The 54,760-nt window shown below is 63.1% G+C and carries 59 protein-coding genes and 1 tRNA gene (2 of these 60 only partly in view); 44 read left to right on the top strand and 16 right to left on the bottom strand.

Annotated elements, in window-relative coordinates; all coding sequences use genetic code 11:
- From thrS to WBH99_RS02375, 10 genes are all read left to right on the top strand, one after another.
- Positions 1–27 carry the 3' end of a threonine--tRNA ligase gene (gene thrS / locus WBH99_RS02420; protein ID WP_424218515.1) on the top strand. 1,893 nt of this gene lie to the left of the window's left edge, so the window shows 27 of its 1,920 coding nt (coding positions 1,894–1,920); its start codon lies off the left edge, out of view; it ends in the stop codon at positions 25–27.
- Positions 28–53: 26 nt separating this feature from the next.
- Positions 54–599 carry a translation initiation factor IF-3 gene (gene infC, locus WBH99_RS02415; RefSeq protein WP_424218521.1) on the top strand — a complete coding sequence of 182 codons (546 nt, stop codon included), beginning with the start codon at positions 54–56 and terminating at the stop codon, positions 597–599.
- A 121-nt stretch (positions 600–720) separates the two neighbouring features.
- Positions 721–918, top strand: coding sequence for a 50S ribosomal protein L35 (gene rpmI / locus WBH99_RS02410; RefSeq protein ID WP_424218514.1), 198 nt, complete (start codon positions 721–723; stop codon positions 916–918).
- An 11-nt stretch (positions 919–929) separates the two neighbouring features.
- Positions 930–1,289 (top strand): 50S ribosomal protein L20, encoded by a 360-nt coding sequence (rplT, locus tag WBH99_RS02405; protein WP_424218513.1) that lies wholly within the window; start codon positions 930–932, stop codon positions 1,287–1,289.
- 89 nt (positions 1,290–1,378) lie between these two features.
- Complete coding sequence (pheS, locus tag WBH99_RS02400; RefSeq protein WP_424218512.1) at positions 1,379–2,425, top strand: phenylalanine--tRNA ligase subunit alpha; 1,047 nt, start codon at positions 1,379–1,381, stop codon at positions 2,423–2,425.
- A gap of 77 nt (positions 2,426–2,502) precedes the next feature.
- A complete protein-coding gene (gene pheT / locus WBH99_RS02395) occupies positions 2,503–4,890 on the top strand; it encodes a phenylalanine--tRNA ligase subunit beta (RefSeq protein WP_424218511.1) in 2,388 nt (795 codons plus the stop codon).
- A 17-nt stretch (positions 4,891–4,907) separates the two neighbouring features.
- Entirely contained in the window at positions 4,908–5,210 is a 303-nt protein-coding gene (locus WBH99_RS02390; protein WP_424218520.1) for an integration host factor subunit alpha, read from the top strand.
- A complete protein-coding gene (locus WBH99_RS02385; protein ID WP_424218510.1) occupies positions 5,194–5,586 on the top strand; it encodes a MerR family transcriptional regulator in 393 nt (130 codons plus the stop codon). The genes WBH99_RS02390 and WBH99_RS02385 overlap by 17 nt, the downstream gene beginning before the upstream one ends.
- A gap of 72 nt (positions 5,587–5,658) precedes the next feature.
- Positions 5,659–5,735, top strand: a tRNA-Arg gene (locus WBH99_RS02380).
- A 592-nt stretch (positions 5,736–6,327) separates the two neighbouring features.
- Entirely contained in the window at positions 6,328–6,636 is a 309-nt protein-coding gene (locus tag WBH99_RS02375; RefSeq protein ID WP_424218519.1) for an HU family DNA-binding protein, read from the top strand.
- A gap of 132 nt (positions 6,637–6,768) precedes the next feature.
- Here the strand turns inward: WBH99_RS02375 and mnmC are convergent, their stop codons facing one another.
- The 7 genes from mnmC to WBH99_RS02340 form a co-directional block, all read right to left on the bottom strand.
- Positions 6,769–8,697 carry a bifunctional tRNA (5-methylaminomethyl-2-thiouridine)(34)-methyltransferase MnmD/FAD-dependent 5-carboxymethylaminomethyl-2-thiouridine(34) oxidoreductase MnmC gene (gene mnmC, locus WBH99_RS02370; protein ID WP_424218509.1) on the bottom strand — a complete coding sequence of 643 codons (1,929 nt, stop codon included), beginning with the start codon at positions 8,695–8,697 and terminating at the stop codon, positions 6,769–6,771.
- Between the two features lie 6 nt (positions 8,698–8,703).
- Entirely contained in the window at positions 8,704–9,393 is a 690-nt protein-coding gene (locus tag WBH99_RS02365; RefSeq protein ID WP_424218508.1) for a lipopolysaccharide kinase InaA family protein, read from the bottom strand.
- An 83-nt stretch (positions 9,394–9,476) separates the two neighbouring features.
- Positions 9,477–10,982 (bottom strand): lysine--tRNA ligase, encoded by a 1,506-nt coding sequence (gene lysS / locus WBH99_RS02360; protein WP_424218507.1) that lies wholly within the window; start codon positions 10,980–10,982, stop codon positions 9,477–9,479.
- Between the two features lie 75 nt (positions 10,983–11,057).
- Positions 11,058–11,408, bottom strand: coding sequence for a cupin domain-containing protein (locus tag WBH99_RS02355; protein WP_424218506.1), 351 nt, complete (start codon positions 11,406–11,408; stop codon positions 11,058–11,060).
- Positions 11,409–12,513 (bottom strand): peptide chain release factor 2 gene (prfB, locus tag WBH99_RS02350; RefSeq protein WP_424218505.1). Its coding sequence is split into 2 segments (ribosomal slippage): positions 11,409–12,431 and positions 12,433–12,513, totalling 1,104 coding nucleotides; the frame shifts between segments, so codons are not numbered across the junction.
- Positions 12,514–12,908: 395 nt separating this feature from the next.
- Positions 12,909–14,615, bottom strand: coding sequence for a single-stranded-DNA-specific exonuclease RecJ (gene recJ / locus WBH99_RS02345; protein ID WP_424218504.1), 1,707 nt, complete (start codon positions 14,613–14,615; stop codon positions 12,909–12,911).
- Entirely contained in the window at positions 14,612–15,649 is a 1,038-nt protein-coding gene (locus WBH99_RS02340) for a hypothetical protein (protein WP_424218503.1), read from the bottom strand. Before WBH99_RS02340 ends, recJ begins: the two co-directional genes overlap by 4 nt.
- A gap of 125 nt (positions 15,650–15,774) precedes the next feature.
- Between WBH99_RS02340 and WBH99_RS02335 the strand changes: the two genes are divergently transcribed.
- Together WBH99_RS02335 and lolD are read left to right on the top strand one after the other, a co-directional pair.
- Positions 15,775–17,022: a lipoprotein-releasing ABC transporter permease subunit gene (locus tag WBH99_RS02335; protein ID WP_424218502.1), complete on the top strand. Its 1,248-nt coding sequence runs from the start codon at positions 15,775–15,777 to the stop codon at positions 17,020–17,022.
- The gene (gene lolD, locus WBH99_RS02330; RefSeq protein ID WP_424218501.1) at positions 17,015–17,701 is read left to right on the top strand and encodes a lipoprotein-releasing ABC transporter ATP-binding protein LolD; all 687 of its coding nucleotides are present in this window, start codon (positions 17,015–17,017) and stop codon (positions 17,699–17,701) included. The genes WBH99_RS02335 and lolD overlap by 8 nt, the downstream gene beginning before the upstream one ends.
- Before the next feature lie 154 nt (positions 17,702–17,855).
- Here the strand turns inward: lolD and WBH99_RS02325 are convergent, their stop codons facing one another.
- Positions 17,856–18,482, bottom strand: a complete 627-nt coding sequence (locus tag WBH99_RS02325) for a DUF2062 domain-containing protein (RefSeq protein WP_424218500.1) — start codon at positions 18,480–18,482, stop codon at positions 17,856–17,858.
- A 91-nt stretch (positions 18,483–18,573) separates the two neighbouring features.
- Here WBH99_RS02325 and WBH99_RS02320 point away from each other — a divergent pair, with 91 nt between their 5' ends.
- Both WBH99_RS02320 and WBH99_RS02315 read left to right on the top strand, forming a co-directional pair.
- Positions 18,574–20,892, top strand: coding sequence for a DNA internalization-related competence protein ComEC/Rec2 (locus WBH99_RS02320; protein WP_424218499.1), 2,319 nt, complete (start codon positions 18,574–18,576; stop codon positions 20,890–20,892).
- A gap of 26 nt (positions 20,893–20,918) precedes the next feature.
- A complete protein-coding gene (locus tag WBH99_RS02315; RefSeq protein ID WP_424218498.1) occupies positions 20,919–21,830 on the top strand; it encodes an alpha/beta fold hydrolase in 912 nt (303 codons plus the stop codon).
- 96 nt (positions 21,831–21,926) lie between these two features.
- On the opposite strand, the gene WBH99_RS02310 is transcribed toward WBH99_RS02315, so the two are convergent.
- Positions 21,927–24,797, bottom strand: a complete 2,871-nt coding sequence (locus WBH99_RS02310) for an Rne/Rng family ribonuclease (protein ID WP_424218497.1) — start codon at positions 24,795–24,797, stop codon at positions 21,927–21,929.
- Positions 24,798–25,270: 473 nt separating this feature from the next.
- Between WBH99_RS02310 and WBH99_RS02305 the strand changes: the two genes are divergently transcribed.
- The 4 genes from WBH99_RS02305 to WBH99_RS02290 are packed head-to-tail and all read left to right on the top strand — an operon-like array spanning position 25,271 to position 28,248.
- Entirely contained in the window at positions 25,271–26,296 is a 1,026-nt protein-coding gene (locus WBH99_RS02305; protein WP_424218496.1) for an RluA family pseudouridine synthase, read from the top strand.
- Positions 26,286–26,942, top strand: coding sequence for an HAD-IA family hydrolase (locus tag WBH99_RS02300; protein ID WP_424218495.1), 657 nt, complete (start codon positions 26,286–26,288; stop codon positions 26,940–26,942). Before WBH99_RS02305 ends, WBH99_RS02300 begins: the two co-directional genes overlap by 11 nt.
- Entirely contained in the window at positions 26,921–27,268 is a 348-nt protein-coding gene (locus WBH99_RS02295) for a Rieske (2Fe-2S) protein (RefSeq protein WP_424218494.1), read from the top strand. The genes WBH99_RS02300 and WBH99_RS02295 overlap by 22 nt, the downstream gene beginning before the upstream one ends.
- An 11-nt stretch (positions 27,269–27,279) precedes the next feature.
- Positions 27,280–28,248, top strand: a complete 969-nt coding sequence (locus WBH99_RS02290; protein ID WP_424218493.1) for a S49 family peptidase — start codon at positions 27,280–27,282, stop codon at positions 28,246–28,248.
- A gap of 25 nt (positions 28,249–28,273) precedes the next feature.
- On the opposite strand, the gene WBH99_RS02285 is transcribed toward WBH99_RS02290, so the two are convergent.
- Positions 28,274–28,981, bottom strand: coding sequence for an SAM-dependent methyltransferase (locus tag WBH99_RS02285; RefSeq protein ID WP_424218492.1), 708 nt, complete (start codon positions 28,979–28,981; stop codon positions 28,274–28,276).
- Entirely contained in the window at positions 28,981–29,613 is a 633-nt protein-coding gene (locus WBH99_RS02280) for a Maf family protein (RefSeq protein ID WP_424218491.1), read from the bottom strand. The genes WBH99_RS02285 and WBH99_RS02280 overlap by 1 nt, the downstream gene beginning before the upstream one ends.
- A 112-nt stretch (positions 29,614–29,725) precedes the next feature.
- Between WBH99_RS02280 and WBH99_RS02275 the strand changes: the two genes are divergently transcribed.
- The 9 genes from WBH99_RS02275 to WBH99_RS02235 all read left to right on the top strand — a co-directional run bounded on the left by WBH99_RS02275 (position 29,726) and on the right by WBH99_RS02235 (position 36,248).
- On the top strand, positions 29,726–30,220 hold the full coding sequence (locus tag WBH99_RS02275) for a YceD family protein (protein ID WP_424218490.1): 495 nt from the start codon (positions 29,726–29,728) through the stop codon (positions 30,218–30,220).
- A gap of 22 nt (positions 30,221–30,242) precedes the next feature.
- On the top strand, positions 30,243–30,422 hold the full coding sequence (gene rpmF / locus WBH99_RS02270; RefSeq protein WP_424218489.1) for a 50S ribosomal protein L32: 180 nt from the start codon (positions 30,243–30,245) through the stop codon (positions 30,420–30,422).
- Between the two features lie 78 nt (positions 30,423–30,500).
- Entirely contained in the window at positions 30,501–31,520 is a 1,020-nt protein-coding gene (gene plsX / locus WBH99_RS02265) for a phosphate acyltransferase PlsX (RefSeq protein WP_424218488.1), read from the top strand.
- A complete protein-coding gene (locus tag WBH99_RS02260; RefSeq protein WP_424218487.1) occupies positions 31,520–32,485 on the top strand; it encodes a beta-ketoacyl-ACP synthase III in 966 nt (321 codons plus the stop codon). The genes plsX and WBH99_RS02260 overlap by 1 nt, the downstream gene beginning before the upstream one ends.
- Positions 32,486–32,496: 11 nt before the next feature.
- Complete coding sequence (gene fabD, locus WBH99_RS02255; protein WP_424218486.1) at positions 32,497–33,423, top strand: ACP S-malonyltransferase; 927 nt, start codon at positions 32,497–32,499, stop codon at positions 33,421–33,423.
- A gap of 4 nt (positions 33,424–33,427) precedes the next feature.
- The gene (gene fabG, locus WBH99_RS02250; protein ID WP_424218485.1) at positions 33,428–34,168 is read left to right on the top strand and encodes a 3-oxoacyl-ACP reductase FabG; all 741 of its coding nucleotides are present in this window, start codon (positions 33,428–33,430) and stop codon (positions 34,166–34,168) included.
- A 94-nt stretch (positions 34,169–34,262) separates the two neighbouring features.
- Positions 34,263–34,499 (top strand): acyl carrier protein, encoded by a 237-nt coding sequence (acpP, locus tag WBH99_RS02245; RefSeq protein ID WP_424218484.1) that lies wholly within the window; start codon positions 34,263–34,265, stop codon positions 34,497–34,499.
- 74 nt (positions 34,500–34,573) lie between these two features.
- Positions 34,574–35,806 (top strand): beta-ketoacyl-ACP synthase II, encoded by a 1,233-nt coding sequence (gene fabF / locus WBH99_RS02240; protein WP_424218483.1) that lies wholly within the window; start codon positions 34,574–34,576, stop codon positions 35,804–35,806.
- 16 nt (positions 35,807–35,822) lie between these two features.
- Positions 35,823–36,248, top strand: coding sequence for a protein YgfX (locus WBH99_RS02235; protein ID WP_424218482.1), 426 nt, complete (start codon positions 35,823–35,825; stop codon positions 36,246–36,248).
- A gap of 49 nt (positions 36,249–36,297) precedes the next feature.
- Here the strand turns inward: WBH99_RS02235 and nadB are convergent, their stop codons facing one another.
- Positions 36,298–37,863 carry an L-aspartate oxidase gene (gene nadB / locus WBH99_RS02230; RefSeq protein WP_424218481.1) on the bottom strand — a complete coding sequence of 522 codons (1,566 nt, stop codon included), beginning with the start codon at positions 37,861–37,863 and terminating at the stop codon, positions 36,298–36,300.
- Between the two features lie 169 nt (positions 37,864–38,032).
- Between nadB and rpoE the strand changes: the two genes are divergently transcribed.
- The 10 genes from rpoE to recO are packed head-to-tail and all read left to right on the top strand — an operon-like array spanning position 38,033 to position 46,032.
- Entirely contained in the window at positions 38,033–38,632 is a 600-nt protein-coding gene (rpoE, locus tag WBH99_RS02225) for an RNA polymerase sigma factor RpoE (RefSeq protein WP_424218480.1), read from the top strand.
- A 12-nt stretch (positions 38,633–38,644) separates the two neighbouring features.
- Entirely contained in the window at positions 38,645–39,094 is a 450-nt protein-coding gene (locus WBH99_RS02220; RefSeq protein WP_424218479.1) for a SoxR reducing system RseC family protein, read from the top strand.
- A 7-nt stretch (positions 39,095–39,101) separates the two neighbouring features.
- Positions 39,102–40,514 carry a DegQ family serine endoprotease gene (locus WBH99_RS02215; protein WP_424218478.1) on the top strand — a complete coding sequence of 471 codons (1,413 nt, stop codon included), beginning with the start codon at positions 39,102–39,104 and terminating at the stop codon, positions 40,512–40,514.
- A 22-nt stretch (positions 40,515–40,536) separates the two neighbouring features.
- Positions 40,537–40,764, top strand: a complete 228-nt coding sequence (locus WBH99_RS02210; protein WP_424218477.1) for a glutaredoxin family protein — start codon at positions 40,537–40,539, stop codon at positions 40,762–40,764.
- 35 nt (positions 40,765–40,799) lie between these two features.
- Complete coding sequence (gene lepA, locus WBH99_RS02205; RefSeq protein WP_424218476.1) at positions 40,800–42,590, top strand: translation elongation factor 4; 1,791 nt, start codon at positions 40,800–40,802, stop codon at positions 42,588–42,590.
- Positions 42,591–42,605: 15 nt separating this feature from the next.
- A complete protein-coding gene (gene lepB / locus WBH99_RS02200) occupies positions 42,606–43,394 on the top strand; it encodes a signal peptidase I (RefSeq protein ID WP_424218475.1) in 789 nt (262 codons plus the stop codon).
- Between the two features lie 8 nt (positions 43,395–43,402).
- Positions 43,403–43,753, top strand: a complete 351-nt coding sequence (locus tag WBH99_RS02195) for a DUF4845 domain-containing protein (protein WP_424218474.1) — start codon at positions 43,403–43,405, stop codon at positions 43,751–43,753.
- Between the two features lie 6 nt (positions 43,754–43,759).
- Positions 43,760–44,428 carry a ribonuclease III gene (gene rnc, locus WBH99_RS02190; protein WP_424218473.1) on the top strand — a complete coding sequence of 223 codons (669 nt, stop codon included), beginning with the start codon at positions 43,760–43,762 and terminating at the stop codon, positions 44,426–44,428.
- On the top strand, positions 44,425–45,309 hold the full coding sequence (gene era, locus WBH99_RS02185) for a GTPase Era (protein WP_424218472.1): 885 nt from the start codon (positions 44,425–44,427) through the stop codon (positions 45,307–45,309). The genes rnc and era overlap by 4 nt, the downstream gene beginning before the upstream one ends.
- Before the next feature lie 3 nt (positions 45,310–45,312).
- Positions 45,313–46,032: a DNA repair protein RecO gene (gene recO, locus WBH99_RS02180; RefSeq protein ID WP_424218471.1), complete on the top strand. Its 720-nt coding sequence runs from the start codon at positions 45,313–45,315 to the stop codon at positions 46,030–46,032.
- Here recO and WBH99_RS02175 read toward each other — a convergent pair whose 3' ends face one another.
- Positions 46,033–47,289: an MgtC/SapB family protein gene (locus WBH99_RS02175; RefSeq protein ID WP_424218470.1), complete on the bottom strand. Its 1,257-nt coding sequence runs from the start codon at positions 47,287–47,289 to the stop codon at positions 46,033–46,035.
- Positions 47,290–47,336: 47 nt separating this feature from the next.
- Between WBH99_RS02175 and ispD the strand changes: the two genes are divergently transcribed.
- Positions 47,337–48,044, top strand: a complete 708-nt coding sequence (ispD, locus tag WBH99_RS02170) for a 2-C-methyl-D-erythritol 4-phosphate cytidylyltransferase (protein ID WP_424218469.1) — start codon at positions 47,337–47,339, stop codon at positions 48,042–48,044.
- Complete coding sequence (ispF, locus tag WBH99_RS02165) at positions 48,041–48,535, top strand: 2-C-methyl-D-erythritol 2,4-cyclodiphosphate synthase (RefSeq protein ID WP_424218468.1); 495 nt, start codon at positions 48,041–48,043, stop codon at positions 48,533–48,535. The genes ispD and ispF overlap by 4 nt, the downstream gene beginning before the upstream one ends.
- 177 nt (positions 48,536–48,712) lie before the next feature.
- Here ispF and WBH99_RS02160 read toward each other — a convergent pair whose 3' ends face one another.
- Together WBH99_RS02160 and ompR are read right to left on the bottom strand one after the other, a co-directional pair.
- Positions 48,713–50,029, bottom strand: a complete 1,317-nt coding sequence (locus WBH99_RS02160) for an ATP-binding protein (RefSeq protein WP_424218467.1) — start codon at positions 50,027–50,029, stop codon at positions 48,713–48,715.
- A gap of 3 nt (positions 50,030–50,032) precedes the next feature.
- Complete coding sequence (gene ompR, locus WBH99_RS02155; protein WP_424218466.1) at positions 50,033–50,764, bottom strand: two-component system response regulator OmpR; 732 nt, start codon at positions 50,762–50,764, stop codon at positions 50,033–50,035.
- A gap of 159 nt (positions 50,765–50,923) precedes the next feature.
- Here ompR and WBH99_RS02150 point away from each other — a divergent pair, with 159 nt between their 5' ends.
- The 4 genes from WBH99_RS02150 to WBH99_RS02135 are packed head-to-tail and all read left to right on the top strand — an operon-like array spanning position 50,924 to position 53,243.
- Entirely contained in the window at positions 50,924–51,304 is a 381-nt protein-coding gene (locus WBH99_RS02150) for a DUF3106 domain-containing protein (RefSeq protein WP_424218465.1), read from the top strand.
- A 30-nt stretch (positions 51,305–51,334) separates the two neighbouring features.
- The gene (tsaB, locus tag WBH99_RS02145) at positions 51,335–52,021 is read left to right on the top strand and encodes a tRNA (adenosine(37)-N6)-threonylcarbamoyltransferase complex dimerization subunit type 1 TsaB (RefSeq protein WP_424218464.1); all 687 of its coding nucleotides are present in this window, start codon (positions 51,335–51,337) and stop codon (positions 52,019–52,021) included.
- Positions 52,018–52,506, top strand: coding sequence for a ribosomal protein S18-alanine N-acetyltransferase (rimI, locus tag WBH99_RS02140; protein WP_424218518.1), 489 nt, complete (start codon positions 52,018–52,020; stop codon positions 52,504–52,506). Before tsaB ends, rimI begins: the two co-directional genes overlap by 4 nt.
- Positions 52,503–53,243 (top strand): uracil-DNA glycosylase, encoded by a 741-nt coding sequence (locus WBH99_RS02135; protein ID WP_424218463.1) that lies wholly within the window; start codon positions 52,503–52,505, stop codon positions 53,241–53,243. Before rimI ends, WBH99_RS02135 begins: the two co-directional genes overlap by 4 nt.
- Before the next feature lie 6 nt (positions 53,244–53,249).
- Here the strand turns inward: WBH99_RS02135 and lplT are convergent, their stop codons facing one another.
- Positions 53,250–54,500: a lysophospholipid transporter LplT gene (gene lplT / locus WBH99_RS02130; protein ID WP_424218462.1), complete on the bottom strand. Its 1,251-nt coding sequence runs from the start codon at positions 54,498–54,500 to the stop codon at positions 53,250–53,252.
- Positions 54,501–54,687: 187 nt separating this feature from the next.
- Between lplT and WBH99_RS02125 the strand changes: the two genes are divergently transcribed.
- A protein-coding gene (locus WBH99_RS02125; RefSeq protein WP_424218461.1) for a LysR family transcriptional regulator crosses the window boundary here: on the top strand, positions 54,688–54,760 show its 5' portion. It continues 839 nt past the right edge of the window; 73 of the gene's 912 nt are visible here — the first part of the coding sequence; it begins with the start codon at positions 54,688–54,690; the stop codon falls past the right edge of the window.

The raw sequence follows: 54,760 nt of genomic DNA, 5'->3' as shown, positions 1-54,760 counted from the left end.
GCTGCAACGCGTGGAAGCACGGCTTAGTTTTTGTCCGTTTTGGGAGTCTAACCATCGCTCTGAACAAGTCGCATCGCCTCAACGAAGAAATCAATGTGCCGGAAATCCGGCTCCTTGGAGAAGAAGGCGAACAATTGGGGGTCGTAAGTTCCAGGCAAGCACTGCATCTTGCAGAAGAAGCGGGTCTGGATCTGGTTGAAATTGCACCGCTGGCCCAGCCGCCGGTGTGCCGGATCATGGATTACGGCAAATTCAAGTACCAGGAGGCCAAAAAGGCCCATGAAGCGAAGCTGAAGCAGAAGCAGGTCCAGGTCAAGGAAATCAAACTCCGGCCCGGTACTGACGAAAATGACTATCAGATCAAGCTGCGCAACATGATCCGTTTCCTGTCGGAAGAAGACAAGGTCAAGGTGACCCTGCGTTTCCGGGGCCGTGAAATGGCCCACCAGGAATTCGGCATGCGCCAGCTGGAGCGGATCAAGACTGACCTGGAACCCTATGGGGTGGTCGAGCAGATGCCCAAGATGGAAGGGCGCCAGATGATCATGATCATCGGCCCTGTCAAGAAGAAGCCCGGTGAAAAGGCGGCAGCCGAGTAATCGAGCCCGGGTTTCAAAAGTTTCGACGGGCCGTTTCGGCGGCCGGTCAAGAAAAGTGACGTCGGGTAGTGCAAGCGTCTCCGCAGGAGGCCACCTGACGCCATGACATGAGGAGCTAACCATGCCCAAAATGAAGACCAAGAGCAGCGCCAAAAAGCGCTTCACGGTCCGTGCTGGCGGTACGATCAAGCGCGGCCAGGCGTTCAAGCGCCACATCCTCACCAAGAAGACCACCAAGTGCAAGCGTCAACTGCGCGGTGTGACCGGTATTCACGCGCGCGACGTGGCTTCTGTCCGCGCCATGATGCCCTACGCGTAAGGAGATAGAACATGCCAAGAGTCAAACGTGGTGTAACGGCGCGCGCGCGTCACAAGAAGGTTCTGGAGCAGGCCAAGGGTTACCGCGGTCGGCGCAAGAACGTCTATCGCATCGCCAAGCAGGCGGTGATGAAAGCCGGTCAATATGCTTACCGTGACCGTCGTCAAAGGAAGCGTCAGTTCCGCTCCTTGTGGATTGCCCGTATCAACGCCGCTTCGCGCGAACTGGGCATGAAGTACAGCACCTTCATGAATGGTCTGAAGAAGGCCAACATCGAAGTGGACCGCAAGGTTCTGGCCGATCTGGCTGTGTTCGACAAGGCCGCCTTTGCTGCCCTGGCCAGTCAGGCCAAGGCCCAGCTGGGCGCCTGAACCCAGATCTGCTGAACGGCTGCCGCTTACTTCAGCCGCTTAAAAGGAAGGAGGCGCAAGCCTCCTTTTTCCATTTCAGGGTGTGACCCATGCAAGATCTCGACCTCATCGTCCGCGCAGCAGAAGCTGCCTTTGCCGCCATCAATGACCCGGATGCTCTGGAGCAGGTGAAAGCCCGCTACCTGGGCAAGAGCGGCCAGATAACCGAATTGCTCAAGGGCCTGGGCAAGCTGTCGCCGGAAGAAAAGAAGGCCGCCGGCGCCGCCATCAATCAGGCCAAGGTCGCCGTGGAAACGGCTTTGAACGCCCGCCGGGAAGACATCAGGCGGGCCGCCCTGGAGGCCCGTCTGGCCGAGGAGGCGCTGGATGTGACCCTGCCCGGGCGGGGCGAGGAGAGGGGAGGGCTGCACCCGGTGACCCGCACCCTGGAACGCATCGAGGCCCTGTTTCGTTCCATCGGCTTTTCCGTCGCCGACGGCCCGGAGATCGAGGAAGATTTCTTCAACTTCACCGCCCTCAACACCCCCGAGGAGCATCCGGCCCGCTCCATGCACGATACCTTCTACCTGCTCGACCAGCAGGGCCAGGTGGCGAAGAACGTGCTGCTGCGCACCCACACCAGCCCCATCCAGGCTCGCTACCTGCAGGCCCATGTGGCCAAATACGCCGGCCAGGCGAGTCTGCCGGAAATCCGCATCATCGCGCCCGGCCGCGTCTACCGGGTCGATTCCGATGCCACCCATTCCCCCATGTTCCATCAGGTGGAAGGCCTGTGGGTGGGCGAGGATGTCTCCTTCGCCGCCCTCAAAGGAGTGATCGCCGACTTCCTCAAGCGCTTTTTCGAGACGGATGACCTGCAGGTGCGCTTTCGCCCTTCCTTCTTTCCCTTCACCGAGCCCTCCGCCGAGATCGACGTGGCCTTCATGAGCGGCGCCCTGAAGGGCCGCTGGCTGGAAATTGCCGGCTGCGGCATGGTGCATCCCAACGTGCTCGCCCATGCCGGCATCGACGCGGAGCGCTACACCGGCTTTGCCTTCGGCTTCGGCCCCGACCGCCTGACCATGCTGCGCTACGGCGTGAACGACCTGCGCCTGTTCTTTGAAGGCGACTTGCGCTTTTTGCGCCAGTTCGTCTGAACCGCGCCGATCCGCCCTCCGGCTCCTGCTGCGCACTCCTGGACCCGCATCCCTAGACCCCATACCACGAGCGACCCATGAAATTCTCCGAATCCTGGCTGAGAACCTTCGTCAATCCTGCCCTGTCCAGCGCCGGGCTATCCCATCTTCTGACCATGGCCGGTCTGGAAGTGGAGGAACTAGAGCCGGTGGCTCCCGCCTTCGACCAGGTGGTGGTGGCCCAGGTCCTGGAAGTGGTCAAGCACCCGGATGCGGACCGCCTCAAGGTCTGCCAGGTCGATATCGGGCCCATGAGCGGCAGCGGCACCCCCCTGCAGATCGTCTGCGGCGCCCCCAACGTGGCCCCCGGCCTCAAGGTGCCCTGCGCCCTGCCCGGGGCCAGGCTGCCCGGGGATTTCAAGATCAAGGTGGCCAAGGTGCGTGGCATCGAATCCAGCGGCATGCTCTGCTCGGCCAAGGAACTGGGCCTCGCCGAGGACGCCTCCGGCCTCCTGGAACTGCCCGCCGACGCCCCCGTGGGCACTTCCCTCCGCAGTTACCTGGACCTGGATGACCAGATCTATACCCTGAAGCTCACCCCCAACCGGGCCGACTGCCTGTCCCTCACCGGCATCGCCCGGGAAGTGGCCGCCCTGACCGGCACCCCCGCCACCTATCCGGACATCCGGCCCGCTCCGGTGAGCACCCACGCCAGCCGTCCGGTCGTCCTGGAAGCCAGCCTGGCCTGTCCCCGCTATTGCGGCCGGGTGATCAGCGGCGTGAATGCCAGGGCGGCGACGCCCGAGTGGATGCGCCGCCGTCTGGAACGTAGCGGTCTGCGCAGCATCTCCGCCCTGGTGGATGTGACCAACTATGTGCTCCTGGAACTGGGCCAGCCCCTGCACGCCTTCGACAACGCCAAACTGAAGGGCAGCGTGCGGGCCCGCATGGCCAGGGCGGGCGAATCGTTGAAGCTCCTCAACGGCCAGACCCTCACCCTGGCCGAAGACGTGCTGGTGATTGCCGACGACAGCCAGCCCCTGGCCCTGGCCGGGATCATGGGCGGCGAGGCCAGCAGCGTCACTCTGGAGACCACGGAAATATTTCTGGAATCCGCCTTCTTCGCGCCCAAGGCCATTGCCGGCCGGGCCCGGCGCTACAACTTCTCCAGCGATTCCTCCCACCGCTTCGAGCGCGGGGTGGATTTCGGCAACACCCTGAACGCCCTGGAACGGGCCACCGCCCTGGTCCTGGAAATCTGCGGCGGCGAGGCCGGCCCGATCACCGAAGCGCGAGGGGAACTGCCCGAGCACCCACCCGTGCGCCTGCGTACCGCCCGGGTGAAGAAGGTGCTGGGCCTGGCCTTCAGTGCCGACGAGATTGCCGCCCTGCTGGGCCGCCTGGCGCTGCCCTTTGTCCGGGAAGGGGATGACTTCATCATCACTCCGCCGAGCTACCGCTTCGACATGGAAATCGAGGCCGACCTGATCGAGGAAGTGGCCCGCCTGCACGGCTATGACAACATCCCCGCCCCGGCGCCCGTGGGCACGCTGGCCATGCTGCCCCAGGAAGAAACGCGGCGTCCCCTGTTCCGGGTGCGACAGCTGCTTGCCGACCGGGGCTTTCAGGAAGTGATCAATTTCGCCTTCGTCCAGGAAGCCTGGGAGCAGGATTTCGCCGCCAACATGAACCCGATCCGGCTCGCCAACCCCATCGCCAGCCAGCTTGCGGTGATGCGCTCCAGCCTGATCGGCGGTCTGGTGGAAAACCTGTCCACCAACTTGAAGCGCAAGCAGTCCCGGGTGCGCCTGTTCGAGCAGGGCCGCTGCTTTTTGCGTGACGCCGGTGCCGCGCCCGTGCCCGGCTATGACCAGCCCTGGCGCCTGGCCGCCCTGGCCTACGGCCCGGCCCGGCCTGAAGGTTGGGGCAATGATGGCCGCAAGGTGGATTACTACGACCTGAAGGGCGACCTGGAAGCCCTGCTGGCTCCGGCCCGGCTCAGCTTCGCCCGTCTTGATCATCCCGCCCTGCATCCCGGCCGGGCCGCCCGTGTCAGCCTGGATGGCCGGGTGATCGGCTGTATCGGCGAACTGCATCCGGAATGGGTACAGAAATATGATTTGCCCACACCGCCCGTGCTGTTCGAGATCGACCTGGATGCTGCCGTCCAGGCCCGCCTGCCGGTGTATGCGGAAGTTTCCAGGTTCCAGCCGGTGATCCGCGATCTGGCCGTGGTGGTGGATCAGCAACTGGCCCTGCAGGACCTGCTGGAGGGCATGAAAGCTGCCGCCAAGGCCCCGATCCAGGACCTCCAGCTCTTTGATGTGTACCTCGGCAAGGGGGTCCCGGAAGGGAAGAAAAGTCTTGCTTTTCGTATAGTTATGCAAGATACTCAACGCACTTTGCTAGAAGCGGAGATCGATTCCGCCCTGGCTGATCTCACGGCATATCTCGAACAAAACTTTGCGGCCCAGTTGCGGGCATGATCCCAAGTCCGACCATGATGACCCTCACCAAAGCCGAGCTTGCCGACCTCCTGTTCGAACAGGTCGGCCTGAACAAACGCGAAGCCAAGGACATGGTGGAAGCGTTCTTCGAAGAAATCCGTAACGCGCTTGAACGGGGCGAAGGCGTCAAGCTGTCCGGTTTCGGCAATTTCCAGTTGCGCGACAAGCCCCAGCGCCCCGGGCGCAACCCCAAGACGGGCGAGGAAATTCCCATCACCGCCCGTCGTGTCGTCACCTTTCATGCCAGCCAGAAGTTGAAGGCCGAGGTGGAGCAATCCTTTGATGGAAGCGAAGCCTAAAACCCAGGGTGGGGAAGAACTCCCGCCCATCCCGGCCAAGCGCTATTTCACCATTGGTGAAGTCAGCGAGCTGTGCGGCGTCAAACCCCATGTGCTGCGCTATTGGGAGCAGGAATTCAGCCAGCTCAAGCCAGTCAAGCGGCGTGGCAACCGGCGTTACTACCAGCATCACGAAGTGTTGCTGGTACGGCGCATCCGGGAACTGCTCTACAGCCAGGGTTTCACCATCAGTGGCGCCCGTAACCGCCTGGATGAGGGGCTGATGCAAGGGGGGGCTTCGAGCGAACCCCATCGGCTTACCATGGACCAGCTCAAGCAGGAATTGAGTGCCATTCTGGAGTTGCTGGGTGGCTCCGGCAGCCGGGACAAGGCCTGATTTGCGGCCCGAAACAAACAAAAGACTTGGCAAGCCAAGTCTTTTTTACTAGAATACGCCCTCTTTTGTAGCGCGCCCGTAGCTCAGCTGGATAGAGTACTTGGCTACGAACCAAGGGGTCGGGCGTTCGAATCGCTCCGGGCGCACCATCATTTGATGAAACAGGTATTGAAACCAGATTGAAACCAGATTGAAGCCAATCTCCGGATTGGCTTTTTGCTTTCTTGATCCTCACCTCTGATTCTCCCCCGTGATCCTTCCTCGTAATCCTCCCCTATAACCCTCCCCTATAACCCTCCCCCGACTCGACATCGACTCCTGGCAAGCCGCGCACGATGGCATTTACCCATGAACATGCCTGGACCCGGCCTGCCGGGGCGCCCTGCCGCCGTGATGAGGTCGGGGTTGTGACAGGCCGGGGTTGTGTGACAGGCGGGGTTGTGGGACAGGTGGGGTTGTGGGACAGGGCCGGGTTTCTTGATGCAGGGAGGGCGCAATGTCACAAGACGGTATCGAGGTTCGCACGAGGTTGCACGAGGTTCGCGATAAGCCCCAGCGCAGGTCCCCGCGCCCCTGGGCAGGGGGAATCCAGGAAGGGCGAGGACAAGGATGGATATTGGCTCCAGGGTTAGCCGGCATCGAGGTTGCCGTCATGCCACTGCTCATGCCACTGCAATTCATGGCTGTATAAATTGACAGTGACTAGGCAATTTTCTCCAGAGGTGGATAATCGCGTCTCCAATTCTTTTATCACAGGAAAAGCACACCATGAACAAAACCGAACTGATCGAAGCGCTGGCCGCCAAATGCGACATCTCCAAGGCTGCTGCCGGTAATGCCATCGATGGCCTGGTGGACGTGATCACCGAAACCCTGGCCAAGGGCGACAGCATCAGCCTGATCGGTTTCGGTACTTTCGCCGTGGGTGAGCGCGCTGCCCGCACTGGCCGCAATCCCCGAACGGGTGCCGAACTGAAGATCGCTGCTTCCAGATCCGCCAAGTTTACGGCAGGGGCCAAGCTGAAGGCCGCTGTCAACGGCAAGAAGTAAAACGCGCGGTGAGGGTGCCAGAAACCCGGTCCCGGTGACCGGGTTTTTCATGGTGCGTCCGGCAGGGCGCACTCACCCACTCACCTGAAGGTGGAAGTCCTCGCGGCAGTTGATCGCAGCGAGCGCAAGCCCTCATGACTCGTGCGGCGGCTGGTGCGGCGGCTGGTGCGGCGTGGATGGTGCGGGAGTCAGGAGAAAACGTTCCGGGCTCAGGGCGGCGACCAGATCGTTTTCCAGGGGGAGCGGCTCGCCTTCCATGCGGCTGGCGAGCAGGTCGGCCATCAGGACGGACCAGACCAGGCCCCGGGCGCCGAAGCCCTGGATGCACCAGAGACCGGGCAAGGCGGGGATGTGGCGGGAGCGTCCCCGGCGGCTCGGGTCGGGCACCGGGCCGACCATGGGCAGGCGGTCCGGCGAGACCGGGCGAAAGCCGACCCGGCCCGTGAGGCTGGCCGGATCAAGTCCCGCCGCAAAGCCGGGCAGCAGGCCGTCGAGTTTGTTCAGGTTGTCCTGATGATCCGCCAGCCGCTCTTCCGGTTCGGGATCATCTAGTTGATAGCTGGCGCCGGTGACGCGCAGGCCATCCACCAGCGGCGTGACGTAGCCCTGGCCGCAGACCAGCCGTTTCAGGGCGGGCGTGGCCTGTTCTGGCAGCAAGCTGACCTGGCCCCGGGCCGCCTTCTGGGGCAGCCAGGCCAGGGGGCTGAAGCGGGGGGCATCGATGCCGCTGGCCATCACCAGATGCGGGGCAAGCGCCAGAACCTGCCCCTGGGCATCCAGAGCCTGCCACTGGCCCTGCTGGTAACGGATGTCGGCCACCGGGCAATTGCAGCGGGTCTGGATGCGCTCCGGGTAGGCCAGGAGATTGGCGCGGCACAGGGAAGGCGGCTGGACCCAGCCGCCCAGGGGAAAGTACCAGCCGCCCCGGGCCACCGGCCACTCCAGCAATTTGCTGGCGGCATCCCGGTCCAGGTACTGCAGCAGTTCTGGCGGCAGTTTCAGCTTCTGCACGGCCCGGGCCTGGGTGGTGGCATGGGTTTCATCCTTGCTGAGATGCAGGGCGCCGGTGGTTCCCCAGCGGATGGGCAGGCCAGCGGCTTCCAGGGCGTGCAGATAATTGCGGGTGGCAAGAAAACCGGCACGGGTCAGGCGGGCCAGCGGGTTGTCGTCCAGGGAGGGCAGGGGGCGCAGCACCCCGGCCAGATTGCCGGAGGCGCCCTGGCCGGGTTCCGGATTGCGCTCCAGTATCTGCACCTGCCAGCCCCGGCTGGCCAGGGCGGCAGCGGCTGAGGTGCCGGCTACTCCGGCACCGATCACCAGCGCCCGGCGTTGTTCAGGGGCGGGGGCCGGGCAACGATGGGGCTTTTGCGAGTGGGAATGGCCGGTCAGCATCTGCCTCTTGCCGGCAAAGCCCGGGCGTTTTTTCAGGGTGAATTCATTGGCGGCCAGGGCTTGGCGCAGCGAGCCGGAAACCGACCAGGTCGCCAGGGTGGCCCCGGGTGCGGCAAGCCGGGCCAGGGCCTTGCAGACGTAAGGGGTCCAGATTTCCGGATTCCTGGCCGGGGTAAATCCGTCCAGGTAAAAGGCATCGGCGGCCAGTTCCAGGCGGCGCAGGCAGTGGTGGGCATCGCCAAAGACCAGGGTCAGGATCACCCGGCCCTGATTCAGGACCAGGCGGTGGATGCCCGGCACCAGTAGCGGCCAGTGGGCCTGGAGCTCGGCCGCCAGGGGCGCGAATTCCGGCCAGGCGGCCTGGGCCCGGGCCAGGTCTTTCCGGCTGAAGGGGTGTTTTTCGACGGTAACGAAATGTAGTCGCTGGCAGGCCTGGGGATCCTCCCGCCAGGCGGCCCAGGTGGTGAGGAAATTGAGCCCCAGGCCGAAGCCGGTTTCCAGAATCACGAAGCGTTCCCGGCCCAGCCAGCGCTGGGGCAGGTCGTTACCGCCCAGGAATACGTGGCGGGCCTGTTCCGGGCCACCCTGGCGGGAATGGTAGATATCGCCGTAGCGGTCGGACCAGGGCGTGCCGTCGGGGGTGAAGCTGAGGCGGGCGGGTTCGAGCATCGGGGCTTACGCGAGGAAGCTTTCCAGGCTGTCGATCAGGATTCCGGCCCGATGGATGCTCTTCCTGCTCAAGCCCCGCAAGGGCCGGGCGATGCGCCACAGACCCTGGGCCCAGGGCAGGAGGCGGATCAGGCACTGGCGCACGGGGAGGGCGGGATGGCGGGCGAAATAAGCCGCCAGCAGCTGGGGCAGCAGTTCCCGGGATTCGGCTTCATCGACGGGGCCGGCCAGGGGCAGGATGTTGAGGAACAGCAGCAGGTCGTAGGCCTGGGCCAGGGGCAGGGGCAGGGCTTCGAGGGCGGATTCCTCGAAGTCGATGCGCCAGGTCTGGCCGTCCTGCACCAGGATGTTCTTGATCTGGGCGCCGCCGTGCCAGTGGCCGGCGGCGTGGAGATCGGCCAGCTCTGTCGCCAGGCGGGTCAGGAAGCGCGTGCGTTCGTTCCGGGGCAAGCCGCGCATGATTTCAAAAGCGTCCTGGCCGCAGTGGGCCAGCACCATCAATTCCTGATCAAAGGCCAGGACCGGCGGTACCCGCACTCCGGCCGCCGCCAGGGTCTGCAGGCGGCGCAATTCGTAGTCGGGGCCGGGGGGCAGGGCAGGCGTGCGCGGGGCCTGGCCGGCCAGGCGGCGGCTGCACCAGCCGATCAGCAGGCGCTCACCGGGCAGCGGCCGCTTGGCTGTGAGCCGTTTCGCCACATGGCGTTGGCCTGCCCAAGTGAAACTGCCCACCTTACCCCGGAGGGCCTGGTGGGCAGCTGCCAGAAGTGCGGTGCGGTCGATCACTCGGGACGCATCTGGGGGAACAAGATCACATCGCGGATGGCGGGGCTGTCGGTAAGCAGCATCACCAGCCGGTCGATGCCGATGCCGCAGCCGCCGGTGGGGGGCAGGCCGTATTCCAGGGCGCGGATGTAGTCGGCGTCGTAGTACATGGCTTCTTCGTCGCCGGCATCCTTGGCCTTGACCTGCTCCAGGAAGCGGGCCGCCTGGTCTTCTGCGTCATTGAGTTCGGAGAAGCCGTTGGCGATTTCGCGGCCGACGATGAACAGCTCGAAGCGTTCGGTGATGTCCGGGTTCTTGTCGCTTTTCCGGGCCAGGGGAGAGACCTCCACCGGGTAGTCGATGATGAAGGTGGGCTCCCAGAGCCGGGCTTCGGCACAGGCTTCGAAGAGTTGCAGTTGCAGGCTGCCGAGGCCGCCCGGCTTGACCTTCTCGCCGCAGGCCTCGATCTTTTGCACGACCCAGTCGCCGTCGGCCAGTTGGGCGTCGGTGATGTCCGGGTGGTATTTCTGGATCGCCTGGCAGATGGTCAGGCGGTGGAAGGGCTTGGACAGGTCCAGTTCCCTGCCTTGATAGTCGAAGGTCTCGGCATTCAGGGATTCCCGGGCGGCGTGGCGCAGCAAGCCTTCGGTGAAGTCCATGAGGCTCTTGTAGTCGGCGTAAGCCTCGTAGAATTCCATCATGGTGAATTCGGGATTGTGGCGGGGCGAAAGACCTTCGTTGCGGAAGTTGCGATTCACCTCGAACACCTTCTCGAACCCGCCCACCACCAGCCGCTTCAGGTACAGCTCGGGGGCGATGCGCAGGTACATTTTCATGTCCAGGGCGTTGTGGTGGGTGGTGAAGGGCTTGGCCGCGGCACCGCCGGGGATTGGGTGCAGCATCGGGGTTTCCACTTCCAGGAAGCCGTGGTGACACATGTAGTTGCGGATGCTCTGGACGATGCGGCTGCGGGCAGTGAAGGTGAAACGGGTCTCTTCATTCATGATGAGATCCACGTAACGCTGGCGGTATTTCAGTTCCACACCGGTGAGGCCGTGGAATTTGTCCGGCAGGGGACGCAGGGACTTGGTCAGCAGGCGGAACCCGGTCACCTTGATCGACAGTTCGCCGGTCCGGGTCTTCATCAGGGTACCGATGGCGCCGACGATGTCGCCGATGTCCCAGTGCTTGAAGGCGGTGTAAACCTCTTCGCCTACGTGCTCCTTGGTCACATAGAGCTGAATGCGGCCGGAAAGGTCCTGGATGGTGACGAAGGAGGCCTTGCCCATCACCCGTTTGAGCATGATGCGGCCGGCGACGCTGACTTCCACGGGGGTGGCTTCCAGCACTTCGGCTGCCTTGTCGCCATAGACTTCCAGCAGTTTGCCGGCGGTGTTCTGGCGCTGGAAATCATTGGGAAAAGCCGCGCCGGTCTGGCGCCATTCGGCCAGCTTCTGGCGACGCTCGGCGATGATGTGGTTCTCGTCCTGCTGCGGCGCGGCCTGCGGTTCGGTGTTGGACATGCTCGATCCTTCGGATGGGGCGCCCGTGGGCGCCGGGATTCGGTATTCAGTAAAACCCGGAATTGTCCCCGATTTTCAGGGTGGGGGACAAGTTTCGCCGTAGTGGATGGCAAGCCAGACCGTGGGCGGGTCGGCTGAAGTCCAGGCGACCCGGTGGCGTTCCAGGGCCGGAATGTGGAGGAAATCGCCGGGGAGCAGCCGACGAATTTCAGCCTTCCCCGCAAATTCCAGCCCCGCTTCACCTTGCAGCAAGGCCACCCATTCGCCGCCCGGCTGTTCGTACCAGAAGCCGGGCGGACTGGCCTGGCCGGTGGAGACGATGCGTTCGATCTTCAGGCCGGGGCGGGCCAGCAGTTCGCAGAAGATTTCCTCCGGCTGGGGCGTGGAGGGGAGTTCTGCGAACAGGTTGGCAAGATCCGGGCGCAATCAGACACCCTGTTTCAGGCTGGCCTCGATGAAGGGGTCCAGGTCGCCGTCCAGCACGGCCTGGGTGTTGCCGGTCTCAAAGCCGGTGCGCAAGTCCTTGATGCGGGACTGGTCGAGCACATAGGAGCGGATCTGGTGGCCCCAGCCGATGTCGGACTTGGCGTCTTCCAGTTTCTGCTGCTCGGCCTGCTGCTTGCGCAGCTCATGCTCGTAGAGGCGGGCGCGCAGCATCTGCCAGGCTTCGTCCCGGTTGCGGTGCTGGGAACGGTCGTTCTGGCACTGCACCACGATGCCGGTGGGGATGTGGGTCAGCCGCACGGCAGAATCGGTCTTGTTGATGTGCTGGCCGCCGGCGCCGGAGGCGCGGTAGGTGTCGGTGCGCACATCGGCCGGATTGATCTCGATCTCGATGGAGTCATCCACTTCCGGATACACAAATACCGAAGTGAAGCTGGTGTGGCGCCGGGCGTTGGAGTCGAAGGGAGACTTCCTGACCAGGCGGTGGATGCCGGTTTCGGTACGTAGCATGCCATAGCAGTAGTCGCCGCTGAACTTGACGGTGGCGCCCTTGATGCCGGCCACGTCACCTTCGGATTCTTCCATCACCTCGACAGTGAAACCCTTGCGCTCGCCGTACTTGATGTACATGCGCAGCAGCATGGAAGCCCAGTCCTGGGCTTCGGTACCGCCGGCGCCGGCCTGGATTTCCAGGAAGCAGGGATTGGGGTCCTGGGGGTTGTTGAACATGCGGCGGAATTCGAGCTGGGCCACCTTGGCCTCGATGCCCTGGGCATCACTTTCGACGCCGAGCAGGGTTTCGTCATCCGCCTCTTCCCTGGCCATGTCGAACAGTTCCCGGGCATCCTTCAGGGCCTGATCCACGCCTTCGAGGACCCGCACCACGTCTTCCAGGCTGCGTTTTTCCCGCCCCAGTTCCTGGGCCCGTTTCGGGTCATCCCAGACCCGGGGGTCTTCCAGTTCCAGATTGACGACGATCAGGCGTTCATGTTTCTGATCGTAGTCAAAGATACCTCCGGAGTTCGGTGGCGCGGGCCGCCAGGTCATCGAGGTGATTGCTGATGCGGTTGATGTGTTCTGCGTCCATGGTGCGAGCGTCCGTCCCAAAAAAAAGCGGAATTATACTCCGGGAGCCGCCACCCTCTGATGTTGCAAGGCAATCGGCATCGCGGCCTTCACGCCTGGCGCTACCCTTGTCGATCCTGTTTTCATTCTGGCTGCGGCGCGCCAGGCATTCCCGCATACGGGTCGCAACAAGCGCAATGAGCTGTTGCGGCCGAAATCCACCCGGCGCTCCGGGTTCGATAGTTCACCTCTGAAAATTCCCGTTTCGAAATCCACCGGTGCAGTGGTGATACTGGTCGGCAGATCATCACCCTGATGCCGGGAGACCCGCTGGAATCGATCCGCGCCGAATTGATTACCGATTTTCCGGTCACCTTATGGAGAGAGCGGGAGAGAGCGGCTTGCCGCTTTGACGGACTACAGGGCCTCCAGATACTCCACCATGAGCTGCGGCGATTGCAGGCCGTTATATTCGTTGATCCCCAGCCGGTAGGCGATCCGGGCCCGGCTGCCGGGTGGGGTGGTGAAGTTGAATTGAATGGCTTCAAAGACTTGACCATCTTTCTTGAGACGAAGCTTTAAGTGTTTTTCCTTGAGGATGCGCTGCTGTTCGACGATGAATTCGTCTTCGAACAAAGGGGCGGGAAAGCCCTGGCCCCAGATCTGGCGCTCTAGCAGCTGGGCGGTTTGCAGGTTGTAGTAGCCGGCTTCCAGGGCGCCGTCGGTTTCGAGGCGGCGGGCCAGGTCGCCAGGGGCGAGCAGTTCCTCGGCCACCTCGGCAAAGAGGTGCTGGAAACGCGCGAAATCCTTTTCCAGGAGGGTGACGCCGGCGGCGGCGGCATGGCCGCCAAAGCGTAACAGAAGGCCGGGAGCGCGCTTCGAGATCAAATCCAGGGCGTCGCGCAGGTGCAGGCCGGGGATGGAGCGGCCGGAACCCTTGATTTCGCCGTTTTCGCCCCGGGCGCAGGCAAACACGGGCCGGTGCAGGCGGTCCTTGATGCGGGAGGCGAGAAGGCCCACCACGCCCTGGTGCCAGTCGGGTTCGAAGAGGGCAAGGCCGGGCGGGGCGTTGTCGGTGTCGATTTTTTCGAGTAGCAGCAGGGCATGATCCTGCATTTCCGCTTCGATTTCCCGCCGTTCGCGGTTCAGGCCATCGAGTTTCTGGGCGTAGGCCAGGGCGAGGCCGGGGTCGTCGGTGAGCAGGCATTCGATGCCGATGCCCATGTCGGCAAGACGGCCGGCGGCATTGAGGCGCGGCCCGAGCACGAAGCCCAGGTCGAAGGCGGTGAGGCGCCGGGCTTCCCGGCCGGCGGCCTTGAGCAGGGCCTGCATGCCGACACACAGCCGGCCTTGACGCATCCGCTCCAGGCCCTGGCTCACCAGGATGCGGTTGTTGTGGTCGAGCTTCACTACGTCGGCCACGGTGCCCAAAGCCACCAGATCGAGGAGGCTGGCCAGATTCGGTTCGGGGCGCCCGGCAAACCAGCTCCGTTGCCGCAATTCGGCGCGCAGGGCAAGCATGACGTAGAACATGACGCCGACCCCGGCCAGATTCTTGGAGGGGAATTCGCAGCCGGGCTGATTGGGGTTGACGATGCAATCGGCGGCGGGAAGGCACTCGCCCGGCAGGTGATGGTCGGTGATCAGGGTGGCGATGCCCAGTTCCCCAGCCCGGGCCACGCCTTCGAGGCTGGCGATGCCGTTATCCACGGTGATGATCAGATCCGGCTGGCGTTGGGCGGCGAGGTCGACGATGGCAGGCGAGAGGCCATAGCCCAGGGTGAAACGGTCCGGCACCAGGTAGTCCACCGTGGCGCCGCTGCCGGCGGCCAACAGGCGCAGGGCGCGGATGCCGAGGGCGCAGGCGGTGGCGCCGTCGCAGTCGTAGTCGGCCACGATCAGCATGCGGGCGTCGGCTTCCAGGGCATCGGCAAGCAGGATCGCGGCTTCGCGGGCGCCCATCAGGGTGGCGGGGGGGAGTAGGGATTTCAGTTCATAGTCGAGATCGCTGGCGTTTTGCACCCCCCGGGCGGCGTAGAGCCGGGCCAGCAGGGGAGACAGGCCCTCGTTTTCCAGTTGCCACTGGAGTTTACTGGGGACGGGGCGGCGGATGAGTCGGGTCATGGCATGTTTTCCGGGCTGAGCGCCAGTTGCCGGGTCAAGGCGGCAAGGGGCGGGGTTCTTCGCCAGAGCTTCCAGCGGTCGCTTGCGCGGATTTCCCAGTGCAGCACCCCGAACGCGGTGGGGCTGATGAGGTCGAGGCGGGCGATGGATTTTCCCAGGGCTGCGGCGAGCGGGGCAAACCAGTCTCGTTCGAGTCGTGCCATGGCATCTCGCCAGGCTTCGCTGTCTTCGATCAGGGTCGGGGCGAGCAGATGTTCGAGGAGTATCAGGGCTTGCCGGCCGGGGCCCGGCGGCCAGTCGGCCAGGGTGGCCGGGGCCGGCTCGGAGATCAGGCCCAGGTGCCGGGCCATGCCGCGTGCGAGAGGATCATCGGCACCCAGGCGCTCGATCCGCGTCGCGGCCGGGGCGGCCAGGGCGCCGCCGCCCCAGAGCCAGAGACCGTTTGCGGTGGGCTGGCGGCGGGCCTCCCGGGCCCGGTTCACCGGGTGGTCATGGAGCAGCATCTGCAGTTCGTTCATGAGCCGGGAGAAGCGGGGGGATTCCGGCATCAGGCTACCCAGCTGGCGGCCCGATGCGGCCGAGAGCGGCGGCAATGGCGGCAGTTCCAGGTCGGCCGCCGCTTCCAGATACCAGCGCCGCGGGTGGGGGGCATGAAAGCGGCCGAGGTCGGGAAAGGTTGCGTTCAGGCTTGCCAGCAGGGCCTCCACTTCGGCGGCTTCCAGCGCCAGCAGGCTGGCATCGCCCAGAATGATACGGTCGTGATGGAATTTGAGATGGACGGGGTCGGCGCAGAACCATTGACGGTCAGCGGCCTGCGGAGCATTCGTTTCTCCTTGCAGACGGCAGGCGGCCAGACCGTTTTCCGTCAGGCCCAGTTGCCGGGCCAGGATGGCTTCGAGCGGCCGAGGGGGGCTACGCTCCAGACGGCTGCGGCCCAGCCATGTTTCGAGGCTGGGGCAGGCAAGGCCGTCGAAGGCCAGCGGGTCGCCGGGTTCGGGCCAGAGTAATTCGGGGATCAGGAGGGTCAGGTGCATGAGGCCGGCGGGCTGGGGCTGAGGGGCTGAGGAGCGGGGGGAGGTGGGCGTTTTGCCCGCTTTTTGCCCGTAAAGCGCGGGCGAGTGTACCATAGGCCCCCTTTGGCTTTCCGGGCTTTCCCCACGTGGCTTTCCCCTACGAAGTTTTCATCGGCCTGCGCTATACCCGCGCCAAGCGCCGCAATCATTTCATTTCTTTCATTTCCCTGATTTCCATGCTGGGCGTGGCCCTGGGCGTGGCGGCCCTGATCGTGGTGCTGTCGGTGATGAACGGTTTCCAGAAGGAACTGCGCACCCGCATCCTTGGCGTCGCATCCCATATCCAGATCAGCGGTGTGGACGGTGATCTGCCCGACTGGTCCCGGGTCGCCCTGGAGGCGGGCGCCCACAAGGAGGTGCTGGCCTCGGCGCCGTTTGTCCAGGCCCAGTCCATGCTGTCGGTGGATCAGGAAGTGCGCGGCGTGATGGTGCGCGGCATCGAGCCCGGCCTCGAAGAGAAGGTGGCGGATTTCGCCGCGCACATGCAGAGCGGCAAGCTGGATGATCTGAAGCCGGGTGGATTCGGCATCGTGCTGGGCTCCGAACTGGCTCGGGCCCTGCGGGTGCATATGGGCGACCGGGTCACCGTGATCGCCCCCCAGGGCTCGGTCACCCCCGCCGGGGTGGTGCCGCGCCTGCGGGCCTTTACCGTGGTGGGCCTGTTCGAGGTGGGCATGTATGAATACGACTCCAGCCTGGCCCTGATCAACATTGGCGATGCCCAGAAGCTCTACCGCCTGGGCGACCGGGTGAGCGGCGTGCGCCTGAAGGTGGAAGACCTGTTCCAGGCCCCCCGCATCGCCCGTGAAGTGGCGGGCATGATCCATGTCGATGCCTATGTTTCCGACTGGACCCGCAGCCACGCCAACTTCTTCCGGGCCGTGCAGATCGAGAAGAACATGATGTTCATCATCCTTTCCCTGATCGTCGCCGTGGCCGCCTTCAACATCGTCTCCACCCTGGTGATGGCGGTGACCGACAAGCAGGCGGACATTGCCATCCTGCGCACCCTGGGGGCCCGGCCTGGCAGCATCATGGCGATGTTCGTGATCCAGGGCGCCCTGATTGGTTGCATCGGCCTCGCCCTGGGGGTGGTCGGCGGCGTCGGCCTGGCTCTCAATATCGACGTGGTGGTGCCTTTCATCGAACGCCTGTCCGGCACCCAGTTCCTGGCCAAGGATGTCTATTACATCTCCGAACTGCCTTCGGAACTGCAGTGGGGCGATGTCTGGGGTGTCACCCTGATCGCCTTCGTGCTGGCCCTGGTGGCCACCCTTTACCCGAGCTGGCGTGCTTCACGGGTCAATCCGGCGGAGGCCCTGCGCTATGAGTGAAACTGAAATGCAGCCAGTGCTGGCATGTCATGGCCTGAGCAAGACCTTCAGGCAGGGCGGCAATGAGGTGCGGGTGCTCTCCGACGTCAATCTGAGTGTCACCGCCGGGGAAGCCCTGGCCATCGTCGGCAGCTCCGGCTCCGGCAAGAGCACCTTGCTGCACCTGCTGGGCGGTCTCGATGCCCCCAGCGCCGGCCAGGTACAGCTGATGGGCAAGGATTTCTCCACCCTGGGCGAAGCGGCCCGGGGCGACTGGCGCAACCAGCATCTCGGGTTTGTGTACCAGTTTCACCACCTGCTGCCCGAGTTTTCCGCCCTGGAAAACGTCGCCATGCCGCTTTTGATCCGGCGCCTGCCCCAGAAGGAGGCGCTGGCGCGGGCGGCGGCAACCCTCGCGGCGGTGGGATTGGGGCACCGGCTCGAACACCGGCCCGGCGAGCTTTCCGGCGGCGAACGTCAGCGGGCCGCCATCGCCCGGGCCCTGGTCAGCGAGCCGGCCTGCATCCTGGCCGACGAGCCCACCGGCAACCTCGACCGGCACACGGCCGACGGAGTCTTCGGCCTGCTGCTGGAACGCACCCGTTCCGCAAAAATGAGCCTCGTCATCGTCACTCACGACCCGGCCCTGGCAGCCCGCACCGGCCGCACCCTGAGTCTGGAGGACGGCCGGCTGGTCTGATGGTGGGTCGTTGTCATTTTCCATGAGGCGTGTGTCTTGCCCGGCGGGTTCATGGCGCGGAACAGCGGAATTCATCGTCATGGCGGCCCTAGCGTCCTGAGGACGATGTTGACCACTGGGCGCGTCACCTTGAGTTCAGGGCGGTTGCTGAGGGTCAGTGCTCAGGGTGGCTGGCAGGGTGGCTGGCAGGGTGGCGGGGAGGGGATCGGGGCTGTTCTGCTGCTGGCTCCCCTGCCCGGTTTCGGGATTTTCTCGAAGCCTGACGCTTTTTCCAGGCCCGTACCAAATAGATGCGCCAGGCCAGGCGCAGGGCGAAGTAACCGGCCACGGCCAGCAGGGTGGCCAGGATCACCAGGCCGATGCCCAGCGGTTTGCCCAGGCTCAGCACCCAGGTGCTCATGGCGAGGGCCCATTGGTACAGATCGGCGAGGGTGAGTTCCGGCGGTGCGACGAAGCTGCCTTCCTGAGGGGCGAAGACGCTGCCGATCTGGAAGGCCAGCAGATAGAGGGGAACCAGGGTAAAGGGGTTGGTGTACAGCGTGGTGAGCATGGCCAGGGGCAGGTTCACCCGGAACAGGAGGGCGGCGAGCGCGGCAAAGAACATCTGGAAAGGGCCGGGAATCAGACCGCAGAACAGGCCGACCGCCACGCCGCCGGCGACCGAGTGGCGGTTGAGATGCCAGAGCCGGGGGTGGGTGAGCTGGGGTCCAAGCTGGCGTAGCCAGCGGTTTTCCTGCACCGTCTGGTGGTCTGGCAGGTGGCGTTTCAGGTGTTTGCGCATCGGGCTCCGGGGGTATGCATTTGGGGTTTTCACGGGCTTTTGTTCTAATGTGCCGATGGCACGGGCAACGACGTTTTTTCTGGTGGGCGGGATGCTGGGCATTCTGCTGCTGCAATCGCTGGCAGATTTGCCGGCCTGGGCCTGGGCGGCGCTGCCTGGAGGGATTCTCCTCCATTTTTTCATCCTTGCGGTTTGTCATCTGCGTTCCCGGTCCGTCCTGCTGGGGGTGTTATTGGCGGGTGTGGCCGCCGGTTTGGGCTGGGCGGCCTGGCGGGCCGAACTGCGCCTGGCCGATGCCCTGGATCCGGCCTGGGAGGGCAGGGATGTCCGGGTAACGGGGCGGGTGGTTTCCCTACCGCAGGGCTTTGAGCGGGGCCAGCGTTTCGAATTTCAGGTGGAAGCCGCCGAGCCGCGTCAGGCCCGGGTGCCGGAACGGCTCTGGCTGAGCGTTTACCAGCGGGACGGGACGGCGGAGGGAGGCGCCGCTACCTTGTTCCAGGCTGGGGAACGCTGGGTCCTGACGGTGCGCCTGAAACGTCCGCATGGCAGCGCCAATCCCGGAGGCTTTGATTACGAGGCCTGGCTGCTGGAGCGAAATCTGCGCGCCACCGGCTATGTGCGGGCCAGCCCGGCGCCAGAGCGGCAGGATGAATTTGTTCCCTGGCCTCCCATGAACGGGATTCACCGGCTGCGCCAGGGGCTCAGGCAAGCCTTTGCCCGGGAATTGGGCGATGCGCCCTATGGCGGCATTCTTTCTGCTCTGGTGATCGGCGATCAACGCACCATTCCCAATGCGCAGTGGGCGGTCTTCAACCGTACCGGCACCACCCATCTCATGAGCATTTCCGGCCTGCATGTGACCCTGATCGCCAGTCTGGTGGGCTGGCTGGTGCTGCGCCTGTGGCGCCGTCTGCCTGCCCTGTGCCTGTACTGGCCGGCCCAGAAGGCGGCGATCCTGAGTGCCTGGCTGGCGGCCTTGTCCTATGCCTTGCTGGCGGGATTTGGCATTCCGGCCCAGCGCACCTGCCTGATGTTGACGGTAGCCGCTCTGGCCATGCTCTCCAGCCGTAACGTGGGCGTGGGGCGCATCTTGCTGCTTGCCCTGGCCGGAGTGCTGATTCCCGACCCCTGGGCGGTACTGGCGCCGGGCTTCTGGTTGTCCTTCGGGGCGGTGGCGGCCCTGCTCTGGCTCAGTCTCCAGCTTGCCCCGGCCTGGCAAGCCCGGGGCGGCTGGCGGGCCTGGGGGTGCGAGTTCGCCCGTACCCAGTGGGCCGCGACCCTGGCGACCCTGCCCATCCTGCTCTGGGTCTTTCAGCAGTTTCCCCTGGTCTCGCCGCTTGCCAATCTGCTGGCGATTCCCCTGGTGAGTTTCATCATCACGCCCTTGTGCCTGTTGGCCGCCCTGCTGGTCTGGTGGCCCGGCCTCCCCTTGTTCTCTTGGGCTCACACCCTGCTGTCCGGCCTGATGGCGGTGCTCGAATGGCTGTCGGCCATGCCTCTGTGGCAGCCGCCCCGGGCGGATTTCCAGGCGGCGCTGCTGGCGGCGCTGGGGGTCTTCCTGCTGCTCTTGCCCCGGGGCGTACCCGGTAAGGGGGCGGGGCTGATGCTGCTGCTGCCGCTGTTGCTCTGGCCCCGGCCTACCCTGGCGCCGGGCAGCCTGCGGATGACGGTGCTGGATGTGGGCCAGGGCCAGGCGGTGTTGCTGGAAACCGCCGGGCATCGCCTCTTGTATGACGCCGGCCCGGCCTACGGCAGCGATGATGCCGGGCGGCGGGTGGTGCTGCCTTATCTGCAGGGCCGCGGCATCGCGGTGCTGGATCTGCTGGTGGTGTCGCACCGCGACAACGATCATGCCGGTGGCTTGAATTCACTGCGCCAGGCCTTGCCGGTGCGGCAACTCATGTCTTCCATGCCGGACCTGGAAGGCGGCCGGCTTTGCAGCCGGGGCCAGGCCTGGGAATGGGACGAGGTGCGGTTTTCCTTCCTGCACCCGGAACCCGGCCGTCCGCTGGATGGCAAGAACGGGGATAGCTGCGTGCTGCGGGCCGAGACCCGGTCGGGGCGCTTGCTGCTGACCGGTGACATCGAGGTGCGGGAGGAGGCCTCGTTGCTGGCCGGCCAGAGGCCGCAGTTGTCGGCCGAGGTGCTGTTGATGTCCCACCATGGCAGTACCAGCTCATCTTCCTTGCCTTTCGTGGCGGCGGTGGGGCCCCGCCTGGCCCTGGCTTCGGCAGGCTATCGCAACCGTTTTCAGCATCCTCGGCCCGAGGTGCTGGAGCGTTACGAAGGCCTGGGCGCGCAGGTCTGGCGCACCGACCGGGATGGGGCGCTGGTGCTGGATTTTTCCGGGGGCGCCGTGGCGATCCAGCCCTGGCGCCAGGCCGGGCGGCGTTACTGGTGGGGTCGGTGATATGCTCTACGTCAAGGAGGTGTGCGATGCGAGAGGGTCTGATGAAGGGGTGGCAAAAGGTGCGGAACTGGCTCAAGCCTGATCCGGAATTCCGGGAGTATCGCCTGCGTTGTCCGGATGGCAAAGGCAGTCATCGCATGGCGTATCGGCTCTGGGGCGATCCTGGCAATCCCCGGGTCCTGGTGTGTGTACATGGCCTGACCCGCAACAGCCATGATTTCGACGTTTTCGCCCGTTCCCTGGCGCGCCATTACCGGGTGGTCTGCCCCGATGTGGTGGGGCGGGGCCAGAGCGACTGGCTGGCCGACAAGGCGGCCTACGCCATTCCTCAGTATGTTTCTGACATGCTGGTGCTGCTGGCGCGTCTGGATGTGGAGCAGGTGGATTGGCTCGGGACTTCGATGGGCGGGCTGATCGGCATGGCGCTGGCTGCTTTACCGGACAGTCCCATCCAGCGCCTGGTGCTGAACGACGTCGGGCCGGTGATCAGCCGGACTTCCCTGCAGCGCATCGCGACCTATGTCGGCCAGCCCTTGCACTGGGATACGCTGGAGGCGGCCGGGGCGTATTTCCGGAATATCTGCGCCCCTTTTGGCGCTCTGGAACCCGGTCAGTGGCAGCATCTGATCCAGCACAGTCTGGTGCAGGGTGCGGATGGCAGCTGGCGGTTTTCCTATGACCCGGATATTGCCCAGCCCTTTCGCAGTGCCTATCTGCTGCAGGACGTGGAACTCTGGAGCCTTTATGAGGCCATCCACTGTCCCGTGCTGGCGATTCGCGGTGCAAAATCTGATCTGCTGACCCAGGAGGTGTGGCGGGCGATGGGAGAGCGGGGACCTCGGGCCAGACTGGCCGAAATCCCCGGGGTGGGCCATGCCCCGACGCTGATGGATGAAAGCCAGATGCGCCTGGTGCGGGACTACCTGCTGGGCGCATGAATGAAGAAAGGGAGCGGCAAGGGCTCCCTTTCCTGGTGCGGCTCAGTTGATGCGGCTCAGTTGATGCGGCTCAGTAGTGTCCGCCCGAGGCGGCGCTTACCTGGTTTCGGTTTCGACCATCGTCAGCGGTTCATCCGGCCCGGTGTCGTCCGCCTTGCGGCTGCGCCGGGGACGGCCCAGAGGTACGACGGGCTCGGCAATCACAGGGGTTGCCGGGGCATTGCTGGTTTGTACCAGCACCAGACCGGAGGCTTCCAGGTCCTTCTCCAGGACGGCGATATCCAGCTTCGGCGCCGCTTCCCCTGGCGCCTGTTCGGGCTGGGATCCGGCCTGAGGCGCCGGGGGCGCGATCTGCTCCAGAGGCCGTTCCTCAACCACGGCGGCCGGCTCGGCTGCAGCGGCAAGCGGGGCCGCCGTCACAAGCGAGGTTTCGACCGGGGCCGGAGCGGCGGTGGCGGCGACTGGCTCCTCGACCGGGGCCGGAGCGGCGGTGGTGACGACTGGCTCCACAGTAGCGGCCTGGGTTGGCGGCACTTCCACCGGAGCCAGCACGGGGCTGGCCGCGACGGCGGTTTCGATGGCAAGCGGCGTGGGTTCAGCGTGTGCCACTGTAGCCACCGCAGCCTCCGTTGCCACTGTAGCGGCAGGAGCGGCAGGAGCGGCAGGAGCGGCAGGAGCGGTTTCCTGCACGGCTTCCGGTGCAGCGGCTTCGCTCACCTGGGCCTGTTCAACCGCCTCGGCAGCCACTGCGGTTGCATCTTCAGTGGTTTCGGGGCTGTTGCGGCCACGCCCACGGCTACGGCGATTGCGGCGACGATTGCCCTGTTCTTCTGCGGCTTCGCTTCCATTTTCCGGGAATGGGATGTTGTTTTCCAGGGCGGGAACGACTGCCGTGAGGGCCAGGTTTTCCGGTTCGGCCAGGGGAGCTGCGGGCTGGCGTTCGCGGCGCTCGCCACGCGGCTTGCGTTCCCGGGGGGCTTGTTCCTGAACCGGTTTTTCCTCGCGCGCTTCGCGGCTGGGGCTGGTGGTGGAGCTGGTAGTGGGGCTGGTGGTTGAGCTGGTGGTTGAGCTGGTATTGCGACTGCGCTCGCCACGAGGTTCCCGTGCGGGCTTCTCGGCTTCACCGCTTTCGTTACGACGGCTGTCCGTGCCACTGCGGCTGCCCCGGTTGCGCCGGACTTCGTTACGGTCGCGGCGGCCGTCACCACGACTTTCCCGGGGTTTGCGTTCCGGGGTCGATGTGGGGACGGGTTCTGGCGCGGGAGGGCTGCGGAACCAGGAGAAAATCCTGGCGATGATGCCCGGGTAGGCTTCGGGGGCCGGGGTGGCCTCCACCTTTTTCGCTATCGTGGGGGCCGGCTGCTCGGGAGTGATGTTCTTGATGGCCGCTTCCTGACGCGGCTTGACGGCTTCCTGCTTGCCATTGCCCGGCTTTTGATCTTCCTCGCTGGGGAGTTCCACCATCTTGTAGGAAGGCTCGCGCAGGTCGTCGCCGTTCAGGTCATCGTGGCGCAGCCGCTGGATGTCATGAGCCGGGGTTTCCATGTGCATATTGGGAATCAGCAGGATGCTGACCTTGTGCCGTAGTTCGATGGCCTGAATGTCGGCGCGTTTCTCGTTCAGGAGGAAGGTGGCGACATCCACGGGAACCTGGACATGCACGGCGGCCGTGTTGTCCTTCATGGCCTCTTCTTCGAGGATGCGCAGGATATGCAGGGCAGCCGATTCGGTGGAGCGGATGTGGCCGGTGCCGGTACAGCGCGGGCAAGGGATGTAGCTGGTTTCGGCCAGCGCCGGGCGCAGCCGTTGGCGCGACAGTTCCATCAGGCCAAAGCGGCTGATCTTGCCCATCTGCACCCGGGCCCGGTCGAACTTGAGGGCATCCTTGAGGCGGTTTTCCACCTCGCGCTGATTCTTCTGGGACTCCATGTCGATGAAGTCGATGACGATCAGCCCCCCCAGATCGCGCAGGCGCAGCTGGCGGGCCAGTTCTTCGGCCGCTTCCAGGTTGGTCTTGTAGGCGGTTTCTTCGATGTCGGCACCCTTGGTGGCGCGGCCGGAGTTTACGTCCACGGCGACCAGGGCTTCGGTATGGTCGATGACGATGGCTCCGCCGGAGGGCAGGTTCACCTGACGGCCGAAGGCGGTCTCGATCTGGTGTTCGATCTGGAAGCGGGAGAACAGGGGCACGTCGTCCCGGTAACGCTTCACCCGGTTCACGTTGCCGGGCATGACCTGGGCCATGAAGGCCTGGGCCTGCTCGAAGATTTCGTCCGTGTCGATGAGGATTTCACCGATCTCGGGCTGGAAATAATCGCGGATGGCGCGGATGACGAGGCTGCCTTCCTGATAGATCAAGAGGGACGCCTTCTGTTCGTTGGCGACGCTCTCGATGGCGCGCCACAGTTGCAGCAGGTAGTTCAGGTCCCACTGCAGTTCCTCAGCCTGGCGGCCGATGGCGGCCGTGCGGGCGATCAGGCTCATGCCGGCGGGGACTTCGAGCTGATCCATGGTTTCCCGCAGTTCGGCGCGCTCGTCACCGTCTACGCGGCGGGAGACGCCGCCGCCCCGGGGGTTGTTGGGCATCAGCACCAGATAGCGGCCCGCCAGGGAGACGTAGGTGGTCAGGGCGGCGCCCTTGTTGCCACGCTCGTCCTTATCCACCTGGACGACCAGCTCCTGGCCTTCCTTCAGGGCTTCCTTGATGGAGGAGCGGCTGTCGGCGCCGGGCTGGAAGTAGCTGCGGGCAATTTCCTTGAAGGGCAGAAAGCCGTGCCGGTCGGCACCATAATCCACGAAAGCCGCCTCCAGGGAAGGCTCGATGCGGGTGATGACACCCTTGTAAATATTGCTCTTTCGTTGTTCTTTGGCGGCCGATTCAATGTCGAGGTCGATCAGTTTCTGACCATCAACAATGGCGACACGGAGTTCTTCGGCCTGTGTCGCATTGAATAACATGCGTTTCATGTTGTTATGGGCTCCAGCGCACACCAAGACGGGCGGCGCGCCCACGCAGCAGCGACCGGTCAGCTAACGGTTGATTTCATGGATGCCGTTGTTTGAAAGTTCAAGAGAGGGGTCTGCTTTTGAGAAAATCCCGAGCAGCGAAGGCTCAGGATCAAAATTCTGCGGGGACGATCCGTGGATGCTTGCAATGCGCGAATCAAGTAGTATCGCTACTTTTGGTGAGCGAACTTAACCAGTTTGATTTGCGGGGCTGAGCAAGTTTGGCTTGAAGCAGCTTGTGTTAGCTTGTGTTAAAAGCGCTTGTGTTGGAAGCGCTTGTGTTGGATGCAGCCAGGTTGGCCGGGCCTGCCGACATTCATGTTGCGGTAGCAACTGCAGCCTGGAGGTGCGGTTGGCACCTGGTGCTGGTCGGTCTGACGGTGCGGCTTGCCTTGCAGTCCGTGACGCAAAATCGAAAGGTAGTATATTGCAAAATGTCTGATGCGGGAAAAAATTCCGTGACCTATGTGGTTGTCGGAGAAGAAGAACAGGGCCAGCGCCTGGATAATTTCCTGATCCGACGCTGCAAGGGGGTTCCCAAAAGCCATATCTACCGGGTACTCAGGAGCGGTGAGGTCCGGGTCAACAAAAAACGTTGCGATGCCACCTGCCGGATTCAGACCGGCGATCGGATCAGGCTGCCGCCCATGCGCCTGGCCGAGCGGCCGCGCTCAGCCGTGGAGGATGCGGCCAAGGAACGGGTCCGGCTGCCCATCGTTTTTGAGGACGAGGCCCTGCTGGTGATCGACAAGCCGGCGGGCATTGCCGTGCATGGCGGCAGCGGGGTCAGCTTCGGTGTGATCGAGTCCTTGCGTCAGCAGCGGCCCCAGGCCAGGTTCCTGGAACTGGCCCATCGCCTGGATCGGGAGACTTCCGGCCTGTTGCTGGTCGGCAAGAAACGCTCGGCCTTGAATGCCCTGCACGACATGTTCCGGGAAGCGGGGCAGGTGGCGGACAAGCGCTATCTGATGCTGGTCAAGGGGCGCTGGATGAATCCCGTGCAACAGGTGAAACTGCCCCTGCTCAAATACCTGCTCGAATCCGGTGAACGCCGGGTGCGGGTGGACCCGGAGGGCAAGCCTTCCCATACGGTGTTCCGCTTGCTGGGCCGCTGGCAGCGCTTCAGCCTGCTTGAAGGCCAGTTGAAAACCGGGCGCACCCACCAGTTGCGGGTGCATCTGGCCCATCTGGGCTATCCCATCCTCGGAGACGAAAAATATGGAGACTTTGCCCTCAACAAGTCCTTGCAGAAGGAGGGGCTAAAACGCATGGCCCTCCATGCCCGCTCGATGGACTTTCCCCATCCTCTGGAAAAGCATCCACTGCATCTGCTGGCGCCGCTCCCCGAAGCCCTGCTGCAATTCATCCAGCACCTGGATGCGGTGGAGCCCCGTGATTTTTCTGCCGATGATCCGGAACCCATGCGGGTCAGGCCGGATCTGACTCACCATGCAAAATAATTTTGATCTGATCGTTTTCGACTGGGACGGAACCCTGATGGATTCCGCCGCCGCCATTGTTTACGCCATTCAGGCGGCCAGCCGCGATCTGGGCCTGCCGGAGCCGGACGACCGCCAGGCACGGCAGGTGATCGGTCTGGGGCTTGTCGATGCTTTGCAGCGGGCGGTGCCCGATCTGCCCGAGCACGAATACCCACGCATGGCGGAGCGTTATCGGCACCATTATCTGTCCCGGGATCATGAACTGACCCTGTTCGAGGGGATTGAAGCTCTCATGGCGGTATTGGCCCAGCGCGGGTTCCGGCTGGCGGTGGCGACTGGCAAGAGCCGTCCGGGGCTGGACCGTGCCCTGGCGCATTCCGGCCTGGGGGGCTACTTTCAGGCCCTGCGCTGTGCCGACCAGTGCCATTCCAAGCCGCATCCCCAGATGCTGGAGGAGTTGATGGAGGAACTGGGGGCGGGACCGGAGCGGACCTTGATGATCGGAGATACCACCCACGATCTGCAGATGGCCAGAAATGCCGGAACCGCCGGGCTGGGGGTCGGCTATGGTGCCCACCTCCGGGAAGAGCTGCAGGCCCTGGCGCCCCTGGCCTGCCTGGATACGGTAGAGGAATTGCAGGCATGGCTGCTGGCGCACGGCTGATCTGTGCCTCCGCCGATCTGGTGGAAGGAGGGCGGGGCATCCGCTTCGATCTTGCGCGCGGGGGTTCCCCCGTGCCGGCCTTTCTGGTGCGCTACCGTGGCAAGCCCCGGGCTTACCTCAATCGTTGTGGCCATGTACCGGTGGAACTGGACTGGCAGCCAGGGGAATTTTTTGATTCCACCGGGTTATACTTGATCTGCGCTGTGCACGGCGCCCTGTTTGCCCCGGAGACGGGGCTCTGCCTTGCCGGACGTTGTGCCGGGCGTGGCCTCGAGCCACTGCCGGTGGAAGAGCGGCCGGACGGCATTTTTTTTCTGGAAAGTTAGCAAAGCGATAAATGGACAACTCCCCCAACGATCCGCGCAGCACCCCCGACTGGGAACGCAAGACCCTGGAACAGCTGGCTTTTGCCGCCTTGAGTGAGCAAAAGGCCCGGCGGCGCTGGGGGATCTTCTTCAAACTGGCGGGGCTTGCCTACCTGGTGGCGGTATTGGTGGCGGTCATGGACTGGGCGCCCGGCAGAGAGCCGATAGACCGCGGCCGTCATACCGCCCTGGTCAATGTGTTCGGCACCATCGAGCCGAAAGGCGAGGTGAGCGCAGACAAGATCAATGCGGCATTGCAATCCGCCTTCGAGGATGAAAACACGGCGGGGGTGGTGCTGCGGATCAATAGTCCCGGCGGCAGTCCCGTGCAGTCTGGCATCATTTTTGATGAAATGCGTCGCTTGAAAGCCATGCATCCCGACATTCCCTTGTATGCCGTGGTGGAAGATCTCTGTGCCTCCGGTGGCTATTACATCGCCGCCGGGGCCGACCGGATCTATGTGAACAAGGCCAGCATCGTCGGTTCCATCGGGGTGCTCATGAACGGTTTTGGTTTTACCGGGGCCATGGAAAAACTGGGCGTCGAGCGCCGCCTGATGACGGCAGGGGAGAACAAGGGCTTGCTTGATCCCTTCTCTCCGGTCAATCCGGATCAGAAGGCGCATGTGGAGACCATGCTGGGGGAGATTCACCGGCAGTTCATCGACGTGGTGAAGCTGGGGCGGGGCAAGCGCCTGCAGGAAACCCCGGACATGTTCTCGGGCCTGGTGTGGACCGGCGAGCAAAGTATCAAGCTGGGTCTGGCCGATGAGCTCGGGACTGTCGATTCGGTGGCCCGGGATGTGATCAAGGCGGAAAAAGTGGTGGATTACTCGATCAAGGAAAATATCGCCGAACGCTTTGCCAAGCGCCTGGGGGCCGATGCCGCGGCCAGTTTTGGCAGGGGATTGATCGAAAGCCTGGGGGTCACGGCCCAGTAAGTGCGGGGGGGTGTGCCCCCGCAATTCAGGCCAGCAACAAGAAGACCGTCGGGCGGCGCTCGAAGTCCGGCGGCGGCTGGCGTCGCCAATCGCCCAGGCTCATGGTGCGGATGGATTCAGTGGGCAAGGTCAGGTCGGTGGCCAGGCAGAGCCGGGTCGAGGGCTGGCCGTGCTGGAGCAGGGCCTCGAACAGCGCCTCGTTGCGGTAGGGGGTCTCGATGCAAAGCTGGGTCTGGCGCAGTTTGCGGGATTCGTTTTCCAGTTGTTTGATGGCTTGGCGCCTTTCCTCTTCCTTGGCGGGCAGGTAGCCATGGAAGGCGAAGCGCTGACCATCGAGGCCCGAGGCCATGAGGGCCAGCAGGAGGGAGGAGGGGCCAATCATGGGAATGACCCGGATGCTCCGGGCCTGGGCCAGGGCCACCAGTTCCGCCCCCGGGTCGGCCACGGCGGGGCAGCCTGCCTCTGACAGCAGCCCCAGGTCCAGGCCTTGCAGGAGGGGGGCCAGCAGCGTTTCCAGCGCTTCCTTGCGGGTGTGCTCGTTGAGTTCGGACAGGGATAATTCCTGGATGGGAACCGGCATCCCTACCGCCTTCAGGAAGGCCCGGGCTGTCCTGGCATGTTCCACCACGAAGTGTCTGAGCTGGCGTACCTGTTCCAGCACGGCGGGCGGCAGGACCGCCTCGCATTTGCCGGGTCCCAGGGGAACGGGAATCAGATAAAGCGAGCCGCGCATCACAGCACCTGCAGCCCGGTTTCCTGGAGCAGGTCGCACAGGGCAATCAGGGGCAGGCCGACCAGCGCATTGGGGTCGCTGCCTTCCAGGCGGGCGATGAGGGCAATGCCCAGCCCTTCGGATCGGGCGGAGCCGGCGCAGTTGTAGGCGGGCTCCCGGGCCAGATAAGCCTCGATCTGGGCATCCTTCAGGTCCCGGAAGGTCACCAGGGTGGGAATGCCGCGCACATGGGCCTGGTCGTCACGGGTGTCCAGGAGGCAGAGGCCGGTAAAGAAGTTCACCGTTTTGCCGCGCAGTTTTTTCAATTGCCGGACAGCCTGCTCATGGTTCCCGGGCTTGCCGAAAATTTCACCTTCGCAGACGGCGACCTGATCGCTGCCGATGATCAGGGCGCCAGGAAATTGCCCGGCCACCGCCCGGGCCTTGGCTTCGGAGAGGCGCAGGGCCAACGCTTCCGGGGTTTCACCGGGGAGGGCGGTTTCATCCGTTTCAGGGTTGGCGGTGTGGAAGGGTAAGCCCAGCCGGGCAAGCAGCTCACGGCGAAAAGGCGAGGTGGAGGCCAGTACCAGGCGGGGGGAGGCGGGAGATTCGGGCAGAGAATCAGGTAGAGAATCAGGTAGAGAATCGGGCATGAAAAAAGGCTTTATGGGCAAGAAACGATAGGTCTCACAACACCTTGGCAAGGTTTTCAGTGTGCTTCAGTGCTTTGACTTGTGCAGCCAAAGATAATATCATCCCGCCTCTATGTCGCAACAGCTTGAGATTGATGCCTACCGTTTTGTCCGCGAATCCCGGCTTCTCGAAGGATTCCTGGACTTGTCGGAGTTGCCGCGTCTTCATGATCTGGTGACGAAAGTGCTTGGAAAAGTGGAGTACCGGCTGCAAGGCGTACTCGGTGAACGGGGGCAGCCCCGTCTACGTCTCGAGGTGAGCGGAGTCCTGCCTCTGGTCTGTCAGCGCTGTCTTGGTGCGGTGGATGAGGCGCTGGCAATCGACTGTCTGCTGGAACTGATTGCAGCGGACAGCGAGCCGACGCAGGACGAGCTGGAAAACGACAGTCTGGATTTTCTGCCCGTGGCAGGTGCACTCGATGTCAAGGCCCTGATCGAGGACGAGATCCTGCTGGCTTTGCCAGTGGCACCGCGCCACGCAGCATGCGGTCTGCCTGTCGATGCCGATGCCGGTGAGCAGCTGCATCCGTTTGCTGCGCTGGCTGCACTGAAGACCAAGCTTAATTGATTGTTTTTTTGGAGTTTTAAAAATGGCCGTTCAACAGAACAAGAAGTCCCCTTCCAAGCGCGGCATGCATCGCGCCCACGATTTCCTGAGCGCACCCGCCCTGGCGGTTGAAGCCACTACCGGTGAAACACACCTGCGTCATCACATTTCTCCCAACGGTTTTTACCGTGGCAAGAAAGTCCTGAAAAGCAAGGGCGAGTAATTTCAATTCATCGGGCAGGCAGTTCCCTTCGGGCTGCCTGCCTTTTCTTTTGCGCGTAATTCAGGTTCGTGCACCCCGATGCCCCATACGATTGCTATCGACTGCATGGGGGGAGACCATGGTCCCTCCGTTACCGTGCTGGCAGCGCTTGCCTTTCTTCGCTCCCATCCCCAGGCCCGGGTTATCCTCGTGGGCCAGGAGGCCCTGATCCGTCCCCTGCTGGCAGCGCCGCTTTCCGGGCGCTGCCGCATCCAGCATGCCAGCGAGGTGGTGGCCATGGATGAGGCTCCGGCCCAGGCCATGCGCAACAAGAAGGACTCCTCGATGCGGGTGGCGGTGAACCTGGTCAAGGCCGGGGAGGCCCAGGCCTGTGTCTCGGCGGGCAATACCGGGGCCCTGATGGCCATTTCCCGTTTCGTGCTGAAAATGCTGCCGGGCATCGACCGGCCTGCCCTTTGCCCGGTGCTGCCCACCATGACCGGCCATGTCCATATGCTGGATCTGGGGGCCAATGTCGATTGCGAAGCGCAGCATCTGCTCCAGTTCGGCATCATGGGGGCCATGCTGGCGGCTGCCGTGGATCACCAGGAACAGCCCCGGGTGGGCCTGCTCAACATCGGGGAGGAGGACATCAAGGGTAACGAGGTGGTGAAGCGGGCGGCGGAGCTGCTCAAGAGGTCCGGCCTGAATTTCGTGGGCAACATCGAGGGTGACGGCATCTACAAGGGCCATGCGGACGTGGTGGTGTGCGACGGTTTCGTCGGCAACGTGGCCCTCAAGGCTTCGGAAGGTGTGGCCCAGATGATGGCCACGGCGCTCCGGCAGGCCTTCAACCGCAACGTCTTCACCAGACTCGCCGCCCTGGTGGCCCTGCCGGTGCTGAAAAGTTTCAAGCACCATCTCGATTACCGCCGCTACAACGGCGCCTGCCTGCTGGGCCTGAAGGGCCTGGTGGTGAAAAGCCACGGTTCGGCCGATGTCTTTGCTTTCGAGCAGGCCGTCAGCCGCGCCTATGAGGCGGCCAGCAACGGGGTGCTCGAACGTATTGCCGGCAAGCTGGCTGAATTGCAGGTGTCCCTTGCCGAGGAGGCTGTCTGATGACGATTTATTCCCGTATCACCGGTGTCGGCAGCTTTCTGCCGGGAAAGCCGGTCAGTAATGATGATCTGGTGGCCCGGGGCATCGAGACCAGTGACGAGTGGATTACTTCCCGGACCGGCATCCGTTTTCGTCATCTATCGGAAGCCGGACTGACTTCCAGCCAGATGGCCAGGGAGGCAGCGCTCAAGGCCCTGGAGATGGCGGATGTGGCGGCGGCGGAGCTGGATTTGATCATCGTTGCCACCTCCACCCCGGATTACATCTTTCCCAGCACCGCCTGTCTGCTGCAAGGGGCGCTGGGTAACAAGGGGGCGGCGGCTTTTGATGTGCAGGCGGTCTGCAGCGGTTTCGTCCATGCCCTGGCCATCGCCGACAAATTCATCCGCTCCGGCTCCCACAACAAGGCGCTGGTGGTGGGGGCGGAAGTTTTTTCCCGCATCCTCGACTGGCAGGACCGCGGCACCTGTGTGCTGTTTGGCGATGGCGCCGGCGCGGTGGTGCTGGAAGCTTCGGCGCAGCCGGGTATCCTGGCGACGGCTCTCCATGCAGATGGCAGTCAGGCGAGCATCCTTTCCGTTCCCGGCCAGATTTCAGGAGGCCAGGTGAGCGGTGATCCTTTCCTGCGCATGGAAGGCCAGGCCGTCTTCAAGGCGGCGGTGCGGGTGCTTGTCGATGTGGCCAGGGAATGCTGTGCCGCAGCAGGGATGTCCCCGGCCGATCTGGACTGGTTGATTCCCCACCAGGCCAATATCCGCATCATCGAGGCGACTGGAAAAAAAATGGGCTTGCCCAAGGACAAGGTGGTGGTGACGGTGGACCGGCATGGCAATACTTCGGCGGCCTCCGTGCCTCTGGCGCTCGACGAAGCGGTGCGCGATGGCCGCATTCAGCGCGGTCAACGGGTGCTGCTCGAAGGCGTCGGCGGTGGCTTCACCTGGGGCGCCGTCCTGTTTGAATTCTAAGGAAAGAGACAATGGCTTTTGCCTTCGTATTTCCCGGTCAAGGCTCCCAGTCGGTCGGCATGATGGCCGCTTACGGCGATGCCGCCGTGGTGCGGGCCACTTTTGATGAAGCCTCCAGGGCGCTGGGTGAAGACCTTTGGCAAATGGTGGCCGAAGGCCCCGCCGAGGTGCTGACGCAGACCGTCAATACCCAGCCCGTGATGCTCACGGCGGGTGTGGCCGCCTGGCGTCTGTGGCTGGAGAAGGGTGGCAAGACGCCCGCCGTGCTGGCCGGTCACAGCCTCGGGGAATATTCCGCGCTGGTGGCTGCCGGGGTGCTGAAGTTTCAGGATGCGGTGCCGCTGGTACGGCTGCGCGCCGCCGCCATGCAGGAAGCCGTGCCCCTGGGCACCGGCGCCATGGCCGCCGTGCTCGGTCTCGATGAGGAAGGAATTCGTGCCGCCTGTGCAAAAGCTGCACAGGGTGAAGTGGTGGAGCCTGTGAATTTCAATGCCGCCGGCCAGACCGTGATTGCCGGCCACAAGGCCGCGGTGGAGCGGGCCATGGCGCTTTGCAAGGCTCAAGGAGCAAAGCGGGCCCTGGCGCTGCCGGTGTCTGCCCCCTTCCATTCTTCCCTGATCCGCCCCGCCGCCGACAAGCTGGCCGTCCGCTTGGCCGAACTGGAGTTGCAGGCCCCGCAAATTGCCGTCATCAACAATGTGGATGTGGCCGTGGAAATCGACCCCGACCGGATTCGGGACGCCCTGGTGCGCCAGACCTACAAGCCGGTGCGCTGGGTGGAAACCATCCAGAAAATGGCCAGCATGGGCGTCACCCTGGTGGCAGAATGTGGTCCCGGCAAGGTGCTGGCGGGCCTCGTCAAGCGTTGTGCCGATGGCGTAAACGGCGTGGCCCTGGCGGATCTGGCGGCCATTGAAGCCCATCTCGATCTGGAGTAAGAACATGCTGCAAGGACAAATCGCCCTCGTCACCGGAGCCTCCCGGGGAATCGGCAAGGCCGTGGCCCTGGAACTGGCCAGGTGGGGTGCCACGGTAGTGGGAACCGCTACCAGCGAGGCCGGGGCCGCCGCCATTTCCTCCTGCCTGGCCGAAGCCGGCGCCAAGGGCCGGGGGGCGGTGCTGGAAGTGCGGGACCCGGCACAGGTGGATGCCCTGATCAGCGCCATCGAGCAGGAATTCGGCGGCATCGGCATCCTGGTCAATAACGCGGGCATCACCCGGGATAACCTGGCCATGCGCATGAAGGACGAAGAATGGGATGCGGTGATCGACACCAATCTCAAGGCGGTTTTCCGCCTCTCCAAAGCTGTCATGCGAGGCATGATGAAGGCCAGGGCCGGCCGCATCATCAACATCACCTCGGTGGTGGGCCACGCTGGAAACCCCGGTCAGGCCAACTACTGCGCCGCCAAGGCCGGGGTGGGCGGCATGGCCCGTGCCATGGCCCGCGAACTGGGTAGCCGCAATGTGACGGTCAATTGTGTGGCCCCAGGTTTCATCGATACCGACATGACCCGGGAACTTTCTGACGAACAGAAAGGCTCGCTTTTGGGTAATATCCCCCTCGGTCGTCTCGGGAGGCCGGAGGACATCGCTGCTGCGGTGGCCTTCCTGGCTTCTCCCGGAGCCGCCTATATCACAGGCACCACGGTGCATGTGAATGGCGGCATGTTCATGGACTAAGACGGATCGTGCTGAGGAGAGATTCTCCCGTCAGCCCGGTTTTGGTAAACTAACCCGGTTTTTTATATCCCCAATCAGGGAAGGAGTTTTTTCAATGGATAACATCGTTGAGCGCGTCAAGAAGATTGTCGCCGAACAACTCGGTGTCAACGAAGCGGACATCAAGAACGAGTCCTCTTTCGTGGACGATCTGGGCGCGGATTCGCTGGATACCGTCGAACTGGTGATGGCCCTCGAAGAAGAGTTCGAGTGCGAGATCCCGGACGAAGAAGCTGAGAAGATCACCAGTGTCCAGCAGGCGATTGATTACATCACCGCCAACAAGAAGTAATCCATCCGGTTTGTTTTTCTCGTGAGGCCGGCTCCAATGCCGGCCTTCGTCCATGTATGTGATTGGAGTGCAACTTGGCACGTCGCAGAGTCGTCATCACTGGCCTGGGTATCGTCAGCCCCGTCGGTAACACGGTTGAAGCCGCATGGCAGAACATCCTGGCGGGCCGTTCCGGCATCGGGGCCGTCACCAAGTTTGATGCTTCCACCTTTCCCACCAGAATCGCCGGAGAAGTCAGGGATTTCGATATTGGCGCCTATCTTTCTCCGAAAGAGGCACGCCGCATGGATACCTTCATCCATTTCGGCATGGCAGCCGGTATCCAGGCCGTGCGCGATGCCGGGCTGGATCAGGAGCAGGCTGACGCTGAGCGGATCGGCGTTTGCATCGGCTCCGGTATCGGTGGTTTGCCCCTGATTGAAGAAACCAAGGACCAATACAACGCCGGGGGTGTGCGCAAGATTTCCCCCTTCTTCGTACCGGGTTCGATCATCAACATGATCTCCGGCAACCTGTCCATCGAATTCGGCTTCAAGGGCCCCAATATAGCCTTGGTGTCTGCTTGTACCACCGGCACCCATTCCATCGGCGAAGCTTCCCGCATCATCGAATATGGCGATGCGGATGTGATGATTGCCGGCGGTGCCGAATCCACCGTTTCACCGCTGGGCCTGGGCGGCTTCTGCGCGGCTCGGGCGCTGTCTACCCGCAATGAGGATCCGGCGACGGCCAGCCGCCCCTGGGACAGGGATCGGGATGGTTTCGTGCTGGGCGAAGGCGCCGGCATCCTGGTGCTGGAAGCCTACGAGCATGCCAAGGCCCGGGGCGCCAGGATTTACGCCGAACTGGTCGGATACGGCATGAGCGGTGATGCCTACCACATGACGGCCCCCAATGCCGACGGCCCCAGGCGCTGCATGCAGGCGGCGCTCTGCAATGCTGGCGTGAATCCGGACGAGGTGCAGTACCTGAATGCCCACGGCACCTCCACTCCCCTGGGCGACAAGAACGAATCCGATGCCATCAAGCTGGCTTTTGGTGAGGCGGCCTACCGGCTCGTGGTCAATTCCACCAAGTCCATGACCGGGCACCTGCTCGGGGGGGCGGGCGGCATCGAATCCCTGTTTACCGTGCTGGCCCTCCATCACCAGATTTCTCCGCCGACCATCAACCTCTTCAATCCGGACCCGGAGTGCGATCTGGACTACTGCGCCAATACGGCCCGGGAAATGAAGATCGATGTGGCCCTGAACAACAACTTCGGGTTCGGCGGTACCAACGGTTCTCTGGTTTTCAAGCGGGTTTAAAGCCCGTCCTGCTGCGGTGCAGTTTCCGGTCTTCCTCAAACTGCACCGCTCCTCATCCCTCCGTGTGCTCATGCTCGGCATCTACGGCCTGGCGGCCCTGGGTGTGCTGCGGGTGCCCTGGGGCTGGGGGCTGCGCCTTGTCTGCCTGACATTTCTGCTGGGGGCCGGCCTGCTGGCCTGGCGGCAGATCCAGGCCATGCCTGATGGACTGCGTCTATATCAGGATGGCAGTCTGGCCCTGGAGCGGGGAGGCGAGGTCTATCCAGTGACGTTACTGCCGGGAGCACTGGGGCTACCCGGCCTCTGCGTGCTGCGTTACCGGGATGAGCGCCGTGGCAGGGCGGAAACCCTGACTCTGTTGCCGGATTCCGGCGAAAAGGAAAGTCTGCGCCGTTTGCGGCTGTGGTTGCGGCTTTGCGCCAAGGTGGAACCCGGGGCTTGAACCCGGGGCTTTGAAACCGAAGCTCCGGGTCTAAGCGAAGCTCAGGGTCTCAATGACGGCGCAGCACCGTGTTTCTGGGGGTGTCCAGCATTTCAGGGTAATCCCGGGAGAAGTGCAGGCCCCGGCTCTCCTTGCGCTTCAGGGCAGAGCGCACGATCAGGTCGGCAGTGACGACCAGATTGCGCAGTTCGATCAAGTCGTGGCTGACCCGGAAGTTGGCGTAGAACTCCTCGATTTCCCGCTTCAGCAGGCGGATCCGGTGCTGGGCCCGCAACAGGCGCTTGGTGGTGCGCACGATGCCGACGTAATCCCACATGAAACGGCGCAGCTCGTCCCAGTTGTGGGCGATCACCACCTCCTCGTCGGCATCGGTGACCCGGCTCTCGTCCCACCTGGGTAAATCGGGCAGGTCCAGCCTGGGCTGGGAGAGGATGTCCTGCACGGCGGCTTCGGAAAACACCAGGCATTCGAGCAGGGAATTGGAGGCCAGCCGGTTGGCCCCGTGCAGGCCGGAGCAGGAGGCTTCCCCGGCGGCATAAAGGCCGGGAATGCCGGTGCGGGCCTTGAGGTCGGTGACGATGCCGCCGCAGGTATAGTGGGCCGCCGGCACCACCGGGATCGGCGCCTGGGTGATGTCGATGCCAAGCTCCAGACAGCGGGCGTGGATGTTCGGAAAATGGGTCTTGATGAAGGCTTCGCCCTTGTGGGAGATGTCCAGGAAAACGCAGTCCAGGCCGCGCTTCTTCATCTCGAAGTCGATCGCCCGGGCCACCACGTCCCGGGGCGCCAGCTCGGCCCGTTCGTCGTGTTCGGGCATGAAGCGGGTGCCGTCGGGGAGCTTCAAGAGCCCGCCTTCGCCGCGCACCGCCTCGGAGATCAAAAAGGACTTGGCCAGGGGATGGTACAGGCAGGTGGGGTGGAACTGGATGAACTCCATGTTGGCGACCTTGCAGCCGGCCCGCCAGGCCATGGCGATGCCGTCGCCGGTGGAGGTGTCCGGGTTGGTGGTGTAGAGATAGACCTTGCCGGCGCCGCCCGTGGCGATCAGGGTGTGGTCGGCACCGAAGGTCTGGACCTCGCCATCATCATGGTTGAGCACATAGGCGCCATAGCAGCGCTGGTCTGCCAGCCCGAGCTTCTTGCCGGTGATCAGGTCAATGGCAATGTGATTTTCCAGGATGGTGATGTTCGGATGCTGGCGCACCTTCTGGGTCAGGGTTTCCTGGACGGCCAGGCCCGTGGTATCGGCGACATGGATCACCCGGCGGGCGCTGTGCCCTCCTTCGCGGGTCAGGTGGTAGCCGGACTCATCCTTGGTGAAGGGCACGCCCTGTTCGATCAGCCACTCGATGGCCCGCCGACCGTTCTCGACGACGAAGCGGGTGGCCTGTGCATTATTCAGATAGGCGCCGGCAATGAAAGTGTCACGAATATGAGCTTCAATGGAGTCCTGGTCATCGAGGACGGCGGCGATCCCGCCCTGGGCCCAGCTCGAGGCGCTGTCCTCCAGGGCTCGTTTGCTTATCAGCGCCACCTTGCGGTGATCGGCCAGGCGCAGGGCGGCAGACTGGCCAGCAAGGCCGCTGCCGATGATCAGGACATCGTAACGAATCACCTTGAAATTCCTTGGGGAAAGAGTCTTGGGAATATAGCACGGAGGCGGCTTGCCGGCCTTTGTCGGGCATTACATTTGGTCACACGGATTGCTCGTCTGGCACAGCCAAGGCCTGAAGGGCTGGGGTATACTCGGAGCCACCAAAAACCCCTCAGGGACATCCTTGCGCATGAGCGAGCGTGAAATAGATCAGCTTCTGGTAGAAAAGGCCCAGCAAGGCGACCGGCATGCCTTCGATACGCTGGTGACCAAATACCAGCGCAAGCTCGGCCGTCTGGTGGCACGCCTGGTCAAGGATAGTGCCGAGGTCGAGGATGTGGTGCAGGAAGCCTTCATCAAGGCCTACCGGGCTCTGCCGGCATTCCGGGGCGAAAGCGCCTTTTATACCTGGCTGTACCGGATTGGTGTCAATACGGCCAAGAATCATCTGGTAGCCCAGGGGCGTCGCGCCCCGACTTCCACCGAGTTCAATAACGATGAGGCCGAAAGTTTTGCAGAAGGCGATCTGCTGCGGGACATCGACACGCCGGAAAGCCTGTTGATGACCAAGCAGATCGGCCAGACGGTCAATCAGGCGATGGATGCCCTGCCGGAAGAGTTGCGTAATGCCATCGTGCTGCGCGAGATCGAAGGGCTCTCGTATGAGGAAATTGCCCAGATGATGAATTGTCCGATCGGCACGGTGCGTTCCCGCATTTTCCGGGCCCGGGAGGCGGTGGCCAACAAGTTGCGCCCCCTGCTCGATGTGGCACCGGACAAGCGCTGGTAGGCCTTGCCCTCAATGGAAACCCGGGCTGATAGCGAGCAAACCGGTCGGGTCACCGGCCTGGAGGGTGAATTTGCCTTGATCCAGGTCGAGGGCGGGGGGTGTGGCCGCTGTCATGAGCAGGGCGGCTGTGGGGGGCAGCAATTGACGCAGATGTTTTGCAGTACGCCCCGTCAGTACCGGGTAAGAAACCCCTTGGGGGCCAGGCCGGGCGATCAGGTCAGCATCATTTTGCCGGCCGGGGCGCTGAGCCGCTATGCGACCCTGGCCTATGGCTTGCCGTTGCTCGGGTTGATCGGCGGGGCGGTTCTGGGACAAGCCCTGGGGGGTGACTCGGGCGCGCTGTCGGGCGGCTTGTCGGGTGTGGTGGTGGCCGCTTGCTTGATGCGGCGCCGGATTCGGGGCATGGCTGGAAAAATGCCGGGTGAGCCCTATATTGGTCAGATCAAATCTTCAGGAGGGTGAGCACGTGATGAGGCGTATTTTTTCCTTCGCCGCAGTTTTGCTGCTGGCATTCGGGGCACAGGCCCAGACGGGGCGGAATCTGCCGGATTTTGCCGAATTGGCCGAGCGGCAGGGGCAGGTAGTGGTGAATATCAGCACCACCCAGATTCATCGCAACCCTTCTGCTCAGGTTTTCCCCTTTGATGAAAACGATCCCATGGCCGAGTTGTTCCGGCACTTCACGCCCTGGGCCATCCCCGGCATTCCCCAGGAATTCGAAAGCCGTTCCCTGGGCTCCGGCTTCATCATCAGCGCCGATGGCTACATCCTGACCAATGCCCATGTGGTCGAGGGGGCCGACGAGGTGACGGTGCGGCTCAATGACAAGCGCGAATATCGCGCCAAGACGGTGGGCAGCGACAAGCGTACCGATGTGGCCCTGATCAAGATCGAGGCTTCCGGCCTGCCTGCGGCCCGTCTGGGCGATCCCAGCCGGTTGCGGGTGGGAGAATGGGTGGCGGCCATCGGGTCTCCGTTCGGGTTCGAGAATTCGATTACCGCCGGTATCGTCTCGGCCAAGGGGCGTTCCCTGCCCCAGGAAAACTATGTGCCTTTCATCCAGACCGATGTGGCCATCAATCCGGGTAATTCCGGCGGCCCCTTGTTCAACATGAATGGCGAGGTGGTGGGCATCAATTCCCAGATTTACAGCCGCAGCGGCGGTTACATGGGGCTATCCTTTGCCATTCCCATCGATGTGGCCATGGATATCCAGAACCAGTTGCGCAGCAGCGGCAAGGTCAGCCGGGGCCGGATGGGGGTGGTGATCCAGGAGGTGACCAAGGAGCTGGCGGAGTCCTTCGGGCTGGAGAAGCCGATGGGGGCCATTGTCAATTCCGTTGAAAAAGGCGGACCCGCGGAAGCCGCCGGCATCGAGCCCGGAGATGTGATCCTGCGTTTTGATGGCAAGCCCATTGCCAGTTCTGCCGATCTGCCCCGCATCGTGGCGAGCAGCCGCCCGGGGTCTCGGGTCCGCGTCCTGGTGTGGCGCAAGGGCGCCCAGCGCGAACTCACCCTGACGGTGGGGGAGGTCAAGGAAGAGCGTCATGTGGCCCAGCGTCAGAGCAAGTCGCCGCGGGCCGGACAACAGGCCAATCGCCTGGGGCTGATCGTCAGCGAACTGACTGAGGAGCAGTGCAAGCAACTGCAGGTATCCGGCGGGCTGCTGGTCGAAGATATCCGGGGCAACGTGGCCCGGGCCGATCTGCGCCCTGGCGATGTGATCCTGGCCCTGATCAATCGGGGTGTGAGGACCGAGATCAAATCGGTGGATCAATTCAACAAGCTGCTTTCCCAGTTTGGCCGTGCCGCCAACGTCACCCTGCTGGTCCGGCGCGGAGATATGCAGACCTTCATTACCATTCGCGGAATCGGTGATTGACAAGGGCGCGCAACTGAGGCTGATGAGCCGGGGCTATTGTCATCTGTGTCATGACATGGAACAGGCCCTTCAGCCGCTGTTGCAGGAGTTTGGGCTTGCCCTGGAAGTGCTGGATGTGGATGCCGATCCGGAACTGGAAGCCAGATACGATGAACGGGTTCCTGTCCTGCTGCTGGGGGAGGAGGAGCTGTGCCATTATTTTCTCGATGAACCCCGTGTCCGGGAGGCATTGGGGCGCCGCAGGGTATAATCCGTGCCCATTCTTTTGCCGATAAGCCCTGACCCGTGAAGCACATCCGAAATTTCTCCATCATTGCCCATATTGACCACGGAAAATCCACCCTGGCCGACCGCATCATTCATTTTTGCGGGGGATTGTCGGATCGGGAAATGGAAGCCCAGGTGCTTGATTCCATGGACATCGAGCGGGAGCGCGGCATCACCATCAAGGCCCAGACGGCAGCCCTCAGTTACAAGGCCCGGGATGGCCAGATTTACAACCTGAACCTGATCGATACCCCGGGGCATGTGGACTTTTCCTACGAAGTATCCCGCTCCCTGTCGGCCTGTGAAGGCGCGCTGCTGGTCGTGGATGCCTCTCAGGGGGTGGAGGCACAGACCGTCGCCAACTGCTACACGGCGCTGGAACTGAATGTGGAAGTCCTGCCTGTGCTCAACAAGATCGACCTGCCTTCCGCCGACCCGGACAATGCCCGTCAGGAAATCGAGGACGTGATCGGTATTGATGCGACCGATGCGATACTGGCCTCGGCCAAGACCGGGCTGGGGGTGGAAGACATTCTCGAAGCGGTGATCGCCCGTATTCCACCGCCCCAGGGAAGCCTCGATGCGCCCTTGAAGGCGCTGATCATCGACTCCTGGTTCGATAATTACGTGGGGGTGGTGATGCTGGTGCGCGTCGTGGATGGGGAGTTGAAGCCCAAGGACAAGCTGCTGCTGATGTCCAATGGCAATCAGCACCTGTGTGACCAGGTCGGTGTGTTTACGCCCAAGTCCGTGCAGCGGGATGCGCTGCGGGCCGGGGAGGTGGGCTTCGTCATTTCCAACATCAAGGAACTGGATTCTGCCAAGGTGGGTGACACCCTCACGCTGGCCAGTCGGCCGGCGGCCGAGCCTTTGCCCGGTTTCAAGGAAATCAAGCCTCAGGTGTTTGCCGGCCTGTATCCGGTGGAGGCCAATCAGTATGAACAGCTGCGGGAATCGCTGGAAAAACTGAAGCTCAACGATGCTTCCCTGCAGTACGAGCCGGAGGTCTCCCAGGCCCTGGGCTTTGGCTTTCGCTGTGGCTTTTTGGGCCTGCTCCACATGGAAATCATCCAGGAGCGCCTGGAGCGGGAGTTCGACCAGGACCTGATCACGACCGCTCCCACCGTGGTGTACGAGGTGGTGTTGCGCGATGGTTCCGTCATCCAGGTGGAAAACCCCTCCCGCCTGCCGGACCTGTCGAAAATCGAGGAAATCCGCGAACCCATCATCACCGCTACCATCTTCGTGCCCCAGGACTATCTGGGCAGCGTCATCACGCTTTGCAATCAGAAGCGCGGCAACCAGGTGGACCTGCATTACCACGGCCGTCAGGTAAAAGTGGTCTATGAAATGCCCATGGCCGAAGTCGTGATGGACTTTTTCGACAAGTTGAAATCCGTTTCCCGCGGCTATGCTTCGCTGGATTACGAATTCAAGGAGTACCGCTCTGCCGACGTGGTGAAGCTGGATATTCTCATCAACGGCGAAAAAGTGGATGCCCTGTCCCTGATCGTGCACCGTTCCAATTCCCAGTATCGCGGTCGGGAACTGGCTGCCAAGATGCGTGAGCTGATTCCCCGCCAGCTCTATGACGTGGCCATTCAGGCTGCCATCGGCTCCAACATCCTGGCCCGGGAAAATGTCAAGGCCATGCGCAAGGACGTGCTGGCCAAGTGTTATGGCGGTGACATCAGCCGCAAACGCAAACTGCTGGAAAAGCAGAAGGCCGGCAAGAAGCGCATGAAGCAGGTGGGTAACGTGGAAATCCCCCAGGAAGCCTTCCTGGCTGTATTGCGTGTCGATAACTAAGTCTGGCGGAACTCCATGAACTTTGCCCTGATTCTTTTTGTGCTGCTGGTAATGACCGGCATCATCTGGCTGATTGACCTTGTCTGGTTGAAGAAGCACCGCAACAAGTCGGACAAGGACCCCTGGTGGGTGGAATACGGGGCCAGTTTTTTCCCCGTGATCCTGGTGGTGTTCGTGCTGCGCTCCTTCATCGTCGAACCCTTCAAGATCCCCTCGGGTTCCATGATTCCCACCTTGCTGGTGGGGGATTTCATTCTGGTGAACAAATACACCTATGGCATCCGCTTGCCGGTGATCGACAAGAAGATCATCGATGTGAATCTGCCGGCCAGGGGTGACGTGATGGTGTTCCGCTATCCCGAAGACCCGAGCCTGGACTACATCAAGCGGGTCATCGGTCTGCCTGGGGATACGGTGGCCTATCAAAACAAGCGGCTTTCCATCAATGGCAAGCCCGTCCCCGTCGTCGCCGAAGGCGATTACCTTCATCCCGAACGTCTTTATTATTCAAGGCGTTACCGGGAAACCCTGGGAGAAGTGAGTTATTCCATCCTGAATGATGGCGATGCGCCGGCCTACATTCCCGATGCCAGCCGTTTTCCCGGCCGGGAAAATTGCAAATACAATACGGCCGGTGTCATTTGCCGGGTTCCGGCGGGCCACTACTTTGTCATGGGTGACAACCGGGACAACAGCCGCGACAGTCGGGCCTGGGGTTTCGTGCCGGAAGAAAACATCGTCGGCAAGGCGTTCTTCATCTGGCTGAATTTTTCTGACCCGGGACGTATCGGGTCTTTCAAATAGGGGGGGATATGAACAAACAATCGGGACTCGCGTTGAGTACGCTGATCGTCTGGGGTATCGGCATTGCGCTGCTGGCCTTGATCGGGATGAAGGTGGTGCCATCTGTTCTGGAGTATCAAGGCGTCTTGAAAACCGTCAAAACCATCGTCAATGAGGCAAGCCCGGCAGCCACCGTGGCCGACATCCGCGCGGCTTTCAGCCGTTATGACGATGTCAACGACTATCCTTCCGTGGACGCCAAGGATCTGGAAATCACCAAGGATGCGGGGCAGCTGGTGGTGTCTTTTGCCTATGAAAAACGGATTCCCCTGTTCGCCAATGTCAGCCTGGTGATCGACTTCAGCGGCAGTTCAAACTGATTCCCCATGGCTTTTGCGGCACTGGAAAAAAACCTCGGCTATGTCTTCAAGGACAAGGGACTGCTGCAGACGGCCCTGACGCATCGAAGTCATGGAAATTGCCATAACGAAAGGCTTGAGTTCCTGGGCGATGGCGTCTTGAACTGCGCCATTGCCGGGGTGCTTTTTGAGCGCTTTCCCACCTTGCCGGAGGGCGACCTTTCCCGTCTGCGTGCCCATCTGGTGCGGCAGGAGCCTTTGCACCAACTGGCTTTGCACCTGCACCTGGGCGAGTATTTGCGGCTGGGGGAAGGAGAAATGCGCAGTGGCGGCCACCAGCGCCCTTCCATCCTCGCTGATGCCGTCGAGGCCCTGTTCGGAGCGGTCTATCTGGAGTCCGGCTTCGATGCGGCGGCCCGGCTGATTCAGGCCTTGTTTGCTTCGCAATTGGCCGCACTGGTCCCGGGCCAGTCCATGAAGGACCCCAAGACCCGGCTGCAGGAGTGGTTGCAGGGCCGGCACAAATCCTTGCCCAGGTACCAGCTTCTGGAAACCTCGGGCGCGGCTCACGATCAGCGCTTTCATGTCGCCTGCCAGCTGGATGATCTGGGCATCATCACCCAGGGCATGGGTGCCACGCGGCGTCTTGCGGAACAAGCGGCCGCAGAAAAGGCCCTGGAGAAATTGAATTCATGAGTGCCATGCGCTGCGGTTATATCGCCATTGTCGGCCGCCCCAATGTGGGCAAGTCCACCCTCCTCAATCATCTGGTGGGGGAAAAGATCAGCATCGTGTCCAGAAAGGCGCAGACCACCCGGCACCGCATCATGGGCATCCTCACCCGCACGGATGCCCAGTATGTTTTTGTGGATACCCCCGGTTTTCAGACCCGCTTCTCCAACGCCCTGAACCGGGCCATGAACCGGGGCGTCACCCAGACCCTGGCCGATGTCGATGTGGTGTTTTTTGTGATCGAAGCGGGCCGTTTCGATGCCAAGGACGAGGCCGTCCTGCGGCTTCTGCCAGACGATGTGCCGGTGATCCTGGTGGTCAACAAGACGGATCAGGTCAAGGAGCGCAATTCCCTGCTGCCGTTCCTGGCCCAGGTTGCCGCCCGGCGCGATTTTGCCGCCGTGGTGCCCGTCAGTGCTGCCAAGGGGCGTCAGACCGATGATCTGCTCGAGGTGGCCCGCAAGTATCTGCCGCATGAGGAGTTGCTGTTTCCCGAGGACGAACTGACCGACAAGAGCGAACGCTTTCTGGCTTCCGAATACATCCGGGAGAAGCTGTTCCGCCTGCTGGGGGATGAATTGCCTTACGCGGTGACGGTGGAAATCGAGAAGTTCGAGGTGGAAGGCAATCTGCGTCGCATTTTTGCCGCCATCGTCGTAGACAAGGACAGCCACAAGGCCATGGTGATCGGCAAGGGCGGGGAGTCCCTGAAGCGGATTGCCAGTGAGGCCCGCCAGGACATGGAGCGCCTCTTTGATGGCAAGGTCTATCTGGAAGTCTGGGTGAAAGTCAAATCTGGCTGGGCCGATGATGAACGCCTGCTGAAAAGCCTCGGTTACGAATAAATCATGCCGCGCGGCAAGGTCGACGCTCAGCCGGCTTACGTGCTTCACACCCGGCCGTATCGGGAAACCAGCCTGCTGGTCGAGGCCTTCAGCCGGGATTACGGCCGGGTAGCCCTGCTCGCCCGGGGCGCACGTCGTCCCCATTCGACGCTGCGGGGGCTGCTCATGGGTTTTCAGCCCCTGGAAGTTTCCTGGTCGGGCAAGGGCGAAGTGCTCACCCTGATGAAGGCGGAATGGCAAGGAGGGCAGCCCTTGCTGGCCGGTTTGCCGCTGTTCTGTGGGTACTACCTGAACGAATTGTTGCTGCGGCTCCTGCCCCGGGAAGACCCCCATCCCCAGTTGTTCGACCGGTATGTCCAGATTCTGCTGCACCTGGGCTATTCATCCCGGAAACAGGTCGCCGAGGCGGACCTGCGCTGTTTCGAGCGAACCTTGCTGGGGGAGCTGGGGTACGGCCTGACTCTGGATCATGACTGGCAGGGTCAGCCCATTGTGGCGGATGGGTTTTATCGCTACGAGATCGAACATGGCCCCGTTCCGGTGGAAGGGGAAGAGGCAGGGCTGATTGCCGGGCTGACCCTGATTGATATGGGGCAGGATGACTACCGCCGCCCGGGCACCCGCCTGGAGGCCAAGCTACTCATGCGCCGTCTGCTGGCCCACTACCTGGATGGTGTGGAGCTGGAATCCCGGAAGCTGGTCAAGGAGTTGCAGGACCTCTGATCAGATCGCCCAGCCTGCGATACTACCCAGGGCGATGGTGACAAAGCCGGCTGCAATGCGTCCCGCCATGCGGCGTCCTGCCACGACGATGACAATGCCCAGCTTGAAGCCCAGGTTGGCCAGCATGGCGAGGGTGATGGAATTGACTGCTTCGCTACTGCTCAGTTTTTCCAGACCATAAAGGCGCATGGATGAAAGGGAGATGGCATCGACATCGGTGAGGCCGGACACCAGGGAAGCAATGTAGAGGCCGCTGCTGCCGGCGTAGTCGGACAGGGCGGCGGTGATCACCAGCACCCCCGCATAAATGCAGCCAAAGGTGAGGGCGGTGCGAATCTCGGCGGGATTGGAGAATTCCATCACGGGAATTTCCTCCTTGCCGGCCAGTCCGCGCCAGGTAAACAGCACATAGGCGCTACCGGAGAGCAGCCCCCCGAGCAGGACGGGCAGTAATTCGGCCAATAAGCCAGGTTGCAAGACGGCGGCATAGGCCCCCAGGCGGAAGAAAACCACCAGATTGGCGGTCAGCACGACGACCATGGCCAGTTTGACCAGATTGGCGTTGTTGGCGGCATGACGGGAAAAGACCAACGTGGTGGCGGTGCTGGAGGTGAGGCCGCCGAAGATGCCCAGCAGGGGCGCCCCCAGTTGTTGTCCCATCAGGCGCAGGGCCGCATAGCCGGCCAGGCTGAAGCCGGAGATCAGCACCACCATCCACCACACCTGGCGGGGCGAGATGGCATCGTAGGGGCCCATATCGGTATCCGGCAAAATGGGCAGGATAACCAGGGACAGCACGCCAAACTGCAGGATGGAGATGATGTCCTTGCGGGTCAGTTTTTCGGAAACATTCCGCAGTTCGGCCTTGAAATACAGCAATACCGTGGTGGAAATGCCCAGCATCACGGCCAGGGTCTGGTAGCCAAACCAGATCATGGCTCCGTAGCAATAGCACAGGAGCAGGGCCACCACCGAAGTGGTACCGGGGTCCTTTTCGTCCGGGTGGATCAGATAGGCGGCAATCATCATCACGCCCACCATCAGCAGGCCCGCCGCCAGAAGCCAGGGGGAATCCGTTTTTTCGCTCAGCAGGGCGGCGACGGTGCCCAGCATGCCGACCAGGCTGAAGGTGCGCAGCCCGGCCCGGGCAGAGGGATTGCGCTCCCGCTCCAGCCCCATCAGCAAGCCCAGGCCGACGGCAGTGCCGAAATCCTGGATGAAATCTATCCCCACCGTTGTCACGACAATGTCATTCATTCCTGTCTTTTCCTCTTGGAAAGGGCGTCCTGTTTTAAAATCCCGCCATGGTCCGATACTACGCAATCGTTCCCGCAGCGGGAAGCGGTTCCCGCTTTGGCGCGGAGACACCCAAACAGTACCTTCCCCTGCTGGGGCGTCCCCTGATCTGGCACACCCTGGATGTGCTTTGCCGGCATCCCCGTATCGACCGGGTCTGGGTGGTGAGTTCTCCCGATGACGCCTGGTGGCCGTCGGCGGAGTGGCAGGAACTCTGGCTGGCCCTGGGGCCCAAACTGGAGGTGGTGGGCTGTGGTGGGGCCAGCCGGGCCGAGAGCGTCGCCAACGGCCTCCGGGCCGCTGCCACGGCCATTGCCGAGGAGGATTGGGTGCTGGTCCATGATGCGGCACGTCCCTGCCTTTCCCGGGCCTTGCTGGATCGCCTGATGGATGAACTGAGCGATGATCGGGTGGGGGGGCTGCTGGCGGTTCCCGTGGCGGACACCTTGAAGCGGGCGGATGCCCGACAGGTGGTGCTCGAAACCTTGCCCCGGGAGGATTTGTGGCAGGCCCAGACCCCCCAGATGTTTCGCTATGGCCTGCTCCAGGCGGCCCTGGCACAGTGTCAGGTGGCGACCGACGAGGCGGGGGCCATGGAGGCTGCCGGTCATCGGCCCCGTCTGGTGAAGGGGGAGGCTGGCAATCTGAAAGTGACCTATCCGGACGACCTGGGTCTGGCCGAGTGGATTTTGCGGGGCAGGAGGGCAGGGGAATGAGCGGTATGAAAGGGTTCAGAATTGGTCAGGGCTATGATGTGCATGCCCTGGTGCCGGGGCGCAAGCTCATCCTGGGGGGTGTGGAAATTCCCTTTGAAAAAGGCCTGCAGGGCCATTCGGATGCCGATGCGCTGCTGCATGCGGTGACGGACGCCTTGCTGGGAGCGGCCGGGCTGGGCGATATCGGCCGCCACTTTCCCGATACTGACCCACGCTACAAAGGGGTGGATAGCCGTCTGCTGCTGCGCGATGCCTATGCCCTGGTACAGGCCCAGGGCTGGCTGCTCGTCAATGTAGACGCCACCCTGATTGCCCAGCAGCCCCGCCTGGCACCGCACATCCCCGCCATGTGTGCCATCCTGGCGGGGGATCTGGGCCTGGCCCCCGGCAGTGTCAACATCAAGGGCAAGACCAATGAAAAATTGGGTTACCTGGGCCGTAACGAGGCCATCGAGGCCCAGGCGGTTGTCTTGCTGATGCGGGCTTCCTGATTTTTCCCGCCTCGCCGGCCTCCCCCTGCCGGCTTCGGGTCTTAAAGGGTTTGCAGGGCGAGGGTTTGCAGGGCGGCACAGCCGGTGGAACGCAAGATAAATCTCCCGCTATACCAAGCGTCGTGCTGGAGAGACTTGCGCCAGAGCGTTTGGAGAGGGGTATTGTACGACGTCATCCTATGTCATGCGAGTCATCGGGAGTCTGAGGGTGGCCATCAGGCCGATGCCGCCAGGGCCGCTTCCCAGTTCGAGGCTGCCGGCATGGGCTCGGGCTACCCGGTCGGCAATGGCCAGACCCAGGCCGGTTCCCGTGGCGCCGCTACGGGCAGTTTCCAGGCGGGTAAAGGGTTGCTTGAGCCGTTCCACTTCGCTGGCGGGAACGCCGGTGCCACTATCGAGTACCGACAGCTCCAGGTGAGGCCCGTTGACCTTGGCCACCAGACTGATGGGAGGGGCGCCGTATTTCCAGGCATTGTCCACCAGGTTGCCCAGGGCCCGGCTGATGGCGCGAGCCTTGAGGGGTACCCGGGGCAATGCTTCGGCTTGCAGTTGCAGTGGGCGTTTGATGGCGGCGCCGTGGTTGACCAGGGATTCCAGGATGGCCAGGGGGTCGCAGGGTTCCGGCCGTTCTTCTGCTTCGCCCCGGGCATAGTCGAGAAACTGGGCGATGATGGCATCCATCTGGGCAATATCGGCAGCCATGCCCTCCTGGGCCGGACCTTCCGGGAGACTCAGTTCAGCCTCCAGGCGCATGCGGGCCAGGGGAGTCCGCAGGTCGTGTGAGATGCCGGCCAGAATCTCCGCTCTTTCCTTGTCGTGATAAGCGAGGTCCCGGGACATGCGGTTGAAGGCGCTGGCCAGCCGCTGCAATTCTTCCGGGCCTTCCTCGGGCAGGGGCGGGGGCGTGTTGCCCAGGCCCACCTGGCGGGCGGCTGCAGCCATGTGGCGCAGGGGCCGGCTGATGCGGGATGCAATCAGCCAGGCTACCACCAGGGCCAGGGTCGCTGCCAGGGCGCCCCAGCCCAGCCAGGGCCAGGGAATACGCCGCTCCGTCCTGTCCAGGGTCAGGATCAGCCAGAATTCATCCGGTTCAGTGGGGATCATGGCAAAACTGATCCAGAGTCCGGGCTCATCATTGACCTTGAGCGACAGGAGGGTGTTTTCTCCCAGTAATGCCCGGACGTGTTCCTGAAGGTAGGCCATGAAACCATCGGTGGGCAAGGGCGTAATCTGGTCCTGTCCATCCCGGGGCAGCAGGCGGATGCCCTCCCGGTCCGACAATTCCTGGAGCAGGGCCGGCCTGAGTTTGGGGTCCGCCGTGAGCAGGGCCACCCGGATCAGGTTGATGGCGCTGGCGGAGAACTGGGCCAGGGCCCGGGCTCTGGGCTCGGCATCGGCGAGCCGGAAGATCATGATCCAGGCCAGATTGGTCACGATCACCAAGGCGGCCACCCAGAGAAAAATGCGCGCCAGCAGGGAGCGGGGCAGGGGCATGGGTCAGGTGGGGGAGGCGGCGTCGTCATCGGGAACAAAGACGTAGCCAAAGCCCCACACCGTCTGCAGGTAGCGGGGTTTGGCCGGGTCAGGTTCCAGCAGCTTGCGCAGGCGGGAAATCTGCACATCGATGGCCCGGTCAAAGGGGCCTTGTTCCCGGCCCCGGGCCAGGGTCATGAGCCGGTCGCGGGAAAGGGGCTGACGTGGATGCTGGAGCAGGGCAGTCAGGACGGCAAATTCGCCGGTGGTGAGGGTCAGGACCTCGTCGGCACGGGTCAGGGTGCGGGCGCTCAAATCCACTTCGAGCCCGCCGAACCGGACCTTGCCCGGCGTTTCCAGGGGAGCGCCGCCGGGACGCTGCCCCTGGCGGCGCAGCACGGCCTGGATGCGGGCCAGCAGTTCCCGGGGGTTGAAGGGTTTGGGGAGATAGTCGTCCGCGCCCATCTCCAGGCCCACGATCCGGTCGATCTCGTCGCCCCGGGCGGTGAGCATGACGATGGGGATGTTGTTGCCCTGGCCGCGCAGGCGCCGGCAAATGGACAGGCCATCGTCGCCGGGCAACATCAGGTCCAGAACGATCAGATCAAAATGTTCCCGTTGCAGATACTTTTCCATCTGGGCCCCATCGGGAACGGGGCGGACTTCATAACCCTGCTCGCGCAGATAACGCTGGAGCAGATCCCGGAGGCGGACATCATCGTCCACGATGAGCAGGCGCTGGATTCGTTCATTCATGGCAGATAATCTAAAGGATAGTGCCCGGGGCTCCAATGGTTAAATGGTAACAAGGGTGGCTTGCCGGGCTTCAGGCGCAACATGCTGTTACAAACTGCCACGGGTTGCGGCCTGGGCCTGAGTCAAAATCGGATCAGCCCAATCCCTGCCGGTCTGCCCATGTCTGCTTTTTTACGCCCCCTTCTGATTGCACTGAGCTTGCTCCTGGCAGGGGGAGCGAGCGGGGCTGATCCGCTCGAACGCAAGGATTGGCATCGCCTGCCGCCCGAGGAGCGGGAGCAGCTGCGCCAGCAGATGCGGGAAGCGTGGAAACGCCTGAGCCCCGAGGAGCAGGAGGCGCGCAGGCAGGCCCACCGGGAACGCTGGAACAAGCTCAGTCCCGAAGAGCAGGAAGCTTTCCGGGAGCGTTACCGCCAGGAACAACAGCAGTACCTGCAGCAGTTCAGCGCTGAAGAGCGGGAAGCCTTGCGGGAAACCATGCGGCGTCAGCACCGCAAACATCACTCCCCGCCCGAGGCGGGCGACACGCCCTGGAAGTGAAAAGCCTCCGGTCGGGTTAAAATCCCGGCCATGCAAATTCTGGCGCTCGAAACCTCCACCGACTTTGGCACCTGCGCCCTCTGGCAGGATGGACAGATCCTCACGGCAAGCTGTCCGCCGGGGCGCTCCCATTCCGAGACCCTGATTCCCCTGGTGCAACAACTCCTTGCCGAAGCGGGCAGCAGCTTTGCCGCACTCGATGCGCTGGCTTTCGGCATGGGGCCCGGGGCTTTCACCGGCCTCAGGGTGGCTTGCGGCATCGCCCAGGGTATGGCCGTGGCGCTGGACCGGCCGGTATTGCCCGTCGGCTCCCTGGAGACCATGGCCTGGGAAGCGGGCGGCCAGCAGGTTCTGGCGCTCCTGGATGCCCGCATGGGCGAGGTTTATGCTGCGACTTTCCGGTGCGGGAGCGCAGACGTGGAGGTTCTCGGGGCGCTTTGTCTGGCTTCCCCCGCCGAACTGCACCTGCCCCCGGCGGATCAACCCTGGCTTGCCGTTGGCAATGCCCTGGCGGCTTATCCTGAATTGCTGGCCCGTTGCGCGGGCTGGGAGTGCCTGCCCGGAATACTGCCTCATGCCCGCAGTGTCGCCCATCTGGCGGCCCAGGCCTTGGCCCGGGGCGAGGGGCTGGACCCGGCCCTGGCGGCACCCCGTTACCTTCGCGACAAGGTTGCCCGCACGGTGGCGGAACGGCTGGCGAATGGAGGCAAGGTCTGAATACGGCAAAATTCCTGAGCCGCCTCCAGCCCCTGGAACTCGAACCCATGCAGGAACGGGATCTGGACCAGGTGGCGGATCTGGATGCAGCCGCCCAGCCTTTTCCCTGGAGTCGTACCAATTTTGCCGATTCCCTGCAGGCCAGCCACTGGGCCTGGGTACTGCGCCAGAATGGCGAGTTACTGGGGTTTGCGGTGCTGATGGGTGTGCTCGACGAGGCGCATCTCCTCAATATCGCCATTGCCCCGGCGCATCAGGGCCGTGGCCTGGGAGCCAGACTGCTGCGCCATGTGCAGGCCTGGTCCTCGCGGCGAGGCATGGTCAGCATGTATCTGGAGGTGCGTCCTTCCAATACCCGGGCCAGGACCTTGTACCGGCATCTGGGGTTTCAGGAGATCGGTCGTCGCAAGGCCTATTACCCAGCCCGGGAAGGCCGGGAGGACGCTCTGGTTTTCAGCTGCAGCCTGGAGGGCTTTTTGTCATGAATCCGAAGCAACGCATCATCCTTCAGGAAATGGGCTTTCAGCTTTGGGAACTCAGGTCCGGGCCTGCCGCGGGCGGGACGCAAGCCCCTGCCGCTCCCCGGCCGGCCGTTGAGCCGGCTTTCGCCAGGGCGGCGGGGGTAACGCCGGCTGCCGCCAGTCGCACGGCGGTGGCCTCCATGGACTGGGCGCAACTGGCCCAGGCCGTGCAGGATTGCCGGGCTTGTGAACTGTGCATGCATCGGCACCAGGCGGTGCTGGGGGTGGGCGATCAGCAAGCGGACTGGCTGTTTGTGGGGGAGGGGCCCGGAGCTGAAGAGGATGCCCGGGGCGAGCCCTTTGTGGGCCAGGCCGGCAAATTGCTCGATGCCATGCTGGCGGCGATCGACCTGCGCCGGGGCGAGAATGTTTATATCACCAATGCGGTGAAATGCCGGCCCGAAGGGAATCGCACCCCCCATGCAGAGGAGTTGGCAGCCTGCAAACCCTTCTTGCTGCGCCAGATCGCGTTGTTGCAGCCCAGATTGATCGTCTTGCTGGGCAAGGCCGCCGTGCATGGCGTGCTGGGGGGGGGCGATTCCCTGGCTGCCCTGCGCCTGAAAAGGCATGCCCTGGGAGAGATACCGGTGCTGGTCACCTATCATCCGGCCTATCTGCTGCGTAACCTGCCGGAAAAGGCCAAGGCCTGGGAGGACCTGTGCTTCGCCCGCCGGGCAATCCAGGGCGGCGGGGGTAACTGAGGGCGGCTAGTGCCGGCTGTCGTCCAGATGGGCGACATCATCGTATCGCCGCTGGTTTGCCAGGTGGTGGTTACGGATCAGGTACATGCTGGCGCTGACGAACAGGCCGAACAGGCTGAGGACCAGGTAAACGGACAGGTCCATCTTGACCATCAGGTAGTAGAGGCCGGTCAGGGCCAGCACCGACAGGTTCTCGTTGAAATTCTGCACGGCGATCGAGTGGCCGGCCCCCATGAGGATGTGGCCGCGGTGCTGCAGCAGGGCGTTCATCGGGACCACGAAGAAGCCCGACAGGCCGCCGATCAGGATCAGCAGGGGGATCGCCACTTCCAGACGGGTCACGAAATTCATGATCAGCACGATGATGCCCATGGCGATGCCCAGGGGAATGACCCGCACCGATTTTCTCAGGGTCACGAAACGGGCGGCGAGGGCGGCGCCCACGGCCACGCCGATCGCCACCACCCCCTGGAGCATGGAGGATTTGGAAAGATCGAGCTGCAGGGCCGCCTCCGCCCATTTGATGACGATGAACTGGAGGGTGGCGCCGGCGCCCCAGAACAGGGTGGTGACAGCGAGGGAAATCTGCCCGAGCTTGTCGCGCCAGAGCAGGATCAGACAGTGATGGAACTCGTGGATCAGGTAAAAGGGGTTTTTCTTCAGGGGTTTGTGGTCCACCCCGGTATCCGGCACATAAAGATTGAAGAGGGCGGCAATCAGGTAGATGAGGCCGATCAAGGCCACCACCAGTTTGCCGCTATGGTCGATGCCTGGAAGGCTCCAGGACATCATCGTCTGGCTCACGCCGGGGGAGATCAGGATGCCTCCGAGCACCACGCCGAGCACGATGGCGGCGACGGTGAGGCCCTCGATCCAGCCATTGGCGACCACCAGCAGGCGGTGCGGCAGGTATTCGGTGAGGATGCCGTACTTGGCCGGTGAATAGGCGGCGGCACCCAGACCCACCACGGCATAGGCAAAAAGCGGATGCACGCCGTAAAACATCATGGCGCAGCCGATGATCTTGATGGTGTTGCTGATGAACATCACCCGCCACTTGGGCATGGAGTCGGCAAAGGCGCCCACGAAGGCGGCCAGCACCACATAGGAAATGGTGAAGCAGGTCTTGAGCAGGGGCTCGTATTCGCTGGGGGCATGCAGGTCGCGCAGGGCGGCGATGGCGGCGATGAGCAGGGCATTGTCGGCCAGCGCGGAAAAGAATTGCGCGGCCATGATGATGTAGAAGCCGAAAGGCACTTGGTTTCGTCTCTTGCTTGATTTTGCCCGAATGTTATACCAAGGCGGGGCTTGCGTCATCACGCATTTGTACGGCGCCCGCCCGACCTTCATGCCCACGGCATGTATTCGGGTGGAAAGCAGGGGCATGGCAGCGGGTTTACCTTCTATAATCGCCCGATAAAAAAATACGATCGGGAAGAGGCCCATGGCTGACCGCCGTTTGCAAGTATTTCACGCCGTTGCCAGACACCTGAGCTTCACCAAGGCTGCCGAAGCCC

This window comes from Azovibrio sp. (assembly GCF_049658005.1).
GTDB lineage: Bacteria > Pseudomonadota > Gammaproteobacteria > Burkholderiales > Rhodocyclaceae > Azovibrio.
This window is presented reverse-complemented; position numbering and strand designations above follow the sequence as displayed.

What these genes read in the sequence shown, in the direction of transcription:
- rpmI (WP_424218514.1), top strand. Translation starts at nt 721, where the DNA reads ATGCCCAAAATGAAGACCAAGAGCAGCGCCAAAAAGCGCTTCACGGTC.
- rplT (WP_424218513.1), top strand. Translation starts at nt 930, where the DNA reads ATGCCAAGAGTCAAACGTGGTGTAACGGCGCGCGCGCGTCACAAGAAG.
- pheS (WP_424218512.1), top strand. Translation starts at nt 1,379, where the DNA reads ATGCAAGATCTCGACCTCATCGTCCGCGCAGCAGAAGCTGCCTTTGCC.
- pheT (WP_424218511.1), top strand. Translation starts at nt 2,503, where the DNA reads ATGAAATTCTCCGAATCCTGGCTGAGAACCTTCGTCAATCCTGCCCTG.
- WBH99_RS02390 (WP_424218520.1), top strand. Translation starts at nt 4,908, where the DNA reads ATGACCCTCACCAAAGCCGAGCTTGCCGACCTCCTGTTCGAACAGGTC.
- WBH99_RS02385 (WP_424218510.1), top strand. Translation starts at nt 5,194, where the DNA reads ATGGAAGCGAAGCCTAAAACCCAGGGTGGGGAAGAACTCCCGCCCATC.
- mnmC (WP_424218509.1), bottom strand. Translation starts at nt 8,697, where the DNA reads ATGCTCGAACCCGCCCGCCTCAGCTTCACCCCCGACGGCACGCCCTGG.
- lysS (WP_424218507.1), bottom strand. Translation starts at nt 10,982, where the DNA reads ATGTCCAACACCGAACCGCAGGCCGCGCCGCAGCAGGACGAGAACCAC.
- recJ (WP_424218504.1), bottom strand. Translation starts at nt 14,615, where the DNA reads ATGACCCGACTCATCCGCCGCCCCGTCCCCAGTAAACTCCAGTGGCAA.
- WBH99_RS02340 (WP_424218503.1), bottom strand. Translation starts at nt 15,649, where the DNA reads ATGCACCTGACCCTCCTGATCCCCGAATTACTCTGGCCCGAACCCGGC.
- lolD (WP_424218501.1), top strand. Translation starts at nt 17,015, where the DNA reads ATGAGTGAAACTGAAATGCAGCCAGTGCTGGCATGTCATGGCCTGAGC.
- WBH99_RS02325 (WP_424218500.1), bottom strand. Translation starts at nt 18,482, where the DNA reads ATGCGCAAACACCTGAAACGCCACCTGCCAGACCACCAGACGGTGCAG.
- WBH99_RS02320 (WP_424218499.1), top strand. Translation starts at nt 18,574, where the DNA reads ATGCTGGGCATTCTGCTGCTGCAATCGCTGGCAGATTTGCCGGCCTGG.
- WBH99_RS02315 (WP_424218498.1), top strand. Translation starts at nt 20,919, where the DNA reads ATGCGAGAGGGTCTGATGAAGGGGTGGCAAAAGGTGCGGAACTGGCTC.
- WBH99_RS02310 (WP_424218497.1), bottom strand. Translation starts at nt 24,797, where the DNA reads ATGAAACGCATGTTATTCAATGCGACACAGGCCGAAGAACTCCGTGTC.
- WBH99_RS02305 (WP_424218496.1), top strand. Translation starts at nt 25,271, where the DNA reads ATGTCTGATGCGGGAAAAAATTCCGTGACCTATGTGGTTGTCGGAGAA.
- WBH99_RS02300 (WP_424218495.1), top strand. Translation starts at nt 26,286, where the DNA reads ATGCAAAATAATTTTGATCTGATCGTTTTCGACTGGGACGGAACCCTG.
- WBH99_RS02295 (WP_424218494.1), top strand. Translation starts at nt 26,921, where the DNA reads ATGGCTGCTGGCGCACGGCTGATCTGTGCCTCCGCCGATCTGGTGGAA.
- WBH99_RS02290 (WP_424218493.1), top strand. Translation starts at nt 27,280, where the DNA reads ATGGACAACTCCCCCAACGATCCGCGCAGCACCCCCGACTGGGAACGC.
- WBH99_RS02285 (WP_424218492.1), bottom strand. Translation starts at nt 28,981, where the DNA reads ATGCGCGGCTCGCTTTATCTGATTCCCGTTCCCCTGGGACCCGGCAAA.
- WBH99_RS02280 (WP_424218491.1), bottom strand. Translation starts at nt 29,613, where the DNA reads ATGCCCGATTCTCTACCTGATTCTCTACCTGATTCTCTGCCCGAATCT.
- WBH99_RS02275 (WP_424218490.1), top strand. Translation starts at nt 29,726, where the DNA reads ATGTCGCAACAGCTTGAGATTGATGCCTACCGTTTTGTCCGCGAATCC.
- rpmF (WP_424218489.1), top strand. Translation starts at nt 30,243, where the DNA reads ATGGCCGTTCAACAGAACAAGAAGTCCCCTTCCAAGCGCGGCATGCAT.
- plsX (WP_424218488.1), top strand. Translation starts at nt 30,501, where the DNA reads ATGCCCCATACGATTGCTATCGACTGCATGGGGGGAGACCATGGTCCC.
- WBH99_RS02260 (WP_424218487.1), top strand. Translation starts at nt 31,520, where the DNA reads ATGACGATTTATTCCCGTATCACCGGTGTCGGCAGCTTTCTGCCGGGA.
- fabD (WP_424218486.1), top strand. Translation starts at nt 32,497, where the DNA reads ATGGCTTTTGCCTTCGTATTTCCCGGTCAAGGCTCCCAGTCGGTCGGC.
- fabG (WP_424218485.1), top strand. Translation starts at nt 33,428, where the DNA reads ATGCTGCAAGGACAAATCGCCCTCGTCACCGGAGCCTCCCGGGGAATC.
- acpP (WP_424218484.1), top strand. Translation starts at nt 34,263, where the DNA reads ATGGATAACATCGTTGAGCGCGTCAAGAAGATTGTCGCCGAACAACTC.
- rpoE (WP_424218480.1), top strand. Translation starts at nt 38,033, where the DNA reads ATGAGCGAGCGTGAAATAGATCAGCTTCTGGTAGAAAAGGCCCAGCAA.
- WBH99_RS02220 (WP_424218479.1), top strand. Translation starts at nt 38,645, where the DNA reads ATGGAAACCCGGGCTGATAGCGAGCAAACCGGTCGGGTCACCGGCCTG.
- WBH99_RS02215 (WP_424218478.1), top strand. Translation starts at nt 39,102, where the DNA reads ATGAGGCGTATTTTTTCCTTCGCCGCAGTTTTGCTGCTGGCATTCGGG.
- WBH99_RS02210 (WP_424218477.1), top strand. Translation starts at nt 40,537, where the DNA reads ATGAGCCGGGGCTATTGTCATCTGTGTCATGACATGGAACAGGCCCTT.
- lepB (WP_424218475.1), top strand. Translation starts at nt 42,606, where the DNA reads ATGAACTTTGCCCTGATTCTTTTTGTGCTGCTGGTAATGACCGGCATC.
- WBH99_RS02195 (WP_424218474.1), top strand. Translation starts at nt 43,403, where the DNA reads ATGAACAAACAATCGGGACTCGCGTTGAGTACGCTGATCGTCTGGGGT.
- rnc (WP_424218473.1), top strand. Translation starts at nt 43,760, where the DNA reads ATGGCTTTTGCGGCACTGGAAAAAAACCTCGGCTATGTCTTCAAGGAC.
- era (WP_424218472.1), top strand. Translation starts at nt 44,425, where the DNA reads ATGAGTGCCATGCGCTGCGGTTATATCGCCATTGTCGGCCGCCCCAAT.
- recO (WP_424218471.1), top strand. Translation starts at nt 45,313, where the DNA reads ATGCCGCGCGGCAAGGTCGACGCTCAGCCGGCTTACGTGCTTCACACC.
- WBH99_RS02175 (WP_424218470.1), bottom strand. Translation starts at nt 47,289, where the DNA reads ATGAATGACATTGTCGTGACAACGGTGGGGATAGATTTCATCCAGGAT.
- ispD (WP_424218469.1), top strand. Translation starts at nt 47,337, where the DNA reads ATGGTCCGATACTACGCAATCGTTCCCGCAGCGGGAAGCGGTTCCCGC.
- ispF (WP_424218468.1), top strand. Translation starts at nt 48,041, where the DNA reads ATGAGCGGTATGAAAGGGTTCAGAATTGGTCAGGGCTATGATGTGCAT.
- WBH99_RS02160 (WP_424218467.1), bottom strand. Translation starts at nt 50,029, where the DNA reads ATGCCCCTGCCCCGCTCCCTGCTGGCGCGCATTTTTCTCTGGGTGGCC.
- ompR (WP_424218466.1), bottom strand. Translation starts at nt 50,764, where the DNA reads ATGAATGAACGAATCCAGCGCCTGCTCATCGTGGACGATGATGTCCGC.
- WBH99_RS02150 (WP_424218465.1), top strand. Translation starts at nt 50,924, where the DNA reads ATGTCTGCTTTTTTACGCCCCCTTCTGATTGCACTGAGCTTGCTCCTG.
- tsaB (WP_424218464.1), top strand. Translation starts at nt 51,335, where the DNA reads ATGCAAATTCTGGCGCTCGAAACCTCCACCGACTTTGGCACCTGCGCC.
- WBH99_RS02135 (WP_424218463.1), top strand. Translation starts at nt 52,503, where the DNA reads ATGAATCCGAAGCAACGCATCATCCTTCAGGAAATGGGCTTTCAGCTT.